Source organism: Edwardsiella hoshinae NBRC 105699 = ATCC 33379 (genome assembly GCF_000474215.1).
Classification (GTDB): domain Bacteria; phylum Pseudomonadota; class Gammaproteobacteria; order Enterobacterales; family Enterobacteriaceae; genus Edwardsiella; species Edwardsiella hoshinae.
The window spans coordinates 1-57671 of the sequence record NZ_BAUC01000026.1 but is presented as its reverse complement, the minus strand read 5'-3'; the positions used below and the strand labels follow the sequence as shown (position 1 = coordinate 57671).

Below are 57671 nucleotides of genomic sequence, written 5' to 3'. Positions count from 1 at the left end.
TGTAGATGAAGATCTCGGTGCCGCCCCGGCTGGCGTGTTGGCTGACCAACACCAGGGGCCCGCTGCCGTCGTGATGCAGCAAGTGACGGGCGTGCCAGGCCAGTTGATTGGGCGTGTGGCGCAGAAAGTAGTCAGCACGGCAGCGACTCCAGATGCGCATCAGCGTCGGTTCGTCGATGTGGTCCATCCGCAGCAACGCCAGCGCTTGCAGACGATGGTGTTGTACCCGTTCGCGCATGTCTGGGCTGCTGTGTGTACCGCGACGCAGCTGTTTTTCGCTGGCGAAGAACAGTTCACGTAGCAGGCTCTGTTTCCAACTGTTCCACAGGTTCTCGTTGGTCGCGCAGATGTCGGCCACCGTCAGGCACAACAGGTAGCGCAGTCGGGTTTCGCTGTGCACCTCGCTGCAAAAGTGGCGGATCACCTCGGGATCTTGAATGTCGCGGCGCTGGGCGGTGACCGACATCAGCAGGTGACAGCGTACCAGCCAGGCGACCAGTTGCGTTTCGCGCGTGTTTAACCCGTGTAGCCGGGCGAACTCTAACACATCGTCGGCTCCGAGCAAGGAGTGGTCGCCGCCGCGCCCTTTGGCGATGTCATGGAATAGGGCGGCGAGCAGCAGCAGTTCGGGTTGTGGCAGGCGCGGATAGAGCTCGACACAGAGCGGGTGACGTTGGCGATTATCGTGGTCGGCGAAGCTCTCCAGTTTGAGCAGTAGGCGCATGGTGTGCTCATCCACGGTGTAGGCATGGAACAGGTCGAACTGCATCTGGCCGACAATGTTGCCCCACTGCGGCATATAGGCCCACAGCACGCTGTGGTGATGCATCGGCAACAATGCCCGCCGTACCGCGCCGGGATGGCGCAGGATAGCCATAAACAGGCTACGGGCCTCCGGCAGCGCGCACAGTGGCTGTGTCAGGTGCCGGCGTGCGTAGCGTAACTGACGCAGGGTGGTGGAGTAGATCCCGCTGATCTCCGGATTGCGTGCCATGGCATAGAACAGGCGCAAAATGATCACCGGATCGTGGGTAAACGTGTCGGGATCGCGCAGATCGATCAGCGTGCCACGTAATTGGAAATAGTCGTCCAAGAGGCGCGGCTTCTCGTGGGTATTTAACGCCAGGATCGCCTCGTCAAAGAGTTGCAACAGCATCTGGTTCAGCTCGCGTACCCGCCGAGTCATGCGGTAGAACGCCTTCATCATCTGCTCGATAGGTTGGTTACCTTCGCCCTGATAGCCGAGCAGATGTGCCACACTGAGCTGACGGTCGAACAGCAGGCGGTTGTCATAGCGGTTGAGCACCAGATGCAGGGCGAAACGGATACGCCACAGGAAGCTGCGGCATTCGTTCAGTTCGTCGCGTTCAGCCTCCGTCAGAAAGCCGAAACCGACCATTTCATCGAAGGAGGTGGCGCCGAAGTGGCGATGGGCGACCCAAAGCAGGGTGTGAATGTCGCGCAATCCACCCGGGCTGGCTTTGATATCCGGCTCCAGGTTATAGCTGGTGCCGTGATAGCGCTGGTGACGCTCGCGTTGTTCGTCCAGTTTGGCGTGAAAGAAGCGTGGCGAGGGCCAAAAGTCGTCGCTAAACAGACGTTTTTGCAGTTGGAGAAAGAGGGCGACGTCGCCGCATAGCAGGCGGGATTCGATCAAGTTGGTGGCGACGCTGAGATCCGCCAGTCCCTCGCTCAGGCACTCGTCCAGGGTACGTACGCTGTGGCCAACCTCCAGGCGCAGATCCCATAGCAGGGTAATCAGCATGCCGATGCGTTGGGCCAGGGCCTCGTCCGGCGCCTTGGCCGCGAGTAGCAGCAGGTCGATGTCCGACAGCGGGTGGAGCTCTGCGCGGCCATAGCCGCCGACGGCGATCAGTGCCAGGCCAGAATGCTGATCGAAGCCATAATGGCGCCATAGACGCACTAAGAGGCGATCGAGGTAATGGCTCCGTGCCGCCACCAGTGACTCGGCGCTTTCACCGCGCAGGAAGGCGTCATTCAACCATTGGCGCAGCTGTTCCATGTGAGGTTTCAGGCCGGCGCAGTTTAGCGCGTCGGCGGGCAGGGCATCCGGCGAGACGGGGGGGAACGCCGCCGGTGCGCCATGCGGTAACTCAGCCATAGGCACTCCATCAATAAAAAAGCCGGCATTAAGCCGGCTTGCGTTCACGCTGTGCGGCGCAAAACGGCGCCCGCATGACGGGAGACACCGTCACTGGGCACTCATGTCGTGGGTGATCACCCGCGGCAGGTCGTGTTCTTCGGCGCGCAATGTCAAGATTTCACAGCCGTTGTCGGTGACCACGATAGTATGTTCATACTGCGCGGACAAGCTGCGATCTTTGGTTTTTACCGTCCAACCGTCTTTCATCAAGCGGATACGGTAGTCGCCAGCGTTGACCATCGGCTCGATGGTGAAGGTCATGCCCGGTTGGAGCACCACGCCAGCGTCGTCGGCATCGTAATGCAGCACTTGCGGCTCTTCGTGGAACACTTCGCCGATGCCGTGGCCGCAGTATTCGCGCACCACGGAAAAACCGTTGCTTTCGACGAACTTCTGGATGGCTTTACCGATGCTGCGCAGCCGAATCCCCGGTTTGACCATCTTCAGGGCCAGATACAGGCTCTCTTGGGCGACGCGGCACAGCCGCTCGCCAAGAATGGTCGGTTTGCCGACGATAAACATCTTGGAGGTATCGCCGTGCCAGCCGTCTTTGATCACGGTGACGTCGATGTTGACGATGTCGCCATCCTTGAGCACCTTGTCATCGCTGGGAATGCCGTGGCACACCACCTCATTGACGGAGATGCAGACTGATTTCGGGTAGCCGTGATAGCCCAGACAGGCGGAGATGGCCTGCTGCTGCTGGGTGATATGCGCATCGCACAGGCGATCCAGCTCACCGGTGGTGACGCCGGGCACCACGTGCGGGGCGATCATTTCCAGCACCTCGGCGGCCAGACGGCCAGCGACGCGCATCTTTTCAATGTCTTGTGGGGTTTTCAGTGAAATAGCCATAGGTATTCTGTCCACGGAGGTCGCCGTAGCGACAATGAGAAGCAATGTCTTCTATGGTAACAGCCCCGCTTCGCCCTGCCAAATGGCAGCGCGTGCCGTGGTTCAAAATGCAACAAAAGGTGGAGTCTGGCGCGGGTTTATGGTATAAAGCGCGCCGCAGTTCCCGTATGTCTATTGAGGCATGCGCAGAGGCTGTAAATCTCACTTTGTGTTATTTGCATAAACAACACACACGTATCGGCACATGTGCCGGGGTGCCGTCGGACGCGTATGCGGACGATGGTCGGCGTCATGGGATACGTGGAGGCATAACCCCAATTTTTTAATAGAGGTCTAATCATGGCAACTGTTTCCATGCGCGATATGCTCAAGGCTGGTGTTCACTTCGGTCACCAGACCCGTTACTGGAACCCGAAAATGAAGCCGTTCATCTTCGGCGCTCGTAACAAGGTTCACATCATCAACCTTGAGAAAACCGTACCGATGTTCAACGACGCTCTGGCTGAGCTGAGCAAGATCGCTTCCCGCAAGGGCAAGATCCTGTTCGTTGGTACCAAGCGCGCAGCAAGCGAAGCGGTAAAAGACGCAGCCCTGAACTGTGATCAGTTCTACGTGAACCATCGCTGGCTGGGCGGCATGCTGACCAACTGGAAAACCGTTCGTCAGTCCATCAAACGTCTGAAAGATCTGGAGACTCAGTCTCAGGATGGCACTTTCGACAAACTGACCAAGAAAGAAGCGCTGATGCGTACCCGCGAGCTGGACAAGCTGGAAAACAGCCTGGGTGGTATCAAAGACATGGGCGGTCTGCCGGACGCGCTGTTCGTTATCGATGCCGATCACGAACACATCGCCATCAAAGAAGCCAACAACCTGGGTATCCCGGTATTCTCTATCGTTGATACCAACTCCGATCCGGACGGCGTTGATTTCGTTATCCCGGGTAACGACGACGCGATCCGTGCCGTGACCCTGTACCTGAGCGCTGTGGCTGAAGCCGTACGCGAAGGCCGTTCTCAGGATCTGGCTTCCCAGGCTGAAGAAACCATGGCTGAAGCTGAGTAATAAGGACAGCTCGCAGGAGCCCTTATTAACCAGGTATTCATATGTTGGTTAGGGGGCCTATCATGGCCCCCTTTCTTTGTGGCTCACCCCACGAAGATTCATCTCTAGAACAACCGTCTTGCACAGGGGGCTACCCTGGGTGAGATAACCGAGGAAAATAGAATGGCTGAAATTACCGCCTCCCTGGTAAAAGAACTGCGTGAGCGTACTGGCGCAGGCATGATGGAGTGCAAAAAAGCACTGGTTGAAGCGAACGGCGACATCGAGCTGGCCATCGACAACATGCGTAAATCCGGTCAGGCCAAAGCGGCCAAGAAAGCCGGTCGCGTTGCCGCTGAAGGCGTGATCCTGACCAAGGTTTCCGCTGACGGTAAATACGGCATCATCGTTGAGATGAACTGCGAGACCGACTTCGTGGCGAAAGACGCTGGCTTCAAAGCCTTCGCCGACGAAGTGGCTAACGCCGCCCTGGCTGACAAAATCATCGACATCGACGCGCTGAAAGCGAAGTTCGAAGAACAGCGTACTCAGCTGGTCGCTAAGATCGGTGAAAACATCAACATCCGCCGCGTAGCTGAGCTGAGCGGTGAGCTGCTGGGTACCTACAGCCACGGCGCACGCATCGGCGTTATGGTTGCCGCGACCGGTGCCGACGACGAGCTGATCAAGCACATCGCCATGCACATCGCTGCTAGCAAGCCGGAATATGTTAAACCGGAAGACGTACCGGCAGACGTGGTGGCTCACGAGCACCAGATCCAGCTGGACATCGCCATGCAGTCTGGCAAGCCGCGCGAAATCGCCGAGAAGATGGTTGAAGGCCGTATGCGTAAGTTCACCGGTGAAGTGTCTCTGACCGGTCAGAGCTTCGTCATGGATCCGAGCAAGACCGTTGGCCAGTTGCTGAAAGAGCACAACGCCGACGTCACCGGCTTCATTCGCTTCGAAGTGGGCGAAGGTATCGAGAAAGTGGAAAGCGACTTCGCTGCCGAAGTGGCCGCGATGTCTAAAGGGGCCTAATCCCCTTTCATCACAGAGCCGCCGTGAGGCGGTTCTGTTTTATTCGGCCAGACTTACTTCAATGAGCGGTCCGAGGTACAGACCGTACATTGAAATACCTCCGACTAATTTATTGACTGTTTCTTTAGGACTCGAACACCATGGCAACCAATTCCAAACCCGTTTACCAGCGTATCCTGCTTAAGCTGAGCGGCGAAGCTCTGCAAGGCTCAGAAGGTTTTGGCATCGACGCGAGCGTGCTGGACCGCATGGCGCAGGAGGTCAAAGAGCTGGTGGAACTCGGCGTTCAGGTGGGGGTGGTGATCGGCGGTGGCAACCTGTTCCGCGGCGCTGGCTTGGCACAGGCAGGGATGAACCGTGTGGTCGGCGACCATATGGGGATGCTGGCGACGGTGATGAATGGCTTGGCGATGCGTGATGCGCTGCACCGTGCCTATGTCAACGCGCGTCTGATGTCGGCTATTCCGTTGAACGGGGTGTGCGACAACTACAGCTGGGCCGAGGCCATCAGCCTACTGCGTAACAACCGTGTGGTGATCTTCTCCGCCGGGACTGGCAATCCGTTCTTCACCACAGACTCCGCTGCTTGTCTGCGTGGGATAGAGATCGAGGCCGACGTGGTACTGAAGGCGACCAAGGTCGATGGCGTGTTCTCCGCCGATCCGATGAAGGATCCGGATGCGACGCTGTATGAGCAATTGAGTTACCAGGATGTCCTGGAGAAAGAGCTGAAGGTCATGGATTTGGCGGCCTTCACGCTGGCACGCGATCATAACTTACCGATCCGTGTATTTAATATGAACAAACCGGGTGCGCTGCGTCGCGTCGTGATGGGCGAAAAAGAAGGTACGCTGATCACCAAGTAATGCGCAGTGTGCGTGTGGGACAGCTGGTGCGTCCGGCTGCCGTATTGTATTGTGCTGGCCGCATTGAAAAGCGCTTGGCCTTTGGTGCACAATTCTCTCTTTAACCACCATCACCGTTTTCAAGGGTTCGCAACGTGATCAACGAAATCAGAAAAGATGCCGAAACGCGCATGGAAAAATGCGTCGAGTCATTCAAGGGCAACATTAGCAAAATCCGCACCGGTCGTGCGCATCCGAACCTGCTCGACGGTATCCAGGTCGAGTACTACGGCGCGGCGACGCCGTTGCGTCAGTTGGCGAACATCGTGGCGGAAGATTCCCGTACGCTGGCGGTGACCGTATTCGATCGCAGCATGTCTGGTGCCATCGAGAAAGCCATCCTGACCTCCGATCTGGGCCTGAATCCCTCTTCTGCCGGTACTGTGATCCGTGTCCCGCTGCCGCCGCTGACGGAAGAGCGCCGTAAGGATCTGATCAAGCTGGTGCGCTCTGAAGCGGAGTCTGGCCGCGTCTCCGTACGTAACGTACGTCGCGATGCGAACGATAAGGTGAAGGCGCTGCTGAAAGACAAAGCGATCAGTGAAGACGAAGATCGCAAGTCTCAAGACGATATTCAGAAGATCACCGATCAGATGATCAAGAAGATCGACGCTGCCTTGGCGGATAAAGAAAAAGAACTGATGGAGTTCTAATCGCGCCATCATGATCCACGGCCCATACACCGCTGGATGTGGTCGCCTCCGCTGGCGGCCGTGACGGGGTGGGCGTTTGTGGGATCGGTGATAAGCGTCGCTTCGGCGGCGCTTTTGCTTTTAGGGTCACGGAGTTTGGGTGTACGCCACGCTGGTGGCGGTGCAAAATGTGCTGGGGAGTGGCGCTGGCTTAGCGTATCCTGTAACGATTTGCTCCAGTTATTCAGAGTATCCTCATGAAGAAACTGACCATTCTAGGTTCAACTGGCTCCATCGGCACCAGTACGCTGGCGGTGGTGCGAGCCAATCCCGGCGCGTTCCGCGTCGTGGCGCTGGTCGCAGGCAAGAACGTCGACGTCATGTTGCAACAGTGCCGTGAATTTTCCCCCCGTTATGTCTGTATGGCCGATGAATGTGCGGCCAGCGCGTTGCGCCAGCGCCTGTTTGAAGCCGGGCTGGATACGATCGCCGTGATGAGCGGTGAGCGTGCCGCCTGTGAGCTCGCCGCCTTGGATGAGGTCGATCAGGTTATGGCCGCCATCGTCGGGGCCGCCGGTTTGCTGCCGACCTTGGCGGCCATCCGTGCCAATAAGCGGGTGTTGCTGGCCAATAAAGAGGCGTTGGTGACCTGTGGTCGCCTGTTTATGGATGCCCTGGCGCATAGTCAGGCGCAGTTATTGCCTATCGACAGCGAACACAACGCCATTTTTCAGAGTCTGCCGAGCGCGGTGCAGCAGCAATTGGGATCGGCTTGTCTGCACCAGCATGGGGTGACGCGTATCGTGTTAACCGGCTCGGGCGGGCCGCTACGTCAGCTGTCGCTGGCCGAGTTCGATGCGGTGACCCCCGCGCAGGCCTGCGCCCATCCCAATTGGTCGATGGGACGTAAGATCTCGGTCGATTCCGCGACCATGATGAATAAGGGCTTGGAGTACATCGAGGCACGCTGGTTATTTAACGCCTCGGCGGAGGAGATGGAGGTGATCATCCATCCGCAATCGGTGATCCACTCCATGGTGCGCTACCGTGACGGTAGTGTGATCGCCCAGTTGGGCAATCCGGATATGTGTACGCCGATCGCGCATGCGATGGCCTACCCTGAGCGGGTGCCAAGCGGCGTGGCGCCGCTGGATTTTTGTCGCATGGGCGCGCTGAGCTTTGAGGCGCCGGATATGGCGCGCTATCCTTGCCTTCAGTTGGCGATCGATGCCTTCGCTGAGGGGCAGGCGGCGACGACGGCGCTGAACGCGGCGAATGAGATTGCCGTTGCCGCCTTCTTGGAAGGGCGTCTACGCTTTACCGATATCGCTCGCTTGAACCGTGAGGTGGTGGAGCAACTGCGTTGCGACGAACCGACCAGCGTGGAGGCGGTGCTGGCGATCGATCAGGCGGCGCGTCGGGCGGCCCAGGCTATGGGCCAACGTTTTTCCCGCTAATTTCGTCTTGCCGAGTGTGCTGATTTGTGGCGCTAACGGCATGATGATATAGTCTGCGCCAGTTTTTTTGGGTGCCGACATCTCGCTGCGGGAAAGAAGCTCGGGATTGTCCCCTATGCAGGGCGCCATTGGGCGCAGCGCATAGAGAGGATTAGGATTATTGGGTAGCCGTGCTAATACACGGCTTTTTTACGCAGGCATCGCCGTTGCGACAGGATTAGGCGCGGCGATACGGCGCAGTTACGGCCCCTCCTGCTGGCTCGTTGAGGAAAAATTTACACGTATGTCATCCACACAACCAACTGTGATGAACGACGCGGCCCCGGTTCCCCGACATGTAGCGATTATCATGGACGGCAACGGCCGTTGGGCTAAGCGTCAGGGTAAAATGCGTGTATTCGGACATAAGGCCGGCGTGAAGTCGGTACGCTGTGCAGTGCGTTTTGCCGTTGCCCGGGGAATACGGGCGTTGACGTTATATGCCTTTAGCAGCGAAAACTGGAATCGGCCACAACAGGAAGTGTCGGCACTGATGGAGTTATTTGTCCGGGCACTGGATAGTGAAGTCAAGCGGCTGCATAAACACCAGGTACGCCTACGGGTGATTGGCGATATCAGTCGCTTTTCGCCGCGTCTCCAGGAGCGCATTCGTCGCGCCGAACAGATGACGGTGGCGAATGACGGTTTGACCCTGAACATCGCTGCCAACTATGGTGGGCGTTGGGACATCGTGCAAGGTGTGAGAGCGCTGGCGGAGCAGGTTCAGCAGGGGACGTTAGCGCCGGAAGCGATCTCGGAAGCGATGCTGGGCGAGCAGATATGCTTGCATGACCAGGATGCCGTGGATCTGGTGATCCGCACCGGGGGCGAACATCGCGTGAGTAACTTTCTGTTATGGCAAATTGCGTATTCAGAGTTTTATTTTACCGATGTACTGTGGCCTGATTTTGATGAAACAACCTTTGAAGGTGCGCTGAATGCATTTGCACAACGAGAGCGTCGCTTCGGGGGTACCACGCCTATCAACGCCGCCGCGGCGTCATAGGGGGAACCTTTGCTGAAGTCACGAATTATAACTGCATTAATTTTGGTCCCGGTGGTCATCGCCGCACTCTTTTTGCTGCCGCCACTGGGCTTCTCGCTGGTGACACTCGCCGTGTGTATGTTGGCCGCCTGGGAGTGGGGGCAGTTGGCGGGGTTCGCGAACCGTCATCAGCGCATCTGGGGCGCCGTAATCTGCGGGTTAGTACTGGCGGCGATGCTGCTGGGGATGCCCGAGTTTAACCGTAGTGTACATTTACCGCTGATCGCGGGGTCGTTATGGGCCGCCGCTGGCTGGTGGCTACTGGCGTTGTTCCTGGTTTTTTTCTATCCCCGCTCTGCCGGTTGGTGGCGCAATTCACGGCTGATCAAGGTGCTGTTCGGTGTCGTCACCATCCTGCCGTTCTTCTGGGGGATGGTCGCGTTACGTCAGTATGGTTACGAGACGAACCACTACCGCGGCGCCTGGTGGCTGCTCTATGTCATGTTGCTGGTCTGGGGCGCCGACTCCGGCGCTTATATCTTCGGCAAGCTGTTCGGTAAGAACAAGCTGGCACCGAAGGTCTCGCCAGGAAAGACCTGGGAGGGATTGATCGGGGGGCTGATCACCTCGGCGCTGATCTCATGGCTGTTCGGCCGCTATGCCCCGCTGGATATTGATGTCCGCATTCTGCTGATCTGTTCCGTGATCGCCGCGCTGGCCTCGGTATTGGGTGATCTGACCGAGAGTATGTTTAAGCGTGAGGCCGGGATTAAAGACAGTAGCCATTTGATCCCCGGTCATGGTGGTGTGCTGGATCGTATCGACAGTTTGACGGCCGCCGTGCCGGTCTTTGCCTGTTTGATGCTCCTGGTGTTCGGCCAGGCTTAACTCGGTGAGGGAGAGGCGATGAGTAACATCCTGTGGGGATTGCCGGCGTTCCTGGTGGCGTTAGGCATACTGATCACCGTGCACGAGTTCGGTCACTTCTGGGTGGCTCGCCGCTGTGGTGTGCGCGTCGAGCGCTTTTCCATCGGTTTCGGCAAGGCGCTATGGCGTCGTGTCGATCGCCGAGGAACCGAGTTCGTCATCGCGCTGATTCCCCTAGGTGGCTACGTTAAGATGCTGGACGAGCGCGTCGAGCACGTCTCGCCCGAGCTACGCCATCAGGCGTTTAACAACAAGAGCGTGGCGCAACGCGCCGCGATCGTCAGCGCAGGCCCTATCGCTAACTTCCTGTTTGCCATCGTCGCCTATTGGCTGGTGTTCGTCATCGGCGTGCCCAGTGTGCGTCCGGTCATCGCCGAGGTTACCCCCGGATCTATCGCCGCTGCCGCCCATATTGAGCCGGGAATGGAACTGAAGGCGGTTGACGGTGTCGATACTCCGGACTGGGAGTCGGTGCGCTTGGCCTTGGTCGGGCAGATCGGCGATCGTTCAACCACTCTCGCTGTCGGGCCTTTCGCTAGCGATGTGGCCACGACGAAGCGGCTCGACCTCAGCGACTGGCGTTTCGACCCGGATCGCCAGGACCCGGTGGTATCGTTGGGGATGATTCCGCGTGGGCCGACCATCGAGCCGGTGGTCGCCGGGCTACAAAAGGGGGCGGCGGCGCAGAAAGCGGGTTTACAAGTAGGGGACAGGATCGTTAAAGTCAATGGCGATTCGATTAGTGGTTGGCGTGATTTTGCCCTGCTGATCCGGGATAATCCTGGGCGGACATTGGCGTTGACGGTCGAGCGGAACGGTAGCCCGTTGACGCTGGCGTTAACGCCGGAGAGTCGGCGCGTGGCGCGCGGCCAAGAACAGGGATTCGCCGGCGTGGTGCCCCAAGTGATCCCGTTGCCAGAAGAGTATAAAACTATTCGTCAGTACGGGCCTTTCGTGGCACTGTATCAGGCGACGGATAAGACCTGGCAGCTGATGAAGCTGACGGTCTCCATGTTGGGTAAACTGATTACCGGTGATGTTAAGTTAAACAATCTGGGCGGTCCTCTCTCCATTGCACAGGGGGCGGGGGCGGCGGCCGAGTATGGCTTGGTGTATTACCTGATGTTTTTAGCGCTGATCAGCGTTAACTTGGGGATCATCAACCTGTTTCCCTTACCGGTTCTTGATGGGGGACATCTGCTGTTTCTTGCGCTGGAAAAGCTCAAGGGCGGGCCGGTGTCCGAGCGAGTTCAGGCTTTCGGCTATCGCATCGGCACGATTTTGCTGATGCTGTTTATGGGGCTTGCACTTTTCAATGATTTCTCGCGACTTTGATGCGCGGGATTGTTAGGAAGAACGCATAACAACGATGGCGATGAAAAAGTTGCTCTTAGCGTCGCTGCTGTTTGGCAGCGCAACCGTATACGGTGCAGATGGTTTCGTAGTGAAAAATATTCATTTCGAAGGACTGCAACGGGTCGCCGTCGGTGCGGCGTTACTTAACATGCCGGTTCGCGTGGGCGATACCGTCTCGGACGAGGATTTGAGTAATACCATCCGCGCACTGTATGCCACCGGAAACTTCGAGGATGTGCGTGTCCTGCGGGATGGCAATAATCTGATCGTACAGGTTAAGGAACGGCCGACTATCGCCAGCATCACCTTCTCAGGCAATAAGTCGGTGAAGGATGAGATGCTGAAACAGAACCTGGAGGCTTCCGGGGTTCGCGTCGGCGAGGCGTTGGATCGCACCACCCTATCCAGCATCGAGAAGGGGCTGGAGGATTTCTACTACAGCGTCGGTAAATACAACGCCACCGTGAAGGCGGTGGTGACGCCGTTGCCGCGTAATCGTGTGGATTTGAAGCTGGTCTTTACCGAAGGTAAATCAGCCCAGATCCAGCAGATCAACATCGTCGGTAACCATGCCTTCAGCAGTGCCGAACTGCTGGGGCACTTCCAACTGCGCGACGATGTCCCGTGGTGGAACTTGATGGCCGACCGTAAGTATCAGAAGCAGAAGCTGGCCGGCGACCTTGAGGCGCTGCGCAGCTACTATCTGGATCGCGGTTATGCGCGTTTTGCTATTAATTCGACCCAGGTCAGCCTGACGCCGGATAAGAAAGGGATCTACATCACCATCAACATCAGCGAAGGCGATCAGTATAAGCTGCAAGGGGTGGATGTGACCGGCAATATGGCGGGCTACAGCGCTGAGATCAGCCGGTTGACCAAGGTGGAGCCGGGCGAGCTGTATAACGGCGCCAAGGTTACCAAGATGGAAGACCAGATTAAACAGTTACTGGGCCGCTACGGCTATGCCTACCCACGGGTACAGACGCAGCCGGAGATCAATGACAAGGATAAGACCGTTATCCTGCATATGAATATCGATGCCGGTCACCGTTACTATGTGCGTCAGATCCGCTTCGTCGGCAACGACACCAGTAAAGACGCGGTGCTGCGCCGTGAGATGCGTCAGATGGAGGGCGCCTGGCTGGGGAGCGATCAAGTCGAACAGGGTAAAGAGCGTCTGAATCGTACCGGCTATTTCGAAAACGTCGATGTCGAGACTCAACGCGTGCCGGGGACACCGGATCAGGTCGATGTGATCTACAAGGTCAAGGAACGCAACACCGGTAGCTTCAACTTCGGTATCGGCTACGGTACCGAGAGCGGTGTTAGCTTCCAGGTCGGGGTACAGCAGGATAACTGGCTAGGCACCGGTAACGTGGTGGCGATCAACGGCACCAAGAACGACTACCAGACCTATGCCGAGCTATCGTTGACCGACCCGTACTTTACGGTGAACGGGGTCAGCCTGGGTGGCCGTCTGTTCTACAACGACTTTAAGGCTAACGACGCCGATCTGTCTGATTACACCAACAGCAGCTATGGGTTCGACGGTACCTTAGGTTTCCCGATTAACGAAAACAACTCGTTGCGCACCGGCCTGGGCTACGTGCATAACGACCTGTCTGACATGCAGCCGCAGGTGGCGATGTGGCGTTATTTGCGCTCCGTCGGTCAGAATCCGAGTGATAGCAACAGCGCGAGCTATAAGGCGAACGATTACACTTGGACGGCTGGCTGGTCCTATAACAACCTGGATCGCGGTTTCTTCCCGACAGCCGGCAACAAGGCCTCGTTGAACGGTAAGATCACCCTGCCGGGCTCCGACAACGAATATTACAAGCTGACCTTCGACAGCCAGAGCTACTTCCCGATCAACCAGGATCGTACCTGGGTGGTATTAGGACGGACCCGTCTGGGCTACGGTAATGGCTTCGGCGGTAAAGAGATGCCGTTCTATGAGAACTTCTATGCCGGTGGTTCAGGCACCGTACGCGGTTTCCAGTCGAACAACATCGGGCCGAAGGCGGTCTACCTGAACAGTAATGGCAGTGTGGATCAGAACAAGACCGGCGACAACGATGCGGTAGGCGGTAACGCTATGGCGGTCGCCAGCCTGGAGCTGATCACCCCGACGCCGTTCGTCAGCGAGCAGTATGCTAACTCCCTGCGCACCTCTGTGTTTATGGATGCCGGTACCGTATGGGATACCAACTGGGATCATACGGCCTATCCGACTCTGCCGGACTACAGCAAGGCGACCAATGTGCGCATGTCCGCTGGTGTGGCGTTGCAGTGGATGTCACCGCTCGGTCCGTTGGTGTTCTCTTACGCTCAACCGTTTAAGAAGTATGAAGGCGATAAGTCGGAGCAGTTCCAGTTTAACATTGGTAAGACTTGGTAATCGGCTACGCTATATCAGAGAGAGGCGTATCGGGGCGGTGAGGCCGTCAGCGCGCGTCTCTGGGTATAAAGGTGCGGGATCGCATCCGCTCCCTTTTTGCATACGCTCCGCTCAGCGCGTTCTTTTCTCTGGACGTGGTGAGACACGATGGGTCGGCGCCTGTGCAGTGACGTGTCATTGACACAACTAGGTGATGGTAAGGAGTTCAAAGTGAAAAAGTGGTTATATGCAGCGGGATTGGGCGTCGCAATGGCTGTCTCTGCCAACGTGCAAGCTGCTGAAAAAATTGCCTCTGTTAACGTTGCTAGCATTTTCCAGCAATTGCCACAACGCGAAACGGTGGCGAAGCAGTTGGAGAGCGAGTTCAAGAGCCGCGCGACCGAACTACAAGGGATGGAGCGCGATTTGCAGACGAAGATGCAGCGTTTGCAGCGCGATGGCTCCACGATGAAGGCCAGCGAGCGCAGCAAGCTGGAGAAGGATATCGCGGCACAGCGTGAAACCTTCGCCCGCAAGGCACAAGCCTTCGAACAGGACAATCGTCGTCGCCAGATGGAAGAACGCAACAAGCTGTTGAGCCGCATCCAGGATGCCGTCCGCAGCGTGGCGAAAGATAAAGGCTATGACATGGTGATCGACGCCAACGCGTTGGCCTACTCTCAGCCGTCTGACGATATCACTGCTCAAGTATTGAAACAGGTTAAATAAGGCATGGCTTCAATTCGACTGGCTGACCTTGCTCAGCAGTTGAATGCCGAGCTACACGGTGATGGCGATCTCGTCATCACCGGCGTGGCGTCGATGCATTCAGCACAAGCGAACCAGATTACTTTCCTGTCCAACAGCCGCTACCGTGAGCAATTGGCTGCCTGCCAGGCCGGCGCCGTGGTGTTGACGCAAGCGGATCTGGCTTATTGCCCTACCTCGGCGCTGGTCGTGAAGAACCCCTACCTGACCTACGCGTTGATGGCGCAATTGATGGACAGTACGCCACAACCGGCGAGCGGTATCGCGCCGAGCGCGGTGATCGATCCGACGGCCAAGCTGGGGGCGAATGTCGCTATCGGTGCCAATGCGGTGATCGAAGAGGGCGTGGAGTTAGGCGATGGGGCGATTATCGGCGCGGGCTGTTTCATCGGTAAGTTTGCCAAGATCGGTGCTGCGACCCGTCTGTGGGCCAATGTCAGCGTCTACCACCAGGTCGAGATCGGCGCACACTGCCTGGTACAGTCGGGTACGGTGATCGGCAGTGATGGTTTTGGCTACGCCAACGAGCGTGGTAACTGGGTGAAAATCCCGCAGCTAGGCAGCGTACGCATCGGCGATCACGTCGAGATCGGGGCATGCACCACCATCGACCGCGGGGCGTTGGACGATACGGTGATCGCCAGCGGCGTGATTATCGACAACCAGTGCCAGATTGCGCACAACGTCATGATTGGTGACAATACAGCAGTCGCCGGTGGTGTTATCATGGCCGGTAGCCTCAAGATTGGCCGTTATTGCCAGATCGGTGGCGCCAGCGTGATCAATGGCCATATGGAAATTTGCGATCAGGCGGTGGTGACGGGTATGGGCATGGTGATGCGTCCCATCACCGAACCCGGCATCTACTCTTCGGGTATTCCGCTTCAGCCGAACAAGACTTGGCGTAAGACGGCCGCGTTAGTGATGAATATTGATGAGATCAATAAGCGTCTCAAGGCCGTCGAAAAGAAAGTTCACAGCGATTAATGCCCGCCGGGCCCTCGGCCCAATCCGATTTGCGGCCTGCATCATCTTCCCTTGAGGAGTGAGGCAGGCCGTGTTGTTTGACATCCGTTTTTTTACAGGAAGAGTATTTTGACTACTGACACTCATACTCTCAATATTTCAGAGATCTTAGAACTGCTGCCGCATCGTTTCCCGTTCCTGTTGGTCGACCGTGTGCTGGACTACCAAGAGGGCAAATTTCTGCGTGCGGTGAAGAACGTCTCTTTCAACGAGCCGTTTTTCCAGGGCCACTTCCCGGGCAAACCGATTTTCCCAGGGGTGCTGATCCTCGAAGCGATGGCGCAGGCCACCGGTATCCTGGCATTTAAGAGCGTGGGTAAACTGGAGCCGGGTGAGCTGTATTATTTTGCTGGTATCGATGATGCCCGCTTCAAGCGCCCGGTACACCCGGGTGACCAGATGATTCTGGAAGTCGAGTTTCTCAAGGAGCGTCGTGGTGTGGCGCGTTTCAACGGTGTTGCCAAGGTTGACGGCAAGATCGTCTGCGAAGCGTCCATGATGTGCGCTCGTAACCGTGAGGCTTAATACGTGATAGATCAAACCGCCTTTATCCATCCCAGTGCCATTGTTGAAGACGGCGCGGTGATCGGTGCCGGAGTTCACATCGGCCCGTTCTGCTACATCGGTTCCCACGTCGAGATCGGTGCCGGCAGCGTGCTGAAGTCCCATGTGGTGGTCAATGGAATCACCAAAATCGGCCGCGATAACCAGATCTATCAGTTTGCCACCCTCGGCGAGGTGAATCAGGATCTGAAGTATGCCGGCGAACCGACCCGTGTTGAGATCGGCGATCGCAACCGCATTCGCGAGAGCGTCACCATTCATCGTGGCACGGTGCAAGGCGGTGGTCTGACGCGTATCGGCAGCGATAACCTGCTGATGGTCAATACCCACGTCGCGCATGACTGCGTGATCGGCGATCGGTGCATTCTGGCCAACAACGCGACGTTGGGGGGACACGTGACCCTGGACGATTACGCGATTATCGGCGGGATGACGGCTGTGCATCAGTTCTGCGTGATCGGGGCCCACGTGATGGTCGGGGGCTGTTCCGGTGTAGCGCAGGATGTGCCGCCGTATGTCATCGCCCAAGGTAACCACGCCACCCCCTATGGTCTGAACCTTGAGGGGTTGAAGCGTCGGGGATTCGATAAGAGTGCCTTACAGGCGATTCGTAACGCCTACAAGATCCTCTATCGCAGCGGTAAGACGCTGGACGAGGCGAAGCCGGAGATCGCGGCCCTGGCGCAACAGCAGCCGGCGGTTCAGTTGTTTGTCGACTTCTTCGCCCGCTCTACGCGTGGCATCATACGTTAATCCATGGTGCAGGCAGACTTGGGCCAACGCCCGCTCACCATTGGTTTGGTCGCCGGGGAAACCTCCGGCGATATTCTGGGGGCCGGCCTGATCCGCGCGTTGAAGGCCCGTCATCCCGATGCACGCTTCGTCGGCGTGGCTGGGCCGCTGATGCAGGCCGAGGGCTGCGAAGCCTGGTTCGAAATGGAAGAGCTGGCGGTGATGGGCATTGTCGAGGTGTTGGAGCGGCTGCCACGCTTGTTGACGATCCGGCGGGAGTTAACGCAACGCTTTACGGCGTTGCGGCCGGATGTATTCGTCGGTATCGATGCGCCAGACTTTAACCTGACCCTGGAGGGGCGCCTGCATCAGCGGGGAATCCGTACCATCCATTATGTCAGTCCCTCCGTCTGGGCCTGGCGTCAGAAACGGGTATTTAAGATCGCCCGCGCGACCGACCTGGTATTGGCCTTCCTGCCGTTTGAGAAAGCGTTCTACGATCGTTTCAACGTGCCGTGCCGTTTCATCGGCCACACCATGGCCGATGCGATGCCCTTGCTACCGGATCGCGCCGCGGCGCGTCAGGCGTTGGGCATCGCTGCCGATGCGCGTTGTCTGGCCTTGCTGCCGGGTAGTCGTAGCGCCGAAGTCGAGATGCTAAGCGCCGATTTTTTGCGTACTGCGCTGTTATTGCGTCAGCAGTATCCCGATTTGCAGATCGTCGTGCCGTTGGTCAACGCCCGGCGGCGCGCGCAGTTTGAGCGGATCAAGGCTGAGGTAGCGCCGGATCTGCCGGCGCACCTGCTGGATGGTCAGGCGCGTAATGCCATGTACGCCAGCGATGCAGCGCTACTGGCGTCAGGGACGGCGGCGTTGGAGTGTATGCTGGCCAAGTGTCCGATGGTGGTGGCCTACCGCATGAAGCCGTTCACGTTCTGGCTGGCGCAGCGTTTGGTGAAGACCGAGTTTGTCTCGTTACCGAATCTGTTGGCCGGTCGCGAGCTGGTGGCGGAGTTGCTTCAGCACGACTGCCAACCGCCGCGTTTGGCACAGGCACTGATGCCGTTATTGGCCGACGGCGCGCAGAGTGCGGCGCTGAAGCAGACTTTCTTGCAACTGCATCGCCAGATCCGTTGCGGGGCCGATGAACAGGCCGCCGAGGCGGTATTGGCGTTGGCTTATGCGCCTCAGGAGTCGAATCATGAGTGAGCGCTTTATTTATCCTGCCGCTGAGCGTATCGCCGGCGTGGATGAGGTCGGGCGTGGGCCGCTGGTTGGCGCGGTGGTGACGGCGGCGGTGATCCTCGATCCGGCACGCCCCATCGTCGGGTTGGCGGATTCCAAGAAGCTGACTGAGAAGCGGCGCAACGCGCTGTATGATGAGATCATCGAGAAAGCGTTGTGTTGGAGCCTCGGGCGAGCTGAGCCGGTGGAGATCGATCGTCTCAATATCTTGCACGCCACGATGCTGGCGATGCAACGGGCGGTGGCAGGACTGGTCTTGCAGCCGGATCTGGTGTTGATCGACGGGAATCGCTGTCCGACGCTGCCGATGGCGGCGCAGGCGGTGGTGAAAGGCGATAGCCGGGTCGCGGAGATCAGCGCCGCCTCGATCCTGGCCAAGGTGACCCGCGATCGCGAGATGGCTGCCTTGGATCGCCAATATCCGGGGTATGGTTTCGCCCAGCATAAGGGGTATCCCACCGCGCTGCATCTGGCGCGTCTGGCTGAGCTGGGCGCGACCGAGCAGCATCGTCGCAGCTTTGCGCCGGTGAAGCGGGTGTTGGGGCTGTGATTGCTCATTCCTCCTCGGGATGAGTGCATTTTCTGGTATTAAAGGGTAATCGTTCGATGGCGGAGCCGCGTTTCATACATCTGCATGTGCACAGTGACTATTCGATGATTGACGGGCTGGCTAAGACCGGCCCGCTGGTCAAGAAGGTCGCTGCGCTGGGGATGCCGGCCTTCGCCATCACCGATCATACTAACCTGTGCGGCCTGGTGAAGTTTTACGGCAGCGCGCATGGCGCCGGGATCAAACCGCTGGTCGGGGCTGATGTGTTGGTGCGCAGCGAGATGTTGGGCGACGAATTGGCGTCATTGACTATCTTGGCCTGCAATAACACCGGCTACCAGAACCTGACTCAACTGATCTCTCACGCCTATCAGCGCGGCTATGGCGCTGAGGGACCAACCATCGATCGTGACTGGTTGGTGCAGTACCGCGAGGGGCTGATCCTGCTGTCCGGCGCCCGTCAGGGGGACGTCGGTAAGCTACTGCTGCGCGGTAACCAGGCGCTGGTCAATGAGTGCGTCGATTTCTACCAACATTATTTCCCCGATAGCTATTTCCTGGAAGTGGTGCGCACCGGTCGTCCCGACGAAGAGAATTATCTCCATATGGCGGTCGAGTTGGCGCAACAGCGCGATCTGCCGCTGGTGGCCAGTAACGACGTCCGCTTCCTGGAGGCGTCGGACTTTGACGCGCATGAGATCCGCGTGGCAATCCATGATGGTTATACCTTGGATGATCCTAAGCGCCCGCGTAACTATAGCGCTCAGCAATATATGCGCAGCGAGGCGGAGATGTGCGAGCTATTCGCCGATCTGCCGGAGGCGCTACAAAACAGCGTAGAGATTGCTAAGCGTTGTAACGTCACCATTCGCCTCGGCGAATACTTTCTGCCACAGTTCCCGACCGGGGAGATGACGACCGAAGACTTCCTGGTGAAGAAGTCGCATGAGGGATTGGAGGCGCGTCTGGCGTTCCTTTTCCCCGACGAGGAGGAGCGTGCCCGACGCCGTCCGCCGTATGACGAGCGTCTGGAGATCGAGCTGAAGGTGATCAACCAGATGGGCTTCCCCGGCTACTTCCTGATCGTGATGGAGTTTATCCAATGGTCGAAAGATAACGGGGTTCCTGTCGGCCCGGGACGTGGTTCCGGCGCTGGTTCGTTAGTCGCCTATTCGCTGAAGATCACCGACCTCGACCCGCTGGCCTTCGATCTGCTGTTCGAACGTTTTCTTAACCCGGAACGTGTCTCGATGCCCGACTTTGACGTCGACTTCTGCATGGAGAAGCGCGACCGCGTGATCGATCACGTCGCCGAGATGTATGGCCGTGAGGCGGTATCGCAGATCATTACCTTCGGTACTATGGCGGCCAAGGCGGTGATCCGCGATGTGGGGCGCGTCTTGGGCCATCCTTACGGCTTTGTCGATCGTATCTCTAAGCTGGTGCCGCCCGATCCGGGTATGACCCTGGCGAAGGCCTTCGAGGCCGAGCCTCAGTTGCCAGAGATCTACGAGGCGGACGAAGAGGTGCGCGCGCTGATCGACATGGCGCGCAAACTGGAAGGGGTGACGCGCAACGCCGGTAAACACGCCGGTGGGGTGGTGATTTCTCCCACCAAGATCACCGACTTTGCCCCGCTGTATTGCGATGCCGAGGGCAATCACCCGGTCACGCAATTCGATAAGAGCGATGTGGAGTATGCCGGGTTGGTGAAGTTTGACTTCCTCGGCTTGCGTACCCTGACCATCATCAACTGGGCGTTGGAGATGATCAACGCGCGTCGCGCTCGCCAGGGGCTAGAGCCGGTGGATATTGCCGCCATCCCGCTCGATGATCAGAAGAGCTTCGACATCCTGCAACGCGCGGAAACCACGGCGGTATTCCAGTTGGAATCGCGCGGGATGAAGGATCTGATTAAGCGATTAAAACCGGACTGTTTCGAAGACATGATCGCGCTGGTGGCCCTGTTCCGTCCTGGCCCGTTGCAATCAGGGATGGTGGATAACTTCATCGACCGTAAGCATGGGCGTGAGGAGCTTTCCTATCCGGATCGCGATTGGCAGCATGAAAGCCTAAAACCGGTGCTGGAGCCGACCTATGGCGTCATCCTGTACCAAGAACAGGTGATGCAGATCGCCCAGGTCTTGGCGGGTTACTCGCTGGGTGGCGCCGATCTTCTGCGTCGAGCGATGGGGAAGAAAAAGCCGGAGGAGATGGCCAAGCAGCGCTCGGTATTCGAGGAAGGGGCCAAGAACAACGGCATCGACGGCGAACTGGCGATGCATATCTTCGACCTGGTGGAGAAATTCGCCGGTTATGGCTTTAACAAATCGCACTCCGCCGCCTATGCGCTGGTCTCCTATCAGACCTTGTGGTTGAAGACGCACTATCCGGCCGAGTTTATGGCGGCGGTAATGACGGCCGATATGGACAACACCGACAAGGTGGTCGGGCTGGTGGACGAGTGCTGGCGTATGGGGCTGAAGATCCTGCCGCCGGACATCAACAGTGGGCAGTACCATTTCCACGTCAATGATGAGGGCGAGATCGTCTACGGTATCGGCGCCATCAAAGGGGTGGGGGAGGGGCCCATCGAGGCGATCATTGAGGCGCGTAACCGCGGCGAGCAGGGGTATTTTAAGGATCTGTTCGACCTGTGCGCCCGAACCGACACCAAGAAGCTGAATCGGCGAGTGCTGGAGAAGTTGATCATGTCTGGCGCCTTCGATCGACTGGGGCCACATCGCGCCGCGCTGATGAGTTCGTTGAATGATGCACTCAAGGCTGCCGAACAGCATGCGCGCGCCGAGGCGATCGGTCAGGCAGACATGTTTGGCGTCTTGGCCGAGGAGCCGGAGCAGGTCGAGAAGTCCTATGGCAGCGTGCCACCCTGGCCGGCCCAGATGGTGTTGGATGGTGAACGCGAAACCTTGGGGCTGTATCTGACCGGCCATCCGATCACCCAATACTTGAAGGAGATCGAACGCTACGCTGGCGGCGGTCGCCTGAAAGATATGCATCCGACGGAGCGTGGTAAGATGACCACCGCCGTTGGCTTAGTGCTGGGCGCTAGGGTGATGACCACTAAACGTGGCAACCGCATCGGGATGTGTACCCTTGATGATCGCTCCGGCCGTCTCGAAGTGATGTTGTTCACCGATGCGCTGGAAAAATACCAGCATTTGTTGGAAAAAGACCGTATCCTGATCGCCAGTGGACAGGTCAGCTTTGATGACTTTAGCGGTGGCCTTAAAATGATCGCCCGCGAGCTCATGGATATCAGCGAAGCCCGTGAAAAATATGCTCGCGGACTTGCCATCTCGCTGACCGACAGGCAAATTGATGATCAGCTTTTAAACCGTCTCCGTGAAGCGTTGGAACCACATCGTTCGGGGACGATCCCAGTTCATCTCTATTATCAGCGTGCGGATGCGCGAGCCAGGGTTCGTTTTGGTGCGACCTGGCGCGTGACGCCAACAGATCGTCTGCTGCTCGATCTACGTACGCTGGTGGGAAACGAACAAGTTGAACTGGAATTTGACTAATATAGGAATACTATGAGTCTGAATTTTCTGGATTTTGAACAGCCGATTGCCGAACTCGAAGCGAAGATCGACTCGCTGAACGCACTCAGCCGTCAAGACGAAAAATTGGATATTAATATCGACGAAGAGGTTCAGCGCCTGCGTGACAAGAGCGTTGAGCTGACCCGTAAGATTTTTTCCGATCTGGGGGCCTGGCAAATTGCCCAATTGGCGCGTCATCCGCGTCGCCCCTATACCTTGGATTATATTCAGCATATCTTTACTGATTTCGATGAGCTGGCCGGCGATCGCGCCTTTGCCGACGACAAAGCCATCGTTGGCGGTATGGCGCGCCTGGATGGCCGCCCGGTGATGGTGATTGGCCATCAGAAGGGGCGCGAGACCAAAGAGAAGATTCGCCGCAACTTCGGTATGCCGGCGCCGGAGGGCTACCGTAAGGCACTGCGTCTGATGGAGATGGCCGAGCGCTTTCATCTACCGATTATCACGTTCATCGACACCCCGGGGGCCTATCCGGGCGTCGGGGCGGAAGAGCGCGGTCAGTCTGAGGCGATCGCCCGTAACTTGCGCGAGATGTCCGGGCTGAAAGTGCCGGTGATCTGCACGGTGATCGGCGAAGGAGGCTCCGGTGGAGCGTTGGCTATCGGGGTGGGCGATAAGGTTAACATGCTGCAATACAGCACCTATTCGGTGATCTCCCCGGAGGGATGCGCCTCCATACTGTGGAAGAGTGCCGATAAGGCACCGCTGGCAGCGGAAGCGATGGGCATCACCGCCCCGCGTCTACAGGAGCTGAAGCTGATCGATGCGGTGATCCCTGAACCCTTGGGTGGCGCTCATCGCGATCCGCAGACCATGGCGGCAACCCTGAAGGCGCAATTGGTCGCCGATCTGGGCGAACTGGATGCCCTGGAGATCGAGGCATTGCTCGATCGTCGTTATCAGCGTCTGATGAATTACGGCTATTGCTGATCTGCTTCATTTTCCTACCATTCTTATCATCAAGCCCGCTTGTCGGGCTTGATGTTTTTATTTCTTGTATATTTTCCGCAGTGAAAAGCTAACCTTTTTGGCGCATACGCGGCATAATCCGCCAAACTTTGTTACTTTTCGGGAGATACCGTGAAGCTTAACCGTATCCATCACATCGCCGTTATCGCCTCGGATTATGCGCGTAGCAAAGCGTTTTATTGCAAAATTCTCGGATTTTCCTTAATTCATGAGCAGTACCGAGCCGATCGCGACTCATGGAAGGGGGATCTGGCACTGGATGGCGTCTATACCCTAGAGCTATTTTCCTTTCCCTCCCCGCCGCCGCGTGTTTCGACACCTGAAGCATGTGGTTTGCGCCATCTGGCGTTCGGCGTGAGCGATCTGGCGGCGGCGGTTGCTGAGCTGACTGCCCAGGGGGTAGCGTGCGAAGCGGTGCGGCGCGATGCGTACAGCGGACGTGATTTTACCTTTTTCCGAGACCCCGATGGGTTACCGTTAGAGTTGTATCAGGATTGATTAACTATAAAAATAGTTACCCGAATAAATTAATAGATGGCGTGTAGGTGTTACTTTAAGCACTATGCTAGTATGACACGCTTTAGACTTTTCTCTCCGGGCAATTAGTACACTATGCAAGAGCAAACTTTCCGCGTAGGCGAGTGGTTAGTACTGGCGGCGGACAATAAAATCACCCGCGAAGGACGTGTGTTGGTACTTGAGCCCAGACTCATCGATATGCTGAGCTACTTTGCTCACCATCCGGATACGGTGCTGAGTCGGGATGAGCTGATCGACAATGTATGGAAACGAAATATCGTAACCAATCACGTTGTGACCCAGTGCATCTCTGAGTTACGCAAATACTTGAAGGATGGGCGCACCGAGGCTCCCGAGTATATCGTGACCGTACCGAAACGGGGCTATAAGTTGGTCGAGCCGGTGCTTTGGTGTAATGGGGAGAGTAGCGAACTGGCGCCGTCGACCACGCCAGTTGAATCGTCTGCCGCGCTAACCGGCGCTAGCGCGGAAACGTCGGCGGCAGCGGAGGCGCTCCCGCGGGCTTCGAGCGCGCCCGTAACCGCCGCGCCCGTGGAGACGGCGGTAAGCGTGACCGGCGCTGCGGCATCACCGGCGCCGGTTGCCCCGACGGTAACGGTGAGCGCGGATGCCCCGGCCGCGCGTATTCCGCGTTATAAACGCTCCTCGTTTTGGGTATGGGTTGCATTTTTGACCGCATTACTGTTATGTGTCAGTTTTGTTGGCTTAGCGGTGTTTAGCAATCGCGTGCCGGTGGCGCCACAGCCGATGTTACTCAACCCACGCGATATCGATATTCGTATCCAGGGAGGGAACAGTTGCAGCAACTGGACCAATCAACTCTCCTATGTGGTGGGGCTGAGTGAGGAGTTGACCCAAGGGCTAAACACCTATTCGACCTTCCTCGTCCATGACCAAACCAACTACAACTATGGTGGCGCCAGTAGTTCAGGTAAGTCGCTGTATATCGAGTTCGTTAACCAGCGCCACTATCGAGCGCAGCAGTGCTTCCTGTCGGTACGCCTGGTCGATAATGCCGATAACTCGGTGATGTTGGAGAAGCGCTATTTCATCACGCCGGATAATTTGTTGAGTGTGCAGAAGGACTTCATCGATAGCATTTTCTCCGTGCTTAAGGTAAAGATGCCACCTTCCTTGGCGTTACGCTACGACACCTTGGTGCCGACCCATAGCCAGATGTTGCAGCAGTATTACCAGGCGCACCAGTTGTTGCTACAGGGCGATGGGGAGTCGTTGAATCAGGCCAATCGCCTGTTGGCGCAGTTGATCAAGCAGGACCCTAACTTTGAGTATGCCAAGGCGGAAAAGGCATTGGTCGATATTCTGCTCAACTCTTATCAGCCCCTGAGCGCGCCTCAGCTGACGGCGTTGCGTCAGGAGATCAGCGAGGTTGAACAGAATGCCCTACTACAAGGTACTCCTATTATTCAGCAGATTTATACAGTCGACTATCTGGGACAGGGCAAGGTGGATCAGGCGTTTGCCGCCATCAATAAGGGGATTGAGCTGGAGATGTCCTGGCTGAACTATGTCTTGTTGGGCAAAGTGTACGAATTGAAGGGACAGAATAACCAGGCGGCGGATGCATATATCACCGCATTTAATCTGCGTCCAGGCAGCAATACCCTTTACTGGATTAAGAACGGCGTCTTTCAAACCAATATTGAACGCGTCGCCCCCTACTTGCTTAATTATGACACAGAAAGATCTGAATAAATTTGTGTTATAAATAATCAAGCCCGCCACCGATGAGGATAGCGGGCTTTTTTATTCCCGTCATTCCGTGTGTTAAATCTCAACTTTGTTCCTCTATCTATGGCTTTTAGTTATTTTTGTGTGACAAATAGCGCTAGCCTTTTGTTGCTTTTTTTGTCCGTTTATTGGGCGAATTCCTCATGTCATTTTTATGTCAACTATATGTTTTATAAGGCGTTATTTCTTTGTTCTTGATGTTTTTTTCACGTCGATGGAAAAACATCAAGATGTCATTTATTGCGACACGCTGAGAATTTAACTTTACCTTTAGGACTTTGCTTTACCACCTCATTACTATGCCTGCCATCAAGTCGGCCATCCGCCAGCTATATGTGAAGCCGACTTATCTGAAAATTAATCAGGAGCAACTTGACCATGTCATCGAGCAAAAAAATCGGGCTTATCGCCTGTACCGGTGTTGTTGCCGGTAATATGATGGGGAGCGGCATTGCACTTCTACCTGCAAACCTGGCGAGTTTAGGTTCTATCGCCATTTTCGGCTGGATCATTTCTCTGGTTGGCGCCATGTCTCTGGCTTATGTTTATGCCCGACTGGCTACCAAGAACCCGCAGCAGGGTGGCCCGATTGCCTATGCTGGTGAGGTTGGCCCTGCATTCGGTTTCCAGACCGGTGTGCTTTACTACCACGCTAACTGGATCGGTAACCTGGCGATCGGTATCACCGCCGTCTCTTACCTCTCTACTTTCTTCCCGGTGTTGAACAGCCCGGTACCGGCCGGTATCGCCTGTATCGCCATCGTTTGGATCTTCACCTTCGTTAACATGCTGGGTGGTACCTGGGTGAGCCGTCTGACCACTATCGGTCTGGTTCTGGTACTGATCCCGGTTGTGGGCACCGCTATCGCTGGCTGGGCCTGGTTCGATCCGGCGGTTTATCACGCTAACTGGAATACCTCTGGCGGTACCGATACGCACGCCGTCGTCAAGAGTATCCTGCTGTGCCTGTGGGCGTTTGTTGGGGTTGAGTCTGCCGCGGTGAGTACCGGTATGGTGAAGAATCCGCAGCGTACCGTTCCGCTGGCGACTATGCTGGGGACCTGCCTGGCCGGTATCGTCTACATCGCCGCTACCCAGGTCATCGCCGGTATGTTCCCGGCCAGTGAGATGGCCGCTTCCGGTGCACCGTTCGCCGTCTCCGCTTCCGCGATGGTCGGTCACTGGGCTGCTCCGGTCGTGTCTGCCTTCACCGCATTCGCTTGCCTGACCTCACTGGGCTCCTGGATGATGCTGGTTGGCCAGGCGGGCGTTCGCGCCGCCAACGATGGCAACTTCCCGAAAGTATACGGCGAGCTGGATAAGAACGGCATTCCGAAGAAAGGCCTGCTGCTGGCTTCCGTGAAAATGACTGTCCTGATGGTGCTGATCACCATCCTGAACGCCAGCGGCGGTAAAGCCTCTGATCTGTTCGGCATGCTGACGGGCATCGCGGTTCTGCTGACCATGCTGCCGTACTTCTACTCTTGCGTTGACCTGATCCGCTTCGAAGGCGCCAACGTGAAGAACATCATGAGTCTGGTCGCTGCGGTATTGGGTTGCTGCTTCTGCTTCATCGCGCTGATGGGTGCGGGCAACATGGAGCTGTCCGGTACCTTCATCGTCAGCCTGATCATCCTGATGTTCTATGCACGCAAGATGAACACCCGCAAGGCACAGAATACTGAAAACAACAGTAACGCCGCGGCATAAGTAAATAAGCAACACGATTTCGTAATCCTAGCGATTACACACAGCAAGTAATTTAGCGACTTTATCCAGCCTCTCTCGACTATGACGCGTGCTAAGGCACGCTGAGAGAGGCCCGCATTTTGCCTGGAGAATTAAAGTATGAATATTATTGCCATCCTTAATCACATGGGTGTTTACTTCAAAGAAGAACCCATTCGTGAACTGCATAAGGCACTGGAAGCACAGAATTTTCAGATCGTTTATCCGAACGACCGTGAAGATCTGCTGAAACTGATCGACAACAACGCCCGTCTGTGCGGTGTCATCTTTGATTGGGATACCTACAACCTGGATCTGTGCCGTGACATCAGCGAGATGAACGAGCACCTGCCGGTTTACGCCTTCGCCAACACCCACTCTACCCTGGATGTTAGCCTGAGCGATCTGCGCCTGAACGTTGAATTCTTCGAATACGCCCTGGGTGCAGCCGAAGACATCGCCCTGAAAATCCGTCAGAGCACCGACGCTTACGTAGACGAAATCCTGCCGCCGCTGACCAAGGCGCTGTTCAACTACGTGAAAGAAGGCAAGTACACCTTCTGTACGCCGGGCCACATGGGCGGCACCGCGTTCCAGAAGAGCCCGGTAGGTAGCTTGTTCTATGATTTCTACGGCGCCAACGCCATGAAGTCTGACATCTCCATCTCCGTTTCCGAGCTGGGCTCTCTGTTGGACCACAGCGGTCCGCATAAAGAAGCCGAAGAGTACATCGCTCGTACCTTCAACGCTGAACGCAGCTACATGGTGACCAACGGTACGTCAACCGCCAACAAGATTGTTGGTATGTACTCCGCGCCGGCCGGCAGCACCATCATGATCGACCGTAACTGCCACAAGTCTCTGACTCACCTGATGATGATGAGCGACGTTACTCCGATCTACTTCCGTCCGACCCGTAACGCCTACGGTATCCTGGGTGGTATTCCGAAGAGCGAATTCACTCGTGAAACCATCGAAGAGCGTGTGAAGAACACCCCGAACGCCACCTGGCCGGTACACGCCGTAGTGACCAACTCCACCTACGACGGTCTGTTCTACAACGCGGAATACATCAAGAAGACCCTGGATGTTAAATCCATCCACTTCGACTCCGCTTGGGTGCCTTACACCAACTTCAGCCCGATCTACAAAGGCCTGTGCGGCATGAGTGGCGATCGTGTAGAAGGTAAGGTGATCTATGAAACCCAGTCTACTCACAAACTGCTGGCGGCCTTCTCTCAGGCATCCATGATCCACGTTAAGGGTGACATCAACGAAGAAACCTTCAACGAAGCGTTCATGATGCATACCTCTACCTCTCCGCACTACGGTATCGTGGCTTCCATCGAAACCGCTGCGGCGATGATGAAGGGGAATGCTGGTAAGCGCCTGATCAACGGTTCTATCGAACGTGCTATCCGCTTCCGTAAAGAGATCAAACGTCTGCGTTCCGAGTCTGATGGCTGGTTCTTCGACGTATGGCAGCCGGAGCACATCGACGAAGCGAAATGCTGGAACCTGGATCCGAAAGACTCTTGGCACGGCTTTAAAGACATCGATGAGAACCACATGTTCCTCGACCCGATCAAAGTCACGCTGTTGACGCCGGGGATGAAGGAAGATGGCACCATGGCGGATACCGGTATCCCGGCATCTATCGTGGCTAAGTACCTGGATGAGCATGGCATCATCGTTGAGAAGACCGGTCCGTACAACCTGTTGTTCCTGTTCAGCATCGGTATCGATAAGACCAAGGCGATGAGCCTGCTGCGTGGTCTGACCGACTTCAAACGTGCCTACGACCTGAACCTGCGCGTTAAGAACATGCTGCCTTCACTGTACCGTGAAGATCCGGAGTTCTATGAAAACATGCGTATTCAGGAACTGGCTCAGGGCATCCACGCACTGATTCAGCATCACAACCTGCCGGATCTGATGTACCGTGCCTTCGAAGTGCTGCCGACCATGGTGATGAACCCGCATAACGCCTTCCAGATGGAGCTGCGCGGTCAGACCGAAGAGGTTTACCTCGAAGAGATGATCGGCAAAGTTAACGCCAACATGATCCTGCCGTACCCGCCGGGAGTTCCGTTGGTCATGCCGGGTGAAATGCTGACCGAAGAAAGCCGTCCGGTGCTGGAGTTCTTGCAGATGCTGTGCGAGATCGGTGCTCACTACCCGGGCTTCGAAACCGACATCCACGGCGCCTATCGCCAGGCTGACGGTCGTTACACGGTGAAAGTGCTGAAAACCGAACAGCAGTAATCGCCGATGACCGAGGGCGCCCCATCAGGGGGCGCCCTTTATTTTTACCCTTATCGTATCCCCCCGCGTTCAGGGAGACTCTATGAAAACACCCTCACAACCGCGCGCAATCTACTATGTCGTAGCGCTGCAAATCTGGGAATACTTCAGCTTTTACGGCATGCGTGCGTTACTGATCCTCTATCTCACCCACCAACTCGGTTATAACGATACCCACGCCTTCGGCCTGTATAGCGCCTATGCCTCACTGGTCTATGTCACCCCGATCCTCGGCGGCATCTTGGCGGATAAACTGCTCGGTAACCGCGTCGCGGTGATCACCGGCGCCGCACTGATGACCCTGGGGCACGTCGTGCTGGGACTGAGCGCCGTCTCTCCATTCTCCCTCTATCTCGCCTTGGCCATCATCGTCTGTGGCTACGGTCTATTTAAATCGAATATCAGCTGCCTGCTCGGCGAACTCTACTCCGCAGAGGATCCGCGCCGTGACGGGGGCTTCTCCTTATTGTATGCGGCGGGTAATATTGGCTCGATCATAGCGCCGATTGCCTGTGGTCTGGCCGCCGAACAATATGGTTGGCACGTTGGCTTCGCGCTGGCGGGGATCGGCATGTTTGCCGGTCTGGTGATTTTTATCTGTGGACACCGCCACTTCCGCCATACCAAGGGAATGAACGGAGCGGCATTGCGCGCGCGTCAGGCGCTATTGCCTAATTGGGGATGGCTAGTATTGGTGTTGGCCCTCTCCCCACTGTTGGTCGCCGTGCTGTTCTGGCGCGATTGGTCCAGTTATGCCTTGGCCCTAGTCTGCGCCGGTGCGGTGATCCTGCTGGGCAATATCTTCCGCCGGGCAGACTCCGAACAGCGGCGCGGTCTGATACAGATCATGATCCTGATGGTGCTGGGCACCCTATTCTGGGCCTTCGCTCAGCAAGGCGGCAGCTCTATCAGCCTGTTTATCGACCGTTTCGTCGATCGCCATCTGTTTTCCTTCACCGTACCGACGGCATTGTTCCAGTCGGTCAATGGCGGTGCGGTGATGATCAGTGGCGTGGTGCTGGCCTGGCTGGTCAGTGAGCGTAGCGGTGGTAACCGTATCTTGCGTATCTGGGGCAAGTTTGCTCTCGGGCTGGCGTTGATCGGCGCCGGTTTCGGCATCCTCACGTTCAATGCGCGCTGGGCGGCGCTGCATGGTCAAGCCTCGATGGGGCTGACGGTGTTGGGCCTGGCGGTGATGGGATGCGCAGAACTGTTTATCGATCCGGTCGCCATGGCGCAGATCACGCGCCTGAAGATCCCCGGGGTGACGGGCGTCCTCACCGGGATCTATATGCTGGCGACCGGATCGGTAGCCAACTACTTGGCCGGGATCATCGCCAATCAGACCGCCGAGTCCAGTTTTGCCCATGGCGGCGAGGCGTTGACCCATTCGGTGATGGCCTATGCCAAGGTGTTTAGCGACATCGCCTGGGGGGCATTGGGCTGTGTGCTGCTGGTTGCCGTGATTTGGCTGGTCAATTGGTTGCTGCTGCGCCGCGTCGCGCCACAGACTGTGTCAGAATAAAGGAGGTGCCGCCATTGCGCGGCCCCTCGCATGCGCGCCAGCGTACGCGGCCATTCTGTGAGTGACGGGGCTTGCTTCTCGGCGGATTGCTGGTTAACGTGCTGATACTTATCGATGCAGGGCGGTGCAAGCCGCAAATATTCCCATGAATACCCTAGATATCCAGATGCATATCGCCGACAAGTTAGCCGGGCGGCGGCATCTGTTGGTCGCCTTCAGTGGCGGCCTGGACTCCACGGTGCTGCTGCATGCGCTGGTGCAGTTGCGCGCCACACGGCTTCCCCAGCTTCATCTGCGGGTGGTGCATGTGCATCACGGGTTGAGTCCCTTCGCCGATCAGTGGGTGGAGCACTGCGAGTCGGTCTGTCATCACTGGCAGGTGCCGCTGCATGTGTTGCACGTACAGGTCGACACCCAACGCAATAGCGTCGAGGCGGCGGCCCGCGACGCGCGCTATCGCGCCATTGCGGCGTTGATTGCCAGTCATGAAACACTGTTGACCGCTCAACATCTAGACGATCAGTGTGAAACCTTCCTGCTGGCGCTGAAGCGCGGCAGTGGGCCGACCGGCCTGTCGGCGATGGCCGAAAGCATGCCTTTCTTCGCCACTGAACAGCGGCGTCCGCTGTTGGCATTGTCCCGCCGTCAGCTACTGAGTTATGCCCAGGCCCATGATCTGACCTGGGTCGAAGATGATAGCAACGCCGATGCCCGCTTCGACCGTAACTTCCTGCGTATGCGCATCGTGCCGCTGTTGCGCGCCCGCTGGCCACACTTCTCCGAGGCGGTGGCGCGCAGCGCTAGCCTGTGTGCGGAGCAGGAGCAATTGCTGGATGAGCTGTTGCTGGAGTCGTTACAGGCATTAATGAATGAGGATGATTCGCTGAGCATCGATGGGCTGCTGCCGTTGTCGGAGGCCAAACGTTATGCGTTGCTGCGCCGCTGGATCGCCTGTTTTGGCGTCACCATGCCGACCCGTGAGCAGCTACAGCGCCTGTGGCATGAGGTGGCGTTGGCGCGCGAGGATGCCGAGCCGCAACTGCATCTGGCTCATAGTCAGATCCGACGCTTCCGCCGCCGACTTTACCTATTGCCGGCGATGCGTTCGTTACGTGATGAGGTATTGCCATGGGTGCCGAGCCAGCCCTTGAGCCTGCCCGATGGGCTGGGGGAATTGCAACTGGGGCCACGCGGGATCGCCGTTCGCGCGCCAGCGGCTGACGAGGCGGTCTCCATCCGTTTCTGTGCGCAAGGCGTACTGCGTATCGTCGGTCGGCGCCACTCCCGGTCAATTAAAAAAATCTGGCAGGAGTTACATATTCCCCCCTGGGAACGTGAGCGTACGCCGATGCTGTATTATGGTGAGTGTCTGATCGCCGCCTTAGGGGTCTTCGTGACCCAAGAAGGGCAAGCCCTCAGCGACGAGACGGCGTGGCATATTCATTGGACGAAAGACTGGATGTAACCGGCGGGCGTAGTGTGTCCCCCCGAATGAGGAGACGGAGATGAAATGGAGACAGAGTGGGGCGCTGGTGTTGGCGTTGGCCGCGTCGTCCTGGGTCTACGCGGCGGGGGATAGCGTCGCCGGACAGCAAAAGTCGGCCACCTGTGTGGCCTGTCATGGCGCGCAGGGGCAGGGCTTACCGCCGATGTATCCGGCACTGGCCGGGCAGCGTGCCAGCCAACTGATCGAGGCGATGCAGGGCTATAAAAACGGTACGCGCCGCGGAGGGCAAGCGGCGATCATGGCGGCCTATCTGGCGCCGCTGAACAGCCAAGATATCGAAAACATTGCCGCTTACTATGCGAGTCTGAAACCGTTGGCTAAGCCGTGAGTGGCAGGGCGCACAGATGCGCCCCACCCAAGAGCTGAATATAGCCGTTACGATAGGCTAATCGTGATGGTACCTAATTGGGGATGGCTGAAGCTGGCGATGTGATCCAGACGCAGTTCGCGCCGTTGGTCCTGATGGGTGATCAGCAAATACTCCACATGTTTGCGTGAGATAAGGTCGCTCGCCAGGCCCTCCAGCGTTTCGCCATTACGCAGGACGATGTGTAAAACCAGCTGATGCTGGCAGGCGAGTTCCAGATTGTCGTAATCATCACAATTGATGGCTTGGTACTCTTCAGTCGTCGACATAATCACTCACCAATAAGTTCGCGGCGGCATAGGCCGCCTGTTCCCTAACGGCTGGCGGCAGCTGTTCATCGGCTGCGACCGCATCCAGTGCCTTCAAGGCACACCCTATTGCATCGGGGATATAACCGAGATCCCCGCTGGCGATCTCGGCATATCTACGCCGAACCAACGCAGAGTACTGTTGCAACGTCTTCTCCTATAGAGCGTAACCCGCGGGTGCTATCTGGCAAGGCCGCCGTCGTGACGGCAGACTCGCCTAGATGATCTTCTGCGACTATATCACAGCCCTGTGTGCCTCGGCAGCGGGAGCACGCGGAGCGCGGCGATAAAAAATGCGCTTTTCTTTCGGCCTGGATTCGTGCCGCCGGGTAAAAACGGGTAAAATGGCGTAAAGATACGAAACGGGGAAGCTAATGGCACTGAAGGCAACGATTTATAAGGCCAATGTCAACATCGCCGACATGGATCGGCACCACTATCAAGATGCGGCACTGACCTTAGCTCAGCATCCTTCAGAAACGGCGCAGCGCATGATGCTGCGTCTGCTGGCTTGGTGTTGCCATGCGGATGAACGCCTGACCTTCACCAAGGGCTTATCTGCGGACGATGAGCCGGAGCTGTGGCTACGTAACGATTATAACGGTATTGAACTGTGGATCGAGTTAGGGCTGCCGGATGAGAAACGTCTCAAAAAGGCTTGTGCGCTATCGCGTCAGGTGGTGCTGTACGCCTATAGTGAGCGGGCGGCGCGTGTCTGGTGGCAACAGAACCAGTCACGTCTCAGTTCGTTGCGTTCGTTGAGCATCTATTTTATCGCCGACCAGGCGTTGAACCAGTTGGCTGCGTTGGCGGCGCGCACTATGGCGCTGCACATTACGTGCCAAGAGGGGCAGATGTGGGTTTCCGATGCCGAGCGCAGCGTCGAGATCACGCTGGACGTGTGGCAACAGGGCGCGGCCTGAGATGTTGCAGATTAATGCGCGTCTGGCGCTCCCCGAGCGGGAGATCGTTCTGAGTGCGATCCGCGCTCAGGGCAATGGCGGGCAAAACGTCAATAAGGTCTCCAGCGCTATCCATCTGCGCTTCGATATTCGCGCCTCCAGCCTGCCGCCGGCGTATCAGCAGCGGCTGTTGGCGATGCAGCACCATTGGATTACGGACGACGGCATCGTGGTCATTAAGGCCCAGTCGTTCCGTACTCAGGAACAGAATCGGGCCGATGCCTTGGCGCGCCTGGCGGCCTTGATCCGCCAGGCGGGCGTGGTCGACAAAATCCGTCGCCCCACGGCACCGAGCCGGAGCGCTCGGCGGCGCCGCACCGATGCAAAGAGTCGGCGCGGGGCGGTGAAATCATTACGCGCGAAGGTGTTGTTGGAGTAGTCGCGCCTTGCCTTTAGGGGAGCGAGCCGTCTCGTCGAGTCGAGCGGCTGGCTGCATGCCCCCTTTGCGTTGTTATTCGTTGACACAGTAGGAGATAAACTGTGGGAAAACTGGCTATTTCGCTGCTGTTGGCGGCGGGGGGGCTGACATTATTCGGCTGTCATGCGCGTACGCAATATGCCGAACAACCCCTGGTACCGATGGCGCAGAGTTTTCAGGGCATGTTGCCGTGCGCTGACTGTGGCGGTATGGAGATGTCGTTATTCTTGGATAAGGATGGTAGCTTTGTCCTTAAGTCGACTTATCGCGCGACGCGCGAGGGGGATCGGAGCTTCGCCGAATATGGGCGTTGGCAGCGAACCGCCGACCGCCTGGTCTTGATCGGCAGCGATGGGGAGAAGCGCTATTTCCGTCCCGTGGGGAACGACATGCGTCTGCTGGATAGCAGCGGCAACGAGATCGACTCGCCATTTAATTACACCTTGAAAGCCTCAACCTCACCGTTGCCGGTGACGGCGATGACGTTCAAGGGGATGTACCTCTATATGGGGGACGCGACCACCTTTCACGACTGTGCCACCAATAACGTTTATCCGGTAAGCTCGACGGCGGCATTGGAGCAGGCCTACCGGAATGCGCGTCCGTCGCCGGGCAAGGCGGTTTATGTCGAGATAGAGGGGCACTTCGCGGTGCTGCCCTCGATGGAGGAGGGACAGGTCGCTAAGACCCTGGTGCCGGACGGCGAGGCCCGTTTTGATGCCAGCGGCCATTGTCGCTAAAAGAGGCGGGCGGCGGCCCGCTTATATTTTGTCGCGGTGGTAGAGCTGGACAAACTTATCCCACAGTTGCTCTTCGCTCTCGGCGTGGGCCGGATCGGGAATGATAGTGTTGTCGATTGGGCACACCTTAAGGCAGGTCGGTTCGTCATAGTGGCCGACACACTCGGTACAGCGCGCCGGATCGATTTGGTAGATCTGCGCCCCCATCGAAATGGCTTGATTGGGGCACTCCGGTTCGCACATGTCGCAGTTGATGCACTTCTTGGTAATCAGTAACGCCATTCTTATCTCTTAAAATCTATTAAATATCATCATGATACGTAGATTTCATCCCTGTATGTCATCGCTCGCGCCGTATTCTTGCACAGTCCGGCTGAGATTGAAAAAGCTTTCTACGCGTCCCCTGCGGCCTCATAGCAGCGTCTTGACCAAATCGCGACTATCGCGAATATGCTGGCAGGCGAGGTCGGCGTTCTGCTGCACCAGCCCCATATACAGCAGATCGGTCAGTGCACTTTGGGCGATGCGCGAGGCGATGGCCGTTGTCTGGATGGCGTGATCGTCGGTGACGGTATACAGCGTCAGGTCGGCTAACTCTTGCAACGAGTTGGGCGAGAAACCGGTCAGGGCTAACACTTGGGCTCCGCAACGCCGCGCCATGGCGGCGGCAGTGTTGACCTCTTTGCGTTCGCCGCTGTAGGAGATGGCCATCAATACATCTGCTGCCTGCATCGCATGCGCACAGGCTATTTGAACATGCGCATCCGATTCGGCATAGGCGGCCATGCCGATCTGCATCAGCTTATTGGCGAAGTCCTTGGCGACTAAACCCGAGGCCCCGAGGCCGGCGATGATGATGCGTCGGGCGTTGAGCAACATCGTCAGTGCCTGTTGTAGTTGCTCTTCATGGTTAATGGTCATGGTGGCTTGCAGGGCGGCGATCTTCTCCGCCATCAACTTCTCACCGACCAGCTTGAGTGCGTCATGGCGCAAAATACCGTGGTGTATCGGCGTCTCTCCACTTGGCGTCTGATGGCGCATGAGATAGGCAGCGATATCCTGTTTCAACGCCGGGAAGCCGCGGAACCCCAGCTTTTGTGCGAACTTCACCACGCTGGACTGGCTGACGCCCAACGTATCGGCCAGCTCCTGGGAACTCAACTTCACTAAGCGCTCCGGTGAGGCAAGGACAAAGTCCGCCAGTTTGCGCTCATTTTGCGCCAGTGAATGATAAAGCTGCTTTATTCTCACCAGACTGCTCATAAATATCCCCTTTGCATGCCAGCCGATAGTTTGCCATAGTCGACGCGCTGAGCATAAATTCTGCTGGCTATTGTGATCGTATACCACCGCGGCGCGGGGTTGCGCGTCTTGGTGGGGGGGAGAAGAGGAGGGCGGGCGATGTCACCACGGCATCCTGCGACACGTCGACAGGTATTTTTCGATTTAGACGGTACCTTGCACCGCCAAGATTTGTTCGGCTGCTTTTTACGTTTCCTACTGTGGCGTCTGCCGGTCAATTGGCCCCTGGTGTTACTGTGTCTACCGTTGGTCGCCGTGGGGTTGTTGCTCGGTGGTCGGGCGGCTCGGCGGCCGATCAGCCTGTTGCTGTGGAGCATCACCGTCGGCCATCGCGAGTCACACTTGCGTGCGTTGGAGGCCGCGTTCGTCGTCGCGTTTCGTCCCCGTCTACAGCCCTTTCCCTTGGTACTGGCGCGCTTAGCGCATTATCTCGCTTGCCCGGAGACGCAAGTCTGGCTGCTGACCGGTTCACCCCAACAACTGGTCGAGCAGGTCTACCGTGATAGCGGCCTGTTACCGGGGCTGACGCTGATCGGCTCACAGATGCGTTATTGCTATGGCGGCTGGACGTTGACGCGTCGTTGCTTGGGGCGGGAGAAAGTGCGCCTGTTGGAGCAGAGACTAGGTCGTCCACTTCAGTTGTATAGCGGTTATAGCGACAGCCGCCAGGATGACGCGGTATTGCACCACTGCCGATTCCGTTATCGGGTGGCATCTGACGGCGCATTGCGGCGGCTGCCTTGAGTCGGACGTCCCCCTCTGCCGGGGGACGCGGGGCTGGCGTTACAGCGCGGCGCGGAAGATCGCCACAATCTCTGCCTGGCTAGCCTGGATCGGGTTGGTCAAGCCACAGGCGTCTTTCAACGCGTTGTTGGCCAGCGTCGCCAGATCTTCTTCTCGCACCTTCAACTCAGCCAGACCGGCCGGGATCGCGACATCTTGCGCCAGGCGGCGGATCGCCGCGATGCAGGCATCGGCGCCCTGTTCATCGCTCATTCCTTGTACCTCAACCCCCATCGCCGCGGCGATATCCTTCAGCCGTCCTGCGCAGACGCGCGCGTTAAACGCCTGGACATGAGGCAGCAGTATCGCGTTGCAGACGCCATGCGGCAGATCATAGAAGCCACCCAACTGATGGGCCATAGCGTGCACATAGCCCAGCGAGGCATTGTTGAAGGCCATGCCGGCGAGGAATTGAGCATAGGCCATGGCTTCACGTGCCGCCATATCGCCGCCATCATTCACGGCGTTGCGTAGGTGTGCGCTGATCATGCTCACCGCTTTCAGCGCGCAAGTGTCGGTGATCGGGGTCGCGGCGGTTGAGACATAAGCCTCGACAGCGTGGGTCAGGGCATCCATTCCGGTGGCAGCAGTCAGTCCTTTCGGCATGCCGCGCATCAAGGTGGGATCGTTGACCGAGAGGATCGGCGTGACATGTTTGTCTACGATGGCCATCTTAATATGGCGCTGCACGTCAGTGATGATGCAGAAGCGTGTCATTTCAGAGGCGGTGCCGGCGGTGGTGTTGATGGCGATCAGCGGCAGTTGCGGGTGCTGCGAGCGGTCCACCCCTTCGTAATCGCGGATATCCCCGCCGTTGGTCGCCACCAGGGCGATCCCCTTGGCGCAGTCATGCGGCGAGCCGCCCCCCAAAGAGATCACACAATCGCACTGCCGTTCGCGCAGCAACGCCAGTCCGTCGACCACGTTTTCGGTCGTGGGATTAGGGTGGGTGCCGTCATAGACGGCGCTTTGGATACCGACCTCGCTCAGCAAGGCTTGTACCTCGCCGACGACGCCGAGGCGATTGAGTACGCTATCGGTGACGATCAAGGCTTGACGGTAGCCATATTCTTTCATCGTGGCGACGGCTTCATTCAAACAGCCGCTGCCGATCATGTTCACACTGGGAATGAAAAACGTTGAGGTTGCCATCGACAACTCCTTTCGTGTTATTTAATTAACATGAAAGATAGCCTTTTCTTGGCGAATTACAGCGATCTTGCGCACGGAATGATGAAAATTAAATGTTTAGGTAACTAACAAATGTATTTCTTTTGTATTATCTTGCCATTACTTATTGATTATTTGTTTGTTTTTATTATGGTTGGCGTTATGCGCTTCGTGTGATGGGCGGGGGGACGCCAGCCAGACGGTGTTTGCCATGATGGCGTGCACCGTCGGTTAGCTATGTGATTATTTTACCATCTCTTGGCTTTTCGCCACCTGCTTCAAGCCGCCTTCATTGATGGCGTGCTGGTAACCCATGGCTTGCAGGCGCTGTTGTGCCAGACCGGACTGATGCCCGCTGTTGCAGTACAGATGGAGCGTGTCATTTTTATCTTGCGTCAGGCTGGCAATACGCTGATCCAACTGGTTAAGGGGAATGTTGTGGGCGCCTTTGACATGCTCTTGCTGGTACTGCTCCGGCACACGAACATCGATCCAGTACTCTGCGGCCCAAAGGGGGGCAGAGGCGGTCAGTAGGCCAGCCAGCAATAGTGATTGTTTCATGCGCCGAATTTGTGCAAGCATTCAGTTATCTCCGGTAATTAATTGTAATTGAATGACGATGGAGCGATGCATCGTCTTGCATGGCGCGGCATCATCCGCCGAGCCATAGGCAGCATATAATATGCTGGCATAGTTTCCACCGTCTGCTGCTAAGCCAGCAAAATTAAAATAGCGCTAACGGGTGAAGGGGGCTGTGTATAATGCGCGCCGGAAACCGAAGGGGGAAGGTGTGACGCAACACGATGATAGTTACTGGATGCGCCAAGCGTTGGCGCTGGCGGAGCGGGCCCGCGCACAGGGAGAAGTGCCGGTCGGTGCCGTATTGGTGCTGGACGATCGGGTGATCGGCGAGGGCTGGAATCGGCCGATTACCCGCCATGATCCGACGGCTCATGCGGAGATCATGGCTCTACAACAGGGGGGGGCAGTGCTCCAGAACTATCGCCTGCTGGACGCAACCTTGTACGTGACGCTGGAGCCGTGCGTGATGTGTGCCGGGGCGATGGTGCATAGCCGCATTCGGCGTCTGGTATACGGCGCGAGCGATCATAAAACCGGTGCCGCCGGCTCGCTACTCGATGTGTTCGCTCACCCGGGAATGAATCACCGGATCGCGGTGTGTGGCGGGGTGTTGGCCGAGGCGTGCGCGGCACAGTTGAGCGATTTCTTCCGCCAACGCCGAGCCGAGCAACGCGCCGAGCGTCAGGCTCGGCGCCAGAGGGCGCCCGATGAGGGCGTGCAGGGTTAGCGGGAGGTTACAGCGTGAGACGACCGAGGCTGAGCGGTAGCGCGGAGCCAGTGCGTTGCGCCAGCAGCGCTAGGCGGGTGGCCTCGGCCGCCTCGCGTTTTTCCTTTTCTTGCAGATAGCCGCGCAGGCTCACGGTATAGCGGCGGATATTCTCCACATACTGATAAGCCTCGTGGCCGCGGGCATAGCCATAGTTGAGCCGCTGGTAGTATTTCCTCTGGCTCAACAGCGGCAAACGTTGTTTTACGTCAGCCCAACTGTCAGGATCGCCGCCTTGCTGCTGGGTCAATTGGCGAACATCCAACATATGGCCGTAGCCCATGTTATAGGCGGCCAGGGCAAACCAGATCCGCTCATCCTCAGGAATACTCTCTGGTAGCTTGGCCATCAGGCGCTCCAGGTAGAGCGAACCACCGGCGATGCTCTCCTCGGGGTCGAGGCGATCCTTGACTCCCAACCCTTCGGCGGTAGCCCGCGTCAGCATCATCAGGCCGCGCACCCCGGTCGGCGATGTCGCCTGCGGATTCCAATGCGACTCCTGATAAGAAACGGCTGCCAACAGGCGCCAGTCCATTTTGCGCGCATGCTGGGTGAAGAACTCCTGCAAGGTCGGTAACACGTTGTCGATGGCGGCGAGGAAGGTGCGGGTATCCACATAGTCGAAGCTACCGACATGGCCGATATACTTCTCCTCTAGGCGCGCCAAGGTACCGTCTTCGGCACTCTGGCTAAAGAAGTCGAGCATCGCCGCATACAGACTGTCATCGTCGTTACGTTTGAGATACCACATCACCGGCTCTTCATCGCTGATATCGAAAGCCACAGCCACTTGGGGATGGATACGCTGGAACAGCGCGATCACCATCGAGTCGGCCACCGTATAGTCCAGCTTACCGTCGGCCACCTGCTTGAGCAGATCATTGGCCGAGAGGCGCTCGCTATGCTGCCACTGTAACTGAGGATACTTCGCCTGGCGATAGTGGTTCAGGGTGGTGATATGCGCCGAACCGGATTGAACCTTGAGGGTGCCATTCAGCTCGCCGAGGTTACGCGGACGCACCTTCCCCTGGCGATACACCAACTGCTGCGAGACAGAATAGTAGGTCGGCCCGGTGCGGTAATGCTGTAGGCGTTCACTGTTGTAGAGCAACCCGGCGGCGATCAGATCGGCATCATTGCCATCCAGATCATCGAACAGCTTCGGCAGGGCCGGACGCACAGTTACGCGCAGCTTCACCCCCAAATAGTCGGCGAAGCGTTTAGCCAGCTCATAATCCAACCCGGAGAGCGTGTTGCCTTCGCGCTGGTAACTGAGCGGAGAGATGATGGTGCTGACGCGCAGCTCGCCGCGATCGAGAACCTGCTGTAGCTGGTTTTCATTGCCGCTGCGCCACGGAATGTTGGGCCACAGGGCTAACGCTAAAAGCGCGCAGACAATACCGATAAGGTAATAATTATATTTTATACGTTTCAAATAGTTATCCCATGACGGTCTAGCGGGATGCGAGTGCTGGTGTTAAACGTGGAATAAAGGTCAAACCAAAAAAACAGGCGCATTTTGCTTAACAAAACGCCAGTGTGCAACTTTAACCGCATTTTGGGTCAATAAATAAGCGGCGGGCGCGATTTACAAGAAAGGCTACGCAAACGGTTTCGTCGGCGCGGGAGATTCTCTATAATGGCGCCGGTTTCCCCCTGTTTCGCCCATTGAGGCGGCTGTAAACAGCTTCCTCGCAGACGAGAGAATTAAATCATCATGGAAATTCTGCGCGGCTCTCCCGCTTTATCGGCCTTTCGTGTTAACCAACTGCTCTCTGCCTGCCGGGAGGCTTCCCTGCCGGTGAGCGCCATCTATGCTGAGTACATGCACTTTGCCGATGTCAGCGCGCCGTTGGACGCCGCGGCATCCGCCATTCTGCAACAACTGCTGACCTATGGGCCGTCGCAAGCCACGCATGCGCTGTCGGGGCGCCTGTTGCTGGTTACCCCGCGTCCGGGCACCCTTTCGCCTTGGTCTTCCAAGGCGACCGATATCGCTCACCACTGCGGACTACAACAGGTGCGCCGTCTGGAGCGAGGGCTAGCCTACTACATTACGAGTGAGCCCCTCAGCGACGCGCAATGGCAGACGTTACAGGATCTGTTGCATGACCGCATGATGGAGTGTGTCTTCACCCGCCTGGATCAGGCGCAGCAATTATTTACCCAGCATGAGCCGCAGCCGGTGCAGCATATCGATATCCTGCATGGTGGCCGCACCGCGCTGGAGGAGGCCAATCAGCGTCTGGGGCTGGCGTTGGCGCAGGATGAGATGGACTACCTGCTGGCGGCGTTCACCCGCCTGGAGCGCAATCCGAGTGATGTTGAACTGTACATGTTCACCCAGGCCAACTCTGAACACTGCCGTCACAAGATCTTCAACGCCGATTGGGTGATCGATGGCCAGAGCCAGCCGAAATCGCTGTTCCAGATGATTAAAAACACCTATCAACAGACGCCGGATCATGTGTTGTCGGCCTATAAGGACAACGCGGCGGTGATGGAGGGCTCGGCGGTAGGGCGTTTCTTTGCCGATGGCGAGAGCGGATGTTATGGCTTCCACCAAGAGCCGGCCCACATCCTGATGAAAGTGGAGACCCATAACCACCCGACGGCGATCTCGCCTTGGCCCGGCGCGGCCACGGGTTCCGGCGGGGAGATCCGTGATGAAGGCGCGACGGGACGGGGGGCCAAGCCTAAGGCCGCGCTGGTCGGTTTCGCCGTTTCCAACTTGCGTATTCCCGGTTTCGAACAGCCTTGGGAGCAGGATTTTGGCCGTCCGTCGCGCATCGTCAGCGCGCTGAATATCATGACCGACGGCCCGCTGGGCGGGGCGGCGTTCAACAACGAGTTCGGCCGTCCAGCGTTACTGGGCTATTTCCGCACCTACGAGGAGCGCGTCGCCAGCCATAACGGCGTAGAGCTACGCGGCTATCACAAGCCGATCATGTTGGCCGGCGGTCTTGGTAATATTCGCGCCGAACACGTCCAGAAAGGGGAGATCGCCGTCGGCGACCAACTGATCGTGCTGGGCGGGCCAGCGATGAATATCGGCCTGGGCGGCGGCGCCGCCTCGTCGATGACCTCCGGGCAGTCCGACGCCGATCTCGACTTCGCGTCGGTGCAGCGCGATAACCCGGAGATGGAGCGGCGCTGTCAGGAGGTGATCGATCGCTGCTGGCAGTTGGGTGAGGCCAATCCGATCCGCTTTATCCATGACGTAGGCGCAGGTGGCCTGTCCAATGCCATGCCGGAGTTGGTGAGCGACGGTGGGCGCGGTGGGCGCTTCGAGCTGCGAGATATTCCCAACGATGAGGCGGGCATGAGTCCGCTGGCGCTGTGGTGTAACGAATCACAGGAGCGTTATGTCTTGGCGGTGGCGGCGCAGGATCTGCCGCGTTTTGCCGCCATCTGCGAGCGTGAGCGTGCGCCCTATGCGGTGATCGGCGAGGCGACAGAGGCGCGTCACCTCACCTTAAATGATCGCCACTTCGCCAACCGGCCAATCGATATGCCGCTCGACGTGCTGTTGGGCAAGACACCGAAGATGACACGCCGGGTCGACACCTTGCGTGCGCCGGCTAATGCCTTGGAGCGCACGGCCATCGAGCTTGATGAGGCGGTGCGCCGGGTATTGCATCTGCCGGCGGTGGCGGAGAAAACCTTCCTGATCACCATCGGCGATCGCAGCGTGACCGGCATGGTGGCGCGTGACCAGATGGTCGGCCCCTGGCAGGTACCGGTGGCCGACTGCGCGGTTACCTGCGCCAGCCTGGATAGCTACTATGGCGAGGCGATGGCGTTGGGCGAACGCGCCCCAGTGGCGTTGCTCGACTTCGCTGCTTCGGCGCGTCTGGCGGTGGGGGAGGCACTGACCAACCTGGCGGCCTGCCACATCGGCGATATCAAACGCGTCAAACTCTCCGCCAACTGGATGGCGGCGGCGGGGCATCCCGGCGAGGATGCCGGCCTGTATCAGGCGGTCAAGGCGGTGGGCGAAGAGCTGTGTCCGGCGCTGGGTCTGACCATTCCGGTGGGTAAAGACTCGATGTCGATGAAGACCCGTTGGCAGCAGGATGGCGAGGAGCGCGAGATGACGGCGCCGCTGTCGCTGGTGATCACGGCGTTTGCGCGGGTAGAGGATGTACGCCGGACCCTGACTCCCCAGCTGCGCTGCGCGCAGCCGAACGCGCTGCTACTGATCGATCTCGGCGCCGGGCGCAATGCGCTAGGTGCCAGCGCGCTGGCTCAGGTGTATCGCCAACTGGGGGATGTCCCGGCCGATGTCCGCGACGCCGCCCAGTTAGGCGCCTTCTTCGCCGCCATGCAGCAGTTGGTGGCGCAGGGGCTGCTGTTGGCTTATCACGATCGCGGCGATGGAGGGCTGTTGGTGACCCTGGCCGAGATGGCCTTTGCCGGTCACTGCGCGCTGGATATCGACATCGCCGCGTTGGGGGAGGATACGCTGGCGGTGCTGTTTAGCGAAGAGCTGGGGGCGGTGATCCAGGTGGCGCAGACCGAGCTGGCGGCGGTGCAAGCCGTCTTGGCCGAGCACGGTCTGGCGGCGATTAGCCACGAGATAGGTCAGGCGATGCCGGGCGATCGGCTGCATATCCGTCGCGGCGCGCATAGTGTATACGACGAGAAGCGCTCTACCCTGCGCGCCTGGTGGGCCGAGACCACCTGGCAGATGCAACGCCTGCGCGATAACCCACAGTGTGCCGATCAAGAACACCAAGGCAAACTGCTGGAGGAGGACCCGGGGCTAAACGTGGCGCTGAGTTTCGATCCGCAGGAGGACATTGCGGCTCCCTTTATCGCTCGTGGCGCGCGTCCGCGCTTGGCGGTGCTGCGAGAACAGGGGGTAAACTCGCACGTCGAGATGGCGGCCGCTTTCCACCGCGCAGGCTTCGAGGCGCAGGATGTGCATATGAGTGACATCCTCGCTGGCCGCCTCACCCTGGATCAGTTCCAGGCGCTGGTGGCTTGCGGTGGCTTCTCCTACGGCGACGTGTTGGGGGCCGGCGAGGGCTGGGCCAAGTCGATCCTATTTAACGCGCGAGCCCGTGACCAGTTTGCCGCCTTCTTCCAACGGCCAGAAACGCTGGCGCTGGGGGTATGCAATGGTTGCCAGATGATGTCTAACCTACGCTCGCTGATCCCAGGGGCCGAGTTGTGGCCGCGTTTCGTGCGCAACGTCTCCGAACGCTTCGAGGCGCGTTTCAGTCTGGTCGAGGTCAGCGATAGTCCCTCCCTGTTCCTACAGGGAATGAGCGGGTCGCGCCTGCCTATCGCGGTGTCGCATGGCGAAGGGCGGGTCGAGGTCCGCGATACGGCGCATCTGGCGGCCTTGGAGCAGCAGGGATTGGTCGCGCTGCGCTATGTCGATAACTTCGCCCAGGTGACCGAACGTTATCCGGCTAACCCGAATGGTTCGCCGAATGGCATTACCGCCTTGAGCAGCCAGGACGGGCGAGCGACGGTGATGATGCCGCATCCGGAGCGCGTATTCCGCAGTGTGAGCAACTCCTGGCATCCGGCCGAGTGGGGCGAGGATGGCCCGTGGTTACGCCTGTTCCGCAACGCGCGTCGGGCGCTGGGCTGAGCCGGCTAGCGCGGCCGGCGTTTCGGCGCTGGCCGCGCGGTGCGCCAGTCGGCGGTGATCGACTGGCGCTTCGACCAGATTGCTCCTAATATTACAGAATATTAAACGCTGCTACTTTTTATTTATCGGCAGTTGTGTAACCATATTAGTGGTTGCTCATTCAACTCTTTATGTCAGCGCCTTGATGGCCGGCTCCATAAAACCTCGAATGACGCCATTAGCACGGTGCCTACCGTCCGGGAATATCGATAACAGTCGCTTCGGCGCTTTATCAGGCACAGGACGACACGTTGAGTGAGGCGCCACCTATTCTTATCCTGTGCTGAGAGCTAGCGCAGGCCGCACGCCGGGTTGACCCTCGGCGGCATATCATTAGGCCCGCCGGCTTCGCGCCGTCGGGCTTTTCTCATTCTGGGCGCTCGGGTAGCATGTGGCGACCCGTTTAGTGCGTTACCGCCGGGAGTGATGTCGCATGTCATGGCCCCTGTTCCCCCGTTCTCTGCGCCAGTTAGTGCTGTTGGCCTTCTTGCTGGTGTTGTTACCGTTGCTGGTGCTGGCCTATCAGGCCTACCAGAGTCTAAACCACCTGAGCGCACAGGCCGCCGATGTCAATCACACGACCCTGAGCGACGCGCGGCGGAGCGAGGCGATGGCGGTGCTGGCGCTGGAGATGGAGCGCAGCTACCGCCAATACTGCGTGTTGGGCGATGCGCGCCTCGCCGCGCTCTATCAGCGTCAGCATGCGCAATATCGTCAACTGTTGGAGCAGCATGCCGCGTTGTTGCCCGATGGGAGCGACTATCGGCAACTTGACGCGCTATTGACGCAATTGGCTCAGCCGCAGTGCGTGAATAGCCTGCCGCAGACGGAGGCCGATGCGGCGCTCGCTCGCTTCTCGCAAGCCAATGGCACGATGGTACAAGCGACACGCAATGTGTTGTTTAGTCGGGGGCAGCAGTTGCAACAGGCAATCGCCGAGCGCGGGCGTTACTTCGGCTGGCAGGCGCTGGTGCTATTCTTGGTCAGCGTGTTGTTGGTCGGGCTGTTTACTTGGATGATTATCGGCCCGGTGAAGGATGTCGAGCGGATGATCCGCCGTCTGGGCGAAGGGGAGACCTTGGGGCGGGATACGCCTTTCCGCGGCCCACGCGAGATCCGTACCCTGGCTCAGCGCATTCTCTGGCTCAGCGATCGGCTGGCTTGGCTAGAGTCGCAGCGCCACGAGTTTTTGCGTCACCTCTCCCATGAATTAAAGACACCGCTGGCCAGCCTACGCGAGGGGACGGCATTATTGGCCGATGAGGTCGCCGGGCCACTGAGTGCCGATCAGCGTGAGGTGGTGACCATCTTGGACAGCAGCAGTCGCCATTTGCAGCAGCTGATCGAGCAACTGCTCGACTATAACCGTCATTTGGCCGACAGTGCGCTGACGCTGTCGCCCCTCGATCTGCACGCGTTGGTACAGCGGGTCGTTGCCGCCCATCGGCTCCCGGCGCGCGCCAAGGGGATGCAGACACAGAGCGATCTGCGCGAGCATCGCTGTTTGGCGCAACCGGTGTTATTAGAACGGGTACTGGAGAATCTCTACTCCAATGCGGTGCACTATGGCGCGGAATCCGGTACCATTTGGCTGCGTAGCCGTCGGGAGGGCGCGTGCCTAGTGATTGAGGTCGCGAATCAGGGAACGCCGATCCCTGCCGATGAGCAAGCGATGATTTTTGAGCCTTTTTTTCAAGGGAGTCAGCAGCGTAAGGGCGCCGTTAAGGGTAGTGGTCTGGGGTTGAGCATCGCTCGGGACTCACTGCGTCGAATGCATGGCGACTTGCGTCTGGTGGCGGATAGCGCGGCCGATGTCTGCTTCCGCATCGAACTCCCGTTAGCGAGATAACAGTAAGTATGCGTACCTGGTTGCTCCGCGCGCCCTCTCTCCTGCGTTTATGTCGTCTGTTGCCGTGGTTGCTGCTGCTGTCGCTCGGCGGGTGTCGAGGCACTGGCGAGCACAGCGCGCATCCGCCGGGTAGCACGAAGGTCAATGCCGGCACGGTACACGGTGATTATCAACAGGTCGCCTGTGCGACGTTGTGGCGCGAACAGGCGCCGTCGGCGTTGGCGAACGGTCTATATTGGCTGCGCGCCATGAGTTGTGCGCAACAATTAAACCGAGGCGAGGCTCGCGCCCAGGCTCATCGCTTAGCCGGTGAGAGTTGGTCGGCGGCGTTGAAGCAGAGTCTATTGATCGGGCGTGCCGAGCCGAGCCTGGCCGAACGTCGCCAAATCCTCGACCGCCTGGCGGCCCTCGATGACCAATTTCCGCCGGCGTTGCAGCCGTTGATCCAGCTCTGGCGTAGCCAGCAGGCGCAGATCCTTACCCTGGCGGAAGAGCGTGCGCGTTACCAGCGTCTCCAGAGCAGCAGTGAGGCGCAGCTGGCAGCGCTGCACGCACAATGTCAGGCGTTGCAAGCGCAGTTGGAGGAGACCCAGCGCAAGCTGGAGAACCTGACGGATATCGAACGCCAACTCTCCGCACGCAAGCAGATTGTGCCAGAAGGACGTACTGGGGGCGCGATAGCGCCGAACGCCAGCGGCGAGACGAGTAAGGAGCCATAACGGATGACATCAACCCACGCCGCCCAGCTGTTGCTGGTTGACGATGATCCCAGCCTGCTGAAACTGTTAGGCATGCGCCTGAGCAGCGAGGGCTTTCGGGTGGCGACCGCCGCCAGTGGGCAAGAGGCCTTGCGGCAGCTGGCGCGAGAGCCGATCGACTTGGTGATCAGCGATCTGCGCATGGATGAGATGGACGGTATGGCGTTGTTCAGTGAGATCCAGAAACGTCAGCCGGGGATGCCGGTGATCATCCTGACGGCGCATGGCTCGATTCCCGATGCCGTGGCCGCCACCCAGCAGGGGGTGTTCAGCTTTCTCACCAAACCGGTGGATCGTGACGCCTTATACCAGGCGATCGACGACGCCTTGCGTCAATCGCGTCCTCAGGGCGGCGATGACGCATGGCGTCAGGCTTTCGTCACCCGCAGCCCATTAATGCTACGGCTGCTGGAGCAGGCGCGCCTGGTGGCTCAATCCGATGTCAGCGTGTTGATCAACGGTCAGAGCGGCACCGGAAAGGAGCTGTTGGCGCGCGCCATCCACCGCGCCAGTCCACGTGCCGGTCGGGCCTTTATCGCCATCAACTGCGGCGCCTTGCCGGAGCCCTTGCTGGAGTCCGAACTGTTTGGCCATGCCAAGGGCGCGTTTACCGGGGCGGTGAGCAGCCGCGAGGGATTGTTTCAGGCCGCCGCCGGGGGAACGCTGTTTCTCGACGAGATTGGCGACATGCCATTGGCTTTGCAGGTGAAACTGTTGCGCGTCTTGCAGGAGCGCAAGGTGCGCCCGCTGGGCAGTAATCACGACATCGCTATCGATGTGCGCATCATTTCCGCCACCCATCGCCATCTGCCGAAGGCGATGGAGTTAGGTGAGTTTCGTGAAGATCTCTTCTACCGCCTCAATGTGGTGTCGTTACGTTTACCGGCTCTCAATCAGCGTCCGGAGGATATCCCTTTGCTGGCGGTGCACCTGTTGCGCCAGGCTGCCGAACGCCACAAGCCGCAGGTGCGTAGCTTTTCCAGTGGCGCGATGCGCGCGCTGGTCGGTGCCGCCTGGCCGGGCAATGTGCGCCAATTGGTCAACGTAATCGAACAGTGCGTCGCGTTGACCACCGCGCCGGTGATCAGTGAGGCGCTAGTCGAGCAGGCCTTACAGGGTGAGAACAGCGCCTTACCGACCTTTGTCGAGGCACGCCATCACTTCGAACTACACTATCTGCGTAAGTTGTTGCAGATCACCAAGGGCAACGTTACACATGCGGCACGCATGGCCGGACGCAACCGCACCGAATTCTATAAGCTGTTGTCGCGTCACGCGCTTGATCCAAATGATTTCAAGGAGTAAGGGAGCGGTAATGGTGCCTTGAACAGGCGCCTTCCGGCTCGGTGCGCATTCGTGGGCGCTAAACAAAGTCGTCGGAATGATTTACACTCCCTGCGGATTTTTATCAGTCAGGCTGCGGTATGCCGCGTGCGGCGCCCTGCGGCGTATTGGACAGTGAGTATTTATGAGTCGAACTCTCTCCATTGCACTGGCCCAGCTGAACTTGCTGGTCGGTGACATCGAAGGTAACGCCGAGCGTATGCTGGCCATCATGGCGCAGCAACAGCAGGCGGGCGCCGACATTGTGATGTTCTCTGAGCTGGCGCTCTGTGGCTACCCGCCGGAAGATCTGCTGTACCGGGATGACTTCCACCAGCGCTGCCAGAGCCAGTTGGCGCGCCTGTGCCAGGCCTCCGGATCGATCGCCGTGATCGTCGGTCACCCTTGGCGTGAGCATGGGGCGCTGTACAATGCGCTGTCGGTGTTCGCCGACGGGCAGTTACAGGCGCGTTACTACAAGCAACGTCTGCCCAACTACGGCGTGTTCGACGAGATGCGCTACTTTAGCGCCGGCGATGCTCCCTGCGTCTTTAACCTGAAGGGTTACCGCTTGGGGCTGCTGATCTGTGAGGATGTGTGGTTCACTGAGCCGGTGGATGCGGTGGCCGCCGCGGGGGCCGAGCTATTGCTTACCATCAATGCCTCTCCCTATAACCGCGAAAAACCCTACATGCGCAACACCCTGCTGGCCGATCATTGCCGTCGCACCGGGCTGCCGCTGCTTTACCTGAATCAGGTCGGCGGTCAGGATGAGTTGGTGTTCGACGGTTGCTCTAAGGTTTTCGACGCCCAGGGGCAGTTGACTCACCGTCTGGCGGCCTTCGATGAGCAAGTGACGCAGGTACAGATGGCAGAGACCCGCCCGCTGCCGATGCGCGATGCGGCCAGCGAGTTGCCGCCGTTAGCGCAGATTTACCGGGCGCTGGTCCTGGCGGTGCGCGACTATGTCGTTAAGAACGGTTTCCAGGGCGCGGTGTTGGGGCTGTCCGGGGGCATCGATTCCGCATTGACGCTGGCTATCGCGGTGGATGCATTGGGTAAAGAGCGGGTACAGGCGCTGATGATGCCGTTCCGCTACACCGCCGACATCAGCGTGGCCGATGCGCAGGAGCAAGCGCAGACCATGGGGGTCGAGTTCGATATCCTCTCTATCGAGCCGATGTTCGATGCTTTCATGGGGCAATTGGCGCCACTGTTCGCCGGCACCGAGCGCGATACCACCGAAGAGAACCTCCAGGCGCGTTGCCGGGGCGTGGTGCTGATGGCGCTGTCCAATAAGCGTCGTCGTCTGGTGCTGACCACCGGCAACAAGAGTGAGATGGCGGTCGGCTATGCCACGCTGTATGGCGATATGGCTGGCGGTTTCGACGTGTTGAAGGATGTACCGAAGACCCTGGTATTCCAGCTGGCACGCTACCGCAACACGCTGGGTTATGTGATCCCGCAGCGGGTGATCGATCGTCCGCCTTCCGCCGAGCTGGCGCCGGATCAGGTCGATCAAGATAGTCTGCCGCCCTATGATGTGTTAGACGCCATCCTGCAAGGTTACGTCGAACAGGATAAGTCGGTGGCACAGCTGGTGGCCGATGGCTTCGACGAGGCGGTGGTGCGCAAGGTGATCCGTCTGGTGGACATCAACGAATACAAACGCCGTCAAGCCGCCGTCGGGCCTCGTATCACGGCACGCAACTTCGGCAAAGATCGCCGTTATCCGATAACCTCCGGCTTTGGCCGCAAAAACTGGTGACAGAGGAGCAGTGATGAAAAAGATTGATGCGATTATTAAGCCGTTCAAGTTGGATGATGTGCGTGAGGCGTTGGCCGAAGTCGGTATCACCGGCATGACGGTAACTGAAGTCAAAGGCTTCGGACGCCAGAAGGGACATACCGAGCTGTATCGCGGCGCAGAGTATATGGTCGATTTCCTGCCCAAGGTGAAACTGGAGATCGTGGTGACCGATGATATCGTCGATACCTGTGTCGAAACCATCATGCAGACGGCGCAGACCGGTAAGATCGGCGACGGTAAGATCTTTGTCTATGACGTCGCGCGCGTAGTGCGTATCCGTACTGGAGAGCAAGACGAAGAGGCGATCTAACGCCCGTCCCCTGTCATCCTGGACGACGCGTGTGCGTCGCGTCGTCCGGCTCTTTTCTTAGCGTTATCGCGCATTCCTCCCTACGATTTGCCTGCTTTTGTGCCAGTGCTGCTCGGAAACGAACCTTTCCGCGCCACGGGCGCGCACCGCCTGGGGGGCGGCCTCGCTTCTCCTCCTAGAGACGATCCGTTACACTGCATCAGTAATCCGAATTGAACTCATTGATGAGGCGTGCCCATGTATCAAGATCTGATTCGTAGCGAGCTGAACGAAGCGGCGCAGACACTGAATAACTTCCTGGCCGACCCGGCTAACATCTTGGCTATCCAGCAGGCGGCGCAGCTATTGGCCGCCTCGTTTAAGGCCGGCGGCAAGGTGCTCTCTTGCGGCAATGGCGGCTCTCATTGCGATGCGATGCACTTTGCCGAAGAGTTGACCGGACGTTATCGTGAAAACCGTCCCGGTTACCCGGCGATCGCCATCTCCGATCCCAGCCATCTCTCCTGCGTCAGCAACGACTTCGGCTATGATTATGTCTTTTCTCGTTACCTCGAAGCCGTCGGGCGTGAAGGCGACGTGCTGTTGGGGATCTCGACGTCGGGCAACTCCGCTAACATCATCAAGGCCATCGAGGCGGCGCGAGCCAAAGGGATGAAGGTGATCACCCTAACCGGCAAGGATGGCGGCAAGATGGCGGGCAGCGCCGATGTGGAGATCCGGGTGCCGCACTTCGGCTACGCCGATCGCATCCAGGAGATCCACATCAAGGCGATCCACATTATGATCCAACTGATCGAAAAAGAGATGGCGGCCTGATGGCGGCGGGGGCGAATCTGGTGTTCGCCCCGAAACGAGTGAGGAACGGGAATGTGTGAGCTGCTGGGCATGAGCGCCAACGTGCCGACGGATATCTGCTTTAGCTTTACCGCGCTGGCGTTGCGCGGCGGTCGTACCGGCCCGCATAAGGATGGCTGGGGTATCACCTTCTACGAGGGGAAAGGCTGTCGCACCTTTAAAGATCCCTTGCCCAGCCACAGCTCGCCGATCGCCCGCCTGGTGCGTGAGTATCCGATCAAGTCTTGTGCGGTAGTGTCGCACGTGCGCCAGGCCAATCGCGGCAGCGTGGCCTTGGAAAACACCCATCCCTTCACTCGTGAGTTATGGGGGCGTAACTGGACCTTCGCTCATAATGGCCAGCTCGACGACTATCTGACGTTAGCGACCGGCAATTACCAGCCGATCGGCGAGACCGACAGCGAGTATGCTTTTTGCTGGTTGTTGCAGCAGATGCATAGCCGTTATCCGCAGCCGCCGGATGACGCGCTGGCCCTGTTTCACTTTATCGCCCGCTGTGCCGACGTGTTGCGCCAGCGCGGCGTCTTCAACATGCTGCTTTCTGACGGGCGCTATGTGATGGCCTACTGTAGCACGCAACTGCACTGGATCACGCGCCGCGCACCGTTCGGGAAAGCGACACTGGTGGATGAGGATGTGGTGATCGATTTTCAGGCCGAAACGACGCCGGATGACGTCGTTTCGGTGATTGCCACCCAACCGCTGACTTGCGATGAGTCGTGGCAACGCATCGCGCCGGGGACGTTTGCGCTATTCTGCCTGGGTGAACGCCAGGCGTGAGGGGGGATTACTCTCGGATTGCGAGGCGTTGACCACATAGCGTCCGTCCTGCACATTGACCTGTGGCGGCCGCGCATAGTGGGCGAAGTATTGGTAACCCGGTTGTAACTCGCGCCAGAAGTTAATATAGCTGGAGTTGCGGTGACGCTGCATGTTCTGCTCCGTCATGCGGAATGGGTAGATGTTGATATCGACCAGCATTTGACCGTTGCGGAAGGCGCTCTGCACGTAACGGTAGATTTCCGAGATCCCGGCGTTGGTCATGGCATAGCAGCCAACCGAGACGCAGTCACCATGGATCATCAGGTATTTCCCGGAGTAGCCGTGTGCCTGATCGTAAGGGTTCGGGTAGCCGATATTAATCGCCTGGTAGTAGCGGCTATCGGGCTTCAGATGACGGGCATCGATTTGGTAGAAGCCTTCGGGGCTCTTAAAATCACCTTCGCTGCGTTTCGGACCGAGTCCCCCGGAAAACTTACAGATGGGGAAACGCTTCACCAGCTGATAGCGGTTCTGCACTTTCGCGTACAGTTCCAACTGGCGCTCTTCCTTGAAGATTTGAATATAGACCGGCGAGCCCAGCAGGCTATTAACGCCGCTACGCGGCACGGAACCGGACTCGCTGGCGGAGGATTTGCACGCAGCCAACGGCAATGCCAGGCATATCGCCAGCAAGGCAACTATCTTACCCATGTAGAACCCTGTCAAAGAAGTAATAGCACGACGTTTTTCGGATAATGTCGATTGACCCACCCTTAAGTGCGCACAGTGTAATCCAGAGCTCGCCGTGAGAGTGAGCGTTTTTTTCGTGCCGCGTAGCGGAACGTGCCTGCGCCATACGCGCCGCGTATTTTTATCATGTCAGCGGGTAAGACGCCGCTGGCTTATAACCCGTTGGCAGGATTGGACGACGCAGAGCGGGGCCGCCATAATGTGCGTTTCCCGCGTAAGCGGCGGGGCGCTCACCCGGATCGCCCCGCGAGAATAGGCACCAAGCATGATGACACTCTTTTCCCTAGGGCGAGGCGTCGCGGCCCGTCTCCTGATGCTGCTGGCAACCCTTCTGTTGTTGAGCGGTTGCGGCCCGACACAGGTCGATCTCGCCGGTAAGACCATGGGAACTTACTACGCCGTCAAATACCTCCCCGCCGCCGATACGCCGGCACCGGCTCAGGTACAGGCGGAAATCGACCGTCTGCTCGAACGCGTGAACGATCAGATGTCCACCTATCGCCCCGCCTCGGAGCTGAGCCGTTTTAACCAGAGCCGTGCGCTGGATACCCCCTTCCCGGTCTCGGCAGACACTGCGCGGGTGGTAAAAGAGGCGTTGCGTATCAATAAGCTGACGGATGGCGCGCTAGATGTGACCGTGGGGCCTCTGGTGAATCTGTGGGGGTTCGGTCCCGAGGGGAGGCCAGATCGCGAGCCATCGCCGGCACAGATTGCACAACGACGTGCCTGGGTCGGGATCCAGCATCTGTCGCTACGGGGCAATGCGTTGCTCAAAGATATTCCTGAACTGTATGTCGACTTGTCGGCGATCGCTAAGGGGTATGGGGTCGATGTGGTCGCCGACTATCTGCACTCGTTGCATATCGATAACTATATGGTCGATATCGGTGGCGAGGTGCGCACCTTGGGCAATAACGGCGAGAAGAGTCCTTGGCGCATCGCGATCGAAAAACCCTCAACCGGCGCGCAACAACGGGTACAGGCGATCATTGAACCGGGCGCGATGGCGGTCGCGACCTCCGGCGATTACCGGAATTACTTTGAGCAGGATGGGCAGCGCTTCTCACATGAGATCGATCCGCAGACCGGCCGGCCGGTCACGCACCGTCTGGCATCGATCACCGTGTTGGCACCACGCTGTATGACCGCCGACGGTCTCTCCACCGGATTGTTCGTGATGGGGCCGGATCGCGCCTTGGCGTTGGCTAACCGGATGAATATTCCGGTGTATATGATCATCAAGGGAGAGCATGGCTTCGAGGAGCGCACCTCGACGGCGTTCGCCCGCTATCTGGCAGCGGCACAACCGTAAAGGGCGTGAGGCGCGCCGCGCCAAACTTGGCGCAGCGGCAGAAAATCGGGCGGCCATGGCACGGGAAGCGCACCGGGCCGCCTGAGAGTGCGCAGCTAGGGTTATTTGGCGTTACCGTAGGCGCTCTCTTCCATTAGCGTGGTGTCCAACTCTTCGCCGACCTGCTGTTGGTTAATCTTTACCGGGGTGAGTTTATTGACTGCCCATAGGATCAGCAGCGTCATGATAAATGACCAGGCGCTGGCAAATAGCACCGCGACCAACTGTTTCGCCAATTGCAGGCTATTTCCTTGTAATAGCCCGGTCGGCCCATTGGCATTCCAGACGGTGGAAGCAAAGATGCCGACGAGAAGGGTGCCGGTGATCCCCCCCATACCGTGTACGCCGAAGACATCCAACGCATCATCAAGATAGCGGCGCACCAGCGAGACGCTGGCGTAGCAGATCACGGCCGCCGTAATACCGATCAGCGCGGCCGACTGAATAGAGACATAGCCGGCGGCCGGGGTGATGGTCGCCAGTCCGGCAACGGAGCCGGTCAGGAAACCGGTCAGTTTGGGCTTCCCGGTATGTATTTTGGCAATGATAAACCACGTCACGGCGGCGAAGGCGGCGGCGATATCGGTCGTGATAAAGGCGGAAACCGTGACGGTATTTACCTGGAGCTCTGAGCCGGCATTAAAGCCATACCAGCCAAACCACAGCAAGCCGGCCCCTAAGGCGACGTAAGGAGTATTGTGCGTGCCATCGGAACGCACCGTCCGCTTCCCGACATACAAGGCCGCGGCCAGGGCTGCAAAGCCTGCCGTGGCATGCACGACAATCCCGCCGGCAAAGTCGACCACGCCCCATTTAGCCAGCAAGCCGTAAGGGCTCCAGACCATATGGACGAATGGACAATAGACGCATAGTGTCCACAGCGTAATAAAAATCAGATAGGCTGGGAAATTCACTCGGTTGGCAAAGGCCCCAGTGATGAGCGCCGGTGTAATAATGGCAAACATCATTTGATAACCGACATGCACCAGTAACGGTAACCCTCCGCTATTACCGCTGTACATGCTGTGCGGACCGATATGGTTGAGGAAGGCGTAATAGAATGGATTGCCTATAATACCGTTGGCCGATGGGGCAAAGCTGAGTGAATAACCGACCGCAAACCATAATATCGCCACCCACCCCATAGAAAAGAAACTTTGCGACATGATGGTAATAATACTTTTACGCGAAACCAAGCCACCGTAAAAAAAAGCCAAGCCGGGCGTCATTAACATCACCAGGCTGGTGCATAGCAACATAAAGGCTGTATTGGGTATATCGAGTGAATGCAGTAATAGAAAGGAGTTCTCCACCTTTTCTCTCCCAGTGCTCATTGTGGTTACGGCAAAGTAAAAACGGCAGTGTGCCGCGCCGCTGCCGCCTATTTCTCTGTTGATGCCGAGAAATCAGCGTTTATTTGGGCAAGATAAATTCCAACACCAACCGGGTCAGACCGGAGGCCAGTAATTGTATTGCCAGCGTGACCAATACGATGCCGGCGATGCGCGCCATGGCATCCAGCGCGCCGGCAGACAGACGGCCATGTAGCGGACCTACCGCCAGAAAGGTCAGGGCAATGGTCGGGGCCATCACCAAGATCACGGCTGAGAGCTGTAGCAGTTCGCTAAGTGAAGGCATGTGGCTGGCTAACGAAATGCCGACAGCGATGGTGCCGCCGCCGATGGTGAGGGGAAACAGTAACGGCACCGGTACCATATCCCTTACATCGATAGGGGTATTGGGCATGCGCGCGGACTCGACTTTGGTTCCTCGGGTCATCAGCGGCCAGCCCTGATACAACAGCGCCGCGCCGCCAGTGGCGGTGAGCGCATGGCTATTGAGTCCCAGGGCGATCAGTAAATAGTTGCCGATCCAGATGGCGATCAGCATCACGACCACATACTCCAGGGCGACCTTCCACGCCAGTTGACGCAGTGTAGCGGGTGGAACCCGCCCTAACAGGATCGCAGCCGCGGTAATGGTTGCCGGAGGGCAGAACATCGACAGAAAGGTGACATAGGTCAGTAGAAAATGGGTCAGCCATGTTTCCATGCCATCGTTCTCCGCAGACAACCATGAGGCGATGCTCCGACTTGGCCGCCTCTCCCCGGAACAATGCTGCACCGCCTGATTGCCGGCGGCGACAGCAGCGAGTGGCTCGTACCCGGGCTAGTCTGTGCGAGCCGCCGCTCAGCAAGCGTCTCGATATCGGTTACGCGCCACAACCTCCACGGCGGCCGCGGCCTCTCTAGCGCGGCGCGATTTCCGCGGTTTAGACC

50 protein-coding genes (1 of these 50 running past the window's edge) are annotated in these 57671 nt (G+C 58.1%); 38 read left to right on the top strand and 12 right to left on the bottom strand.

Annotation, left to right across the window (positions count from 1 at the left end):
• Together glnD and map are read right to left on the bottom strand one after the other, a co-directional pair.
• On the bottom strand, positions 1-2122 hold the 5' portion of the coding sequence (gene glnD / locus EHO01S_RS12435; protein ID WP_024524259.1) for a bifunctional uridylyltransferase/uridylyl-removing protein GlnD. The gene continues 533 nt to the left of window position 1, outside the view; 2122 of the gene's 2655 nt are visible here — the first part of the coding sequence; its start codon is at positions 2120-2122; the stop codon falls past the left edge of the window.
• Between the two features lie 90 nt (positions 2123-2212).
• Entirely contained in the window at positions 2213-3019 is an 807-nt protein-coding gene (map, locus tag EHO01S_RS12430; RefSeq protein WP_024524258.1) for a type I methionyl aminopeptidase, read from the bottom strand.
• Positions 3020-3358: 339 nt separating this feature from the next.
• Here map and rpsB point away from each other — a divergent pair, with 339 nt between their 5' ends.
• The 24 genes from rpsB to EHO01S_RS12310 all read left to right on the top strand — a co-directional run bounded on the left by rpsB (position 3359) and on the right by EHO01S_RS12310 (position 32910).
• A complete protein-coding gene (rpsB, locus tag EHO01S_RS12425) occupies positions 3359-4084 on the top strand; it encodes a 30S ribosomal protein S2 (RefSeq protein WP_024524257.1) in 726 nt (241 codons plus the stop codon).
• A 162-nt stretch (positions 4085-4246) separates the two neighbouring features.
• On the top strand, positions 4247-5104 hold the full coding sequence (gene tsf, locus EHO01S_RS12420; RefSeq protein WP_024524256.1) for a translation elongation factor Ts: 858 nt from the start codon (positions 4247-4249) through the stop codon (positions 5102-5104).
• A 140-nt stretch (positions 5105-5244) separates the two neighbouring features.
• On the top strand, positions 5245-5970 hold the full coding sequence (gene pyrH, locus EHO01S_RS12415; protein WP_005282915.1) for a UMP kinase: 726 nt from the start codon (positions 5245-5247) through the stop codon (positions 5968-5970).
• Between the two features lie 134 nt (positions 5971-6104).
• On the top strand, positions 6105-6662 hold the full coding sequence (frr, locus tag EHO01S_RS12410; protein ID WP_024524255.1) for a ribosome recycling factor: 558 nt from the start codon (positions 6105-6107) through the stop codon (positions 6660-6662).
• Between the two features lie 236 nt (positions 6663-6898).
• Positions 6899-8098 carry a 1-deoxy-D-xylulose-5-phosphate reductoisomerase gene (ispC, locus tag EHO01S_RS12405; protein WP_024524254.1) on the top strand — a complete coding sequence of 400 codons (1200 nt, stop codon included), beginning with the start codon at positions 6899-6901 and terminating at the stop codon, positions 8096-8098.
• 283 nt (positions 8099-8381) lie between these two features.
• Positions 8382-9143 carry a (2E,6E)-farnesyl-diphosphate-specific ditrans,polycis-undecaprenyl-diphosphate synthase gene (gene ispU, locus EHO01S_RS12400; protein ID WP_024524253.1) on the top strand — a complete coding sequence of 254 codons (762 nt, stop codon included), beginning with the start codon at positions 8382-8384 and terminating at the stop codon, positions 9141-9143.
• 9 nt (positions 9144-9152) lie between these two features.
• The gene (cdsA, locus tag EHO01S_RS12395) at positions 9153-10010 is read left to right on the top strand and encodes a phosphatidate cytidylyltransferase (protein WP_024524252.1); all 858 of its coding nucleotides are present in this window, start codon (positions 9153-9155) and stop codon (positions 10008-10010) included.
• Positions 10011-10028: 18 nt separating this feature from the next.
• Positions 10029-11384: a sigma E protease regulator RseP gene (gene rseP, locus EHO01S_RS12390; protein WP_024524251.1), complete on the top strand. Its 1356-nt coding sequence runs from the start codon at positions 10029-10031 to the stop codon at positions 11382-11384.
• A 34-nt stretch (positions 11385-11418) separates the two neighbouring features.
• Positions 11419-13806, top strand: a complete 2388-nt coding sequence (gene bamA / locus EHO01S_RS12385; protein ID WP_024524250.1) for an outer membrane protein assembly factor BamA — start codon at positions 11419-11421, stop codon at positions 13804-13806.
• A gap of 210 nt (positions 13807-14016) precedes the next feature.
• A complete protein-coding gene (gene skp / locus EHO01S_RS12380; protein WP_024524249.1) occupies positions 14017-14514 on the top strand; it encodes a molecular chaperone Skp in 498 nt (165 codons plus the stop codon).
• 3 nt (positions 14515-14517) lie between these two features.
• Positions 14518-15540 (top strand): UDP-3-O-(3-hydroxymyristoyl)glucosamine N-acyltransferase, encoded by a 1023-nt coding sequence (gene lpxD, locus EHO01S_RS12375; RefSeq protein ID WP_024524248.1) that lies wholly within the window; start codon positions 14518-14520, stop codon positions 15538-15540.
• Positions 15541-15648: 108 nt separating this feature from the next.
• Positions 15649-16104, top strand: a complete 456-nt coding sequence (fabZ, locus tag EHO01S_RS12370) for a 3-hydroxyacyl-ACP dehydratase FabZ (RefSeq protein WP_005282947.1) — start codon at positions 15649-15651, stop codon at positions 16102-16104.
• A gap of 3 nt (positions 16105-16107) precedes the next feature.
• Positions 16108-16896 carry an acyl-ACP--UDP-N-acetylglucosamine O-acyltransferase gene (lpxA, locus tag EHO01S_RS12365; protein WP_024524247.1) on the top strand — a complete coding sequence of 263 codons (789 nt, stop codon included), beginning with the start codon at positions 16108-16110 and terminating at the stop codon, positions 16894-16896.
• Between the two features lie 3 nt (positions 16897-16899).
• Positions 16900-18084, top strand: coding sequence for a lipid-A-disaccharide synthase (gene lpxB / locus EHO01S_RS12360; protein WP_035370551.1), 1185 nt, complete (start codon positions 16900-16902; stop codon positions 18082-18084).
• Positions 18077-18670, top strand: coding sequence for a ribonuclease HII (gene rnhB, locus EHO01S_RS12355; protein ID WP_024524245.1), 594 nt, complete (start codon positions 18077-18079; stop codon positions 18668-18670). Before lpxB ends, rnhB begins: the two co-directional genes overlap by 8 nt.
• A 56-nt stretch (positions 18671-18726) precedes the next feature.
• A complete protein-coding gene (gene dnaE / locus EHO01S_RS12350; protein ID WP_024524244.1) occupies positions 18727-22215 on the top strand; it encodes a DNA polymerase III subunit alpha in 3489 nt (1162 codons plus the stop codon).
• A 12-nt stretch (positions 22216-22227) separates the two neighbouring features.
• The gene (accA, locus tag EHO01S_RS12345) at positions 22228-23187 is read left to right on the top strand and encodes an acetyl-CoA carboxylase carboxyl transferase subunit alpha (RefSeq protein ID WP_024524243.1); all 960 of its coding nucleotides are present in this window, start codon (positions 22228-22230) and stop codon (positions 23185-23187) included.
• A gap of 150 nt (positions 23188-23337) precedes the next feature.
• On the top strand, positions 23338-23724 hold the full coding sequence (locus EHO01S_RS12340) for a VOC family protein (RefSeq protein WP_024524242.1): 387 nt from the start codon (positions 23338-23340) through the stop codon (positions 23722-23724).
• Between the two features lie 114 nt (positions 23725-23838).
• Positions 23839-25482: a lysine decarboxylation/transport transcriptional activator CadC gene (gene cadC, locus EHO01S_RS12335; RefSeq protein ID WP_024524241.1), complete on the top strand. Its 1644-nt coding sequence runs from the start codon at positions 23839-23841 to the stop codon at positions 25480-25482.
• A 414-nt stretch (positions 25483-25896) separates the two neighbouring features.
• Positions 25897-27228 carry a cadaverine/lysine antiporter gene (gene cadB, locus EHO01S_RS12330; protein ID WP_024524240.1) on the top strand — a complete coding sequence of 444 codons (1332 nt, stop codon included), beginning with the start codon at positions 25897-25899 and terminating at the stop codon, positions 27226-27228.
• Positions 27229-27366: 138 nt separating this feature from the next.
• Positions 27367-29511: a lysine decarboxylase CadA gene (locus EHO01S_RS12325; protein ID WP_024524239.1), complete on the top strand. Its 2145-nt coding sequence runs from the start codon at positions 27367-27369 to the stop codon at positions 29509-29511.
• 82 nt (positions 29512-29593) lie between these two features.
• Entirely contained in the window at positions 29594-31075 is a 1482-nt protein-coding gene (dtpD, locus tag EHO01S_RS12320; protein WP_024524238.1) for a dipeptide permease DtpD, read from the top strand.
• Between the two features lie 145 nt (positions 31076-31220).
• On the top strand, positions 31221-32540 hold the full coding sequence (gene tilS / locus EHO01S_RS12315; RefSeq protein ID WP_024524237.1) for a tRNA lysidine(34) synthetase TilS: 1320 nt from the start codon (positions 31221-31223) through the stop codon (positions 32538-32540).
• Between the two features lie 40 nt (positions 32541-32580).
• Positions 32581-32910 carry a c-type cytochrome gene (locus tag EHO01S_RS12310; protein WP_024524236.1) on the top strand — a complete coding sequence of 110 codons (330 nt, stop codon included), beginning with the start codon at positions 32581-32583 and terminating at the stop codon, positions 32908-32910.
• 47 nt (positions 32911-32957) lie between these two features.
• Here EHO01S_RS12310 and rof read toward each other — a convergent pair whose 3' ends face one another.
• Both rof and EHO01S_RS12300 read right to left on the bottom strand, forming a co-directional pair.
• Entirely contained in the window at positions 32958-33218 is a 261-nt protein-coding gene (gene rof / locus EHO01S_RS12305; protein ID WP_024524235.1) for a Rho-binding antiterminator, read from the bottom strand.
• Entirely contained in the window at positions 33205-33405 is a 201-nt protein-coding gene (locus tag EHO01S_RS12300) for a YaeP family protein (RefSeq protein ID WP_012847630.1), read from the bottom strand. The genes rof and EHO01S_RS12300 overlap by 14 nt, the downstream gene beginning before the upstream one ends.
• Before the next feature lie 226 nt (positions 33406-33631).
• On the opposite strand from EHO01S_RS12300, the gene EHO01S_RS12295 reads away from it, so the two are divergent.
• The 3 genes from EHO01S_RS12295 to nlpE all read left to right on the top strand — a co-directional run bounded on the left by EHO01S_RS12295 (position 33632) and on the right by nlpE (position 35377).
• A complete protein-coding gene (locus EHO01S_RS12295; RefSeq protein ID WP_024524234.1) occupies positions 33632-34180 on the top strand; it encodes a YaeQ family protein in 549 nt (182 codons plus the stop codon).
• Between the two features lies 1 nt (position 34181).
• On the top strand, positions 34182-34598 hold the full coding sequence (gene arfB / locus EHO01S_RS12290) for an alternative ribosome rescue aminoacyl-tRNA hydrolase ArfB (protein ID WP_024524233.1): 417 nt from the start codon (positions 34182-34184) through the stop codon (positions 34596-34598).
• 101 nt (positions 34599-34699) lie between these two features.
• The gene (nlpE, locus tag EHO01S_RS12285; protein WP_024524232.1) at positions 34700-35377 is read left to right on the top strand and encodes an envelope stress response activation lipoprotein NlpE; all 678 of its coding nucleotides are present in this window, start codon (positions 34700-34702) and stop codon (positions 35375-35377) included.
• Between the two features lie 21 nt (positions 35378-35398).
• Here nlpE and EHO01S_RS12280 read toward each other — a convergent pair whose 3' ends face one another.
• Both EHO01S_RS12280 and EHO01S_RS12275 read right to left on the bottom strand, forming a co-directional pair.
• Positions 35399-35659, bottom strand: a complete 261-nt coding sequence (locus tag EHO01S_RS12280) for a YfhL family 4Fe-4S dicluster ferredoxin (protein WP_024524231.1) — start codon at positions 35657-35659, stop codon at positions 35399-35401.
• A 129-nt stretch (positions 35660-35788) separates the two neighbouring features.
• Positions 35789-36640: a MurR/RpiR family transcriptional regulator gene (locus EHO01S_RS12275; protein WP_024524230.1), complete on the bottom strand. Its 852-nt coding sequence runs from the start codon at positions 36638-36640 to the stop codon at positions 35789-35791.
• Positions 36641-36778: 138 nt separating this feature from the next.
• Here EHO01S_RS12275 and yfhb point away from each other — a divergent pair, with 138 nt between their 5' ends.
• Positions 36779-37423 (top strand): phosphatidylglycerophosphatase C, encoded by a 645-nt coding sequence (gene yfhb / locus EHO01S_RS12270; protein ID WP_024524229.1) that lies wholly within the window; start codon positions 36779-36781, stop codon positions 37421-37423.
• Positions 37424-37462: 39 nt separating this feature from the next.
• Here yfhb and yiaY read toward each other — a convergent pair whose 3' ends face one another.
• Both yiaY and pspE read right to left on the bottom strand, forming a co-directional pair.
• Positions 37463-38614 (bottom strand): L-threonine dehydrogenase, encoded by a 1152-nt coding sequence (yiaY, locus tag EHO01S_RS12265; RefSeq protein ID WP_024524228.1) that lies wholly within the window; start codon positions 38612-38614, stop codon positions 37463-37465.
• Between the two features lie 261 nt (positions 38615-38875).
• A complete protein-coding gene (gene pspE, locus EHO01S_RS12260) occupies positions 38876-39214 on the bottom strand; it encodes a thiosulfate sulfurtransferase PspE (protein WP_035370548.1) in 339 nt (112 codons plus the stop codon).
• A gap of 208 nt (positions 39215-39422) precedes the next feature.
• Between pspE and tadA the strand changes: the two genes are divergently transcribed.
• The gene (gene tadA / locus EHO01S_RS12255; protein WP_024524226.1) at positions 39423-39941 is read left to right on the top strand and encodes a tRNA adenosine(34) deaminase TadA; all 519 of its coding nucleotides are present in this window, start codon (positions 39423-39425) and stop codon (positions 39939-39941) included.
• A 7-nt stretch (positions 39942-39948) separates the two neighbouring features.
• Here the strand turns inward: tadA and mltF are convergent, their stop codons facing one another.
• Positions 39949-41415: a membrane-bound lytic murein transglycosylase MltF gene (gene mltF, locus EHO01S_RS12250; RefSeq protein WP_024524225.1), complete on the bottom strand. Its 1467-nt coding sequence runs from the start codon at positions 41413-41415 to the stop codon at positions 39949-39951.
• Positions 41416-41694: 279 nt separating this feature from the next.
• Between mltF and purL the strand changes: the two genes are divergently transcribed.
• The 8 genes from purL to EHO01S_RS12210 all read left to right on the top strand — a co-directional run bounded on the left by purL (position 41695) and on the right by EHO01S_RS12210 (position 53309).
• Positions 41695-45585 (top strand): phosphoribosylformylglycinamidine synthase, encoded by a 3891-nt coding sequence (gene purL / locus EHO01S_RS12245; protein WP_155964359.1) that lies wholly within the window; start codon positions 41695-41697, stop codon positions 45583-45585.
• Between the two features lie 472 nt (positions 45586-46057).
• Positions 46058-47473 (top strand): sensor histidine kinase, encoded by a 1416-nt coding sequence (locus EHO01S_RS12240; protein ID WP_024524223.1) that lies wholly within the window; start codon positions 46058-46060, stop codon positions 47471-47473.
• Positions 47474-47481: 8 nt separating this feature from the next.
• Positions 47482-48192 (top strand): two-component system QseEF-associated lipoprotein QseG, encoded by a 711-nt coding sequence (gene qseG, locus EHO01S_RS12235; protein ID WP_115314576.1) that lies wholly within the window; start codon positions 47482-47484, stop codon positions 48190-48192.
• A 3-nt stretch (positions 48193-48195) separates the two neighbouring features.
• A complete protein-coding gene (gene glrR, locus EHO01S_RS12230) occupies positions 48196-49536 on the top strand; it encodes a two-component system response regulator GlrR (protein WP_024524221.1) in 1341 nt (446 codons plus the stop codon).
• A 163-nt stretch (positions 49537-49699) separates the two neighbouring features.
• Positions 49700-51322 carry an NAD+ synthase gene (locus EHO01S_RS12225; protein WP_024524220.1) on the top strand — a complete coding sequence of 541 codons (1623 nt, stop codon included), beginning with the start codon at positions 49700-49702 and terminating at the stop codon, positions 51320-51322.
• A 13-nt stretch (positions 51323-51335) separates the two neighbouring features.
• The gene (gene glnB / locus EHO01S_RS12220) at positions 51336-51674 is read left to right on the top strand and encodes a nitrogen regulatory protein P-II (protein ID WP_024524219.1); all 339 of its coding nucleotides are present in this window, start codon (positions 51336-51338) and stop codon (positions 51672-51674) included.
• Between the two features lie 237 nt (positions 51675-51911).
• Positions 51912-52490 (top strand): D-sedoheptulose 7-phosphate isomerase, encoded by a 579-nt coding sequence (lpcA, locus tag EHO01S_RS12215; protein WP_024524218.1) that lies wholly within the window; start codon positions 51912-51914, stop codon positions 52488-52490.
• A 51-nt stretch (positions 52491-52541) separates the two neighbouring features.
• A complete protein-coding gene (locus EHO01S_RS12210) occupies positions 52542-53309 on the top strand; it encodes a class II glutamine amidotransferase (RefSeq protein ID WP_024524217.1) in 768 nt (255 codons plus the stop codon).
• On the opposite strand, the gene dpaA is transcribed toward EHO01S_RS12210, so the two are convergent.
• Positions 53280-54002 (bottom strand): peptidoglycan meso-diaminopimelic acid protein amidase, encoded by a 723-nt coding sequence (gene dpaA, locus EHO01S_RS12205; RefSeq protein WP_024524216.1) that lies wholly within the window; start codon positions 54000-54002, stop codon positions 53280-53282. The genes EHO01S_RS12210 and dpaA overlap by 30 nt on opposite strands.
• A 304-nt stretch (positions 54003-54306) precedes the next feature.
• Here dpaA and EHO01S_RS12200 point away from each other — a divergent pair, with 304 nt between their 5' ends.
• On the top strand, positions 54307-55353 hold the full coding sequence (locus EHO01S_RS12200) for an FAD:protein FMN transferase (protein ID WP_024524215.1): 1047 nt from the start codon (positions 54307-54309) through the stop codon (positions 55351-55353).
• A 101-nt stretch (positions 55354-55454) separates the two neighbouring features.
• On the opposite strand, the gene EHO01S_RS12195 is transcribed toward EHO01S_RS12200, so the two are convergent.
• Both EHO01S_RS12195 and EHO01S_RS12190 read right to left on the bottom strand, forming a co-directional pair.
• Positions 55455-56705 carry an ammonium transporter gene (locus EHO01S_RS12195; RefSeq protein WP_024524214.1) on the bottom strand — a complete coding sequence of 417 codons (1251 nt, stop codon included), beginning with the start codon at positions 56703-56705 and terminating at the stop codon, positions 55455-55457.
• 100 nt (positions 56706-56805) lie between these two features.
• The gene (locus EHO01S_RS12190; RefSeq protein ID WP_024524213.1) at positions 56806-57444 is read right to left on the bottom strand and encodes a MarC family protein; all 639 of its coding nucleotides are present in this window, start codon (positions 57442-57444) and stop codon (positions 56806-56808) included.
• Positions 57445-57671: the final 227 nt, after the last annotated feature.

What these genes read in the sequence shown, in the direction of transcription:
- bamA (WP_024524250.1), top strand. Translation starts at nt 11,419, where the DNA reads ATGGCGATGAAAAAGTTGCTCTTAGCGTCGCTGCTGTTTGGCAGCGCA.
- glnB (WP_024524219.1), top strand. Translation starts at nt 51,336, where the DNA reads ATGAAAAAGATTGATGCGATTATTAAGCCGTTCAAGTTGGATGATGTG.
- EHO01S_RS12190 (WP_024524213.1), bottom strand. Translation starts at nt 57,444, where the DNA reads ATGGAAACATGGCTGACCCATTTTCTACTGACCTATGTCACCTTTCTG.
- yiaY (WP_024524228.1), bottom strand. Translation starts at nt 38,614, where the DNA reads ATGGCAACCTCAACGTTTTTCATTCCCAGTGTGAACATGATCGGCAGC.
- tilS (WP_024524237.1), top strand. Translation starts at nt 31,221, where the DNA reads ATGAATACCCTAGATATCCAGATGCATATCGCCGACAAGTTAGCCGGG.
- pspE (WP_035370548.1), bottom strand. Translation starts at nt 39,214, where the DNA reads ATGCTTGCACAAATTCGGCGCATGAAACAATCACTATTGCTGGCTGGC.
- EHO01S_RS12210 (WP_024524217.1), top strand. Translation starts at nt 52,542, where the DNA reads ATGTGTGAGCTGCTGGGCATGAGCGCCAACGTGCCGACGGATATCTGC.
- glrR (WP_024524221.1), top strand. Translation starts at nt 48,196, where the DNA reads ATGACATCAACCCACGCCGCCCAGCTGTTGCTGGTTGACGATGATCCC.
- dtpD (WP_024524238.1), top strand. Translation starts at nt 29,594, where the DNA reads ATGAAAACACCCTCACAACCGCGCGCAATCTACTATGTCGTAGCGCTG.
- rpsB (WP_024524257.1), top strand. Translation starts at nt 3,359, where the DNA reads ATGGCAACTGTTTCCATGCGCGATATGCTCAAGGCTGGTGTTCACTTC.
- cadC (WP_024524241.1), top strand. Translation starts at nt 23,839, where the DNA reads ATGCAAGAGCAAACTTTCCGCGTAGGCGAGTGGTTAGTACTGGCGGCG.
- rof (WP_024524235.1), bottom strand. Translation starts at nt 33,218, where the DNA reads ATGTCGACGACTGAAGAGTACCAAGCCATCAATTGTGATGATTACGAC.
- EHO01S_RS12200 (WP_024524215.1), top strand. Translation starts at nt 54,307, where the DNA reads ATGATGACACTCTTTTCCCTAGGGCGAGGCGTCGCGGCCCGTCTCCTG.
- arfB (WP_024524233.1), top strand. Translation starts at nt 34,182, where the DNA reads ATGTTGCAGATTAATGCGCGTCTGGCGCTCCCCGAGCGGGAGATCGTT.
- cadB (WP_024524240.1), top strand. Translation starts at nt 25,897, where the DNA reads ATGTCATCGAGCAAAAAAATCGGGCTTATCGCCTGTACCGGTGTTGTT.
- pyrH (WP_005282915.1), top strand. Translation starts at nt 5,245, where the DNA reads ATGGCAACCAATTCCAAACCCGTTTACCAGCGTATCCTGCTTAAGCTG.
- EHO01S_RS12225 (WP_024524220.1), top strand. Translation starts at nt 49,700, where the DNA reads ATGAGTCGAACTCTCTCCATTGCACTGGCCCAGCTGAACTTGCTGGTC.
- dnaE (WP_024524244.1), top strand. Translation starts at nt 18,727, where the DNA reads ATGGCGGAGCCGCGTTTCATACATCTGCATGTGCACAGTGACTATTCG.
- yfhb (WP_024524229.1), top strand. Translation starts at nt 36,779, where the DNA reads ATGTCACCACGGCATCCTGCGACACGTCGACAGGTATTTTTCGATTTA.
- EHO01S_RS12275 (WP_024524230.1), bottom strand. Translation starts at nt 36,640, where the DNA reads ATGAGCAGTCTGGTGAGAATAAAGCAGCTTTATCATTCACTGGCGCAA.
- ispU (WP_024524253.1), top strand. Translation starts at nt 8,382, where the DNA reads ATGTCATCCACACAACCAACTGTGATGAACGACGCGGCCCCGGTTCCC.
- rnhB (WP_024524245.1), top strand. Translation starts at nt 18,077, where the DNA reads ATGAGTGAGCGCTTTATTTATCCTGCCGCTGAGCGTATCGCCGGCGTG.
- map (WP_024524258.1), bottom strand. Translation starts at nt 3,019, where the DNA reads ATGGCTATTTCACTGAAAACCCCACAAGACATTGAAAAGATGCGCGTC.
- lpxB (WP_035370551.1), top strand. Translation starts at nt 16,900, where the DNA reads ATGGTGCAGGCAGACTTGGGCCAACGCCCGCTCACCATTGGTTTGGTC.
- accA (WP_024524243.1), top strand. Translation starts at nt 22,228, where the DNA reads ATGAGTCTGAATTTTCTGGATTTTGAACAGCCGATTGCCGAACTCGAA.
- lpxD (WP_024524248.1), top strand. Translation starts at nt 14,518, where the DNA reads ATGGCTTCAATTCGACTGGCTGACCTTGCTCAGCAGTTGAATGCCGAG.
- EHO01S_RS12240 (WP_024524223.1), top strand. Translation starts at nt 46,058, where the DNA reads ATGTCATGGCCCCTGTTCCCCCGTTCTCTGCGCCAGTTAGTGCTGTTG.
- EHO01S_RS12325 (WP_024524239.1), top strand. Translation starts at nt 27,367, where the DNA reads ATGAATATTATTGCCATCCTTAATCACATGGGTGTTTACTTCAAAGAA.
- dpaA (WP_024524216.1), bottom strand. Translation starts at nt 54,002, where the DNA reads ATGGGTAAGATAGTTGCCTTGCTGGCGATATGCCTGGCATTGCCGTTG.
- qseG (WP_115314576.1), top strand. Translation starts at nt 47,482, where the DNA reads ATGCGTACCTGGTTGCTCCGCGCGCCCTCTCTCCTGCGTTTATGTCGT.
- rseP (WP_024524251.1), top strand. Translation starts at nt 10,029, where the DNA reads ATGAGTAACATCCTGTGGGGATTGCCGGCGTTCCTGGTGGCGTTAGGC.
- EHO01S_RS12295 (WP_024524234.1), top strand. Translation starts at nt 33,632, where the DNA reads ATGGCACTGAAGGCAACGATTTATAAGGCCAATGTCAACATCGCCGAC.
- ispC (WP_024524254.1), top strand. Translation starts at nt 6,899, where the DNA reads ATGAAGAAACTGACCATTCTAGGTTCAACTGGCTCCATCGGCACCAGT.
- EHO01S_RS12280 (WP_024524231.1), bottom strand. Translation starts at nt 35,659, where the DNA reads ATGGCGTTACTGATTACCAAGAAGTGCATCAACTGCGACATGTGCGAA.
- tsf (WP_024524256.1), top strand. Translation starts at nt 4,247, where the DNA reads ATGGCTGAAATTACCGCCTCCCTGGTAAAAGAACTGCGTGAGCGTACT.
- lpcA (WP_024524218.1), top strand. Translation starts at nt 51,912, where the DNA reads ATGTATCAAGATCTGATTCGTAGCGAGCTGAACGAAGCGGCGCAGACA.
- EHO01S_RS12310 (WP_024524236.1), top strand. Translation starts at nt 32,581, where the DNA reads ATGAAATGGAGACAGAGTGGGGCGCTGGTGTTGGCGTTGGCCGCGTCG.